The sequence below is a fragment of the Congregibacter sp. genome (genome assembly GCF_047617445.1).
In the GTDB taxonomy this organism is placed as follows: domain Bacteria; phylum Pseudomonadota; class Gammaproteobacteria; order Pseudomonadales; family Halieaceae; genus Congregibacter.
Genome location: NZ_JBLGBE010000010.1, coordinates 1 through 57,671, shown reverse-complemented (window position 1 = coordinate 57,671; position 57,671 = coordinate 1). Strand labels below are relative to the sequence as shown.

Sequence of the window (57,671 nt, the reverse complement as noted above, 5' to 3'; positions counted from 1 at the left end):
CTACGATAGTCACGCGGTGTTTGAAGACTTCAACGGGGTAGTCTTGGATGTGTCTGAGGGTGATCATATTGCGAACGCTCTGGGCGACAACAAAGCGGTCATTTTGCAAAATCATGGCCTGCTCACGGTCGGTGAAAGTGTAGACGAGGCTTGCTGGTGGTTTGTCACCATGGAGCGCAGTTGTCAGGCACAGCTCATGGCAGAAGCGGCGGGCACCCCTAAGCCGATATCCCACGATGTGGCGGCGAGTACGGCACAGCAGGTGGGTTCGCATCTGGCAGGCTGGTTTAGCTTCCAGCCGCTGTATGACGTCATCGTGGCTGAGCAGCCAGACTTGCTCGACTAAAACGAGTTTGGTCTTACTCAAGAAGATGTTCACCGAAGCCCGGCCTAGTGCCGGGTTTTTCATTTCGACGGTCGCATAAAACTGCTGTGCTCTGGCGTACAATAAATCCTTTCCTAACTGAGGTTTCATTGTGACTCTTTCAGATATCGGGCTGGTCCCGCGTATTGTTATTGGTGTTATCGCGGGGGCTATCGTAGGCATGTTGTGGCCCAGCCTGGCGGTAGATCTAGGTCTCCTTGGTCAGTTGTTTGTCGCCATGCTCAAGGCGGTGGCGCCCCTGCTGGTTATGCTTTTGGTGATGTCGGCCATTGCCAATCGCCATGAAAAATCTGCGGATTCTCGACGGATTTTAATTACTCTCGTGCTGTATTTTGCAGGCACCATGAGCGCCGCTCTGGTGGCCTTACTGTTGTCTACCGCGTTCCCTCAGACCCTCGCTCTGACGGGCGCGGCAGACGGCGCACCGCCGGCAGCGGTAGGGAACGTGCTCCGTGATGTGCTGTTTAAGCTGGTCGACAACCCCATCAATGCGCTGCTTACAGGCAATTTCCTGGGTTGTTTGAGTTGGGCCATTTTACTGGGCCTGAGTTTTCGTAGGGCATCAGAAGCCTTTCGTCAAAATCTACAAACTCTGGCGGATGGCGTTGCAGACATTGTCCGCTACATCATCGCGCTCGCGCCCATTGGTATTTTTGGTCTGGTTTGCTTGACGGTTGCCACTACTGGCGTCGAAGTGCTCGCGGATTATCTGAGTGTAGCGGGGCTCTTGGTGGCTGCGATGCTGATCGTGGCGTTAGTCGTGAATCCATTTTATGTATGGCTGTTAACGCGGAAGAATCCCTATCCTGTGATTTTCCAATGTCTGGAAGAGTCTGGCGTCACAGCATTCTTCACGCGCAGCTCTGCGGCTAATATCCCCGTCAATCTCGCGTTGGCTAAGCGTTTAGGAATCAGTGAGGAGCTTTATTCAGTCACTATTCCCGTTGGAGCGACGGTGAATATGGCCGGAGCTGCGATAACTATCACCACACTCTCTGTGGCAGCCGCGCATACTTTGGGTATCGAGGTGTCATTTGCTCAGGCCTTGATACTTTGTGTTGTTGCATCGTTAGCGGCCTGTGGTGCATCTGGGGTTCCTTCCGGGAGTCTGTTGTTGATCCCACTGGCCTGTGGCTTGTTCGGTATCCCCGTAGACGTTGCTATGCAGGTGGTTGCCGTAGGTTTCATTATCAGTGTCATTCAAGACTCTGCGGAAACGGCACTCAATTCGAGTACGGACGTGGTGTACACCTATGCTGCTGAGCACGCACGCATGGCAGAACGCTAATCAGTTAGCGTTAGCGGCTTGACTGATTGCGTCGATGCCTTTACAGATAATCTGCATACCCTGCAGCAGACGTAGGGTGGGGCGATGTAGTAGGTCTGGGTTGATGACTGCGACGTTGGCTGTGCGCATTGCTTTGAGTTCCGGGTAACTATCCCAATGCCGCGCCTGTTGTTGGTTCTCCACAATGATGAGCGCCGGATTGTCGGACAAAACGCGCTCCAGACTTACTAAAGGCGCAAGACCGGCGATATTGTTGGTAATGCTTCTTCCGCCACAGCGTTCGATCACTTCGCTCAGTAGGTGGTCTTTACCAATACTTTGCAGTGGTTGGTCCCAGAGCTGGAAAAAGACGCCCGGGATATTGCCGCTGCGTCGCCGGGCTTGCACGGAGTCCAGGGTGTTAAGGGATGAATGTAGTTGTGCTGAAACTCGCGCGCCCTCGGACTGATGCCCTGTTAGTACCCCTAGCGCCTCAAAGCTGTCGCCCAGATCCGCAAGGGAACGAATCTCATCGACAAAGTAGGATAGCCCGAGTCGTTCGATACTCGAGCGCAAACCGATCGGTGTTCCCGATCCCCACAACACGATGAGGTCCGGCTCTAAGGCGACAATTCGTTCCAGGCTCATGGAGCCTATGCCCCCGACGCGGGGGATCAATCCCGCTGCGTCGGGGTAGTCACTATAGTGTACGGCTCCTACGAGTGTGTCTTGGGCGTCGATGCTGAAGAGGTTTTCGACAATATGTGGAGCTAAGGCGATCACGCGCGTGGCGGGCCGCTCCAGCGTTACCAGACGATCTTCGGCATCCCGCGCTTCTAAGGCGCCGTATGCTGCGTGCTGCGTTAGCAGCAGTAAAAGCAGACAGAGCCACAGTGTCCCGTTCTTAAGAGGTAAGTGCATGAGGGGCCGGGTAAACAAAGGGAGGGGCATCATCACTCATTGCTCTTATCTTTAACGAGTATTCGAAAAGGTCACTCAGTGCGCTTTCATTGAGCTGCTCAGCTGTCGGCCCCAGGGACAACATTTCCCCCTGTTTGAGATACAGCAGCCGATTTGCGCAGCGACTAAGTAGGTTAATGTCATGCATCACCATCAGGACTGCGCAGCCGCGATCCCGAAGCTCAGCGATGAGTTGCAGGAACCGTTCCTGATGCCGAACATCCAGAGCTGAAGTTGGTTCGTCAAGAATCAAGATTTGACCACTGAGATCTTTGCGGGAGCTGTGTGCTAAAAGCTGTGCCAGCACCCTGGCAAACTGTGTCCGTTGTTTCTCTCCACCACTCAATGATGGGTAACTTCGATCAGCGAAATTCGTGAGTTCACAGCGCTCGAGGGCCTGATCAACCACCTCCTCACCGGCGCCGCCAATATCACCATGCGGGGACCGCCCTAGAGTGATTACTTGTCGGACCGTAAAATCAAACTGCAGCCCCATACTCTGCGGTAAGACCGCCAGGCGTTTAGCCCGATCGCGGAGATTCAGGGACGCCATGTTCTCACCGTCAAAGTGCACGCAGCCAAAACTGGGTGCGTACTCGGCACAGGCCAGCCGTAGGAGGCTAGTTTTACCGGCGCCGTTGCTCCCGGCGACGCCCACGATTTCGCCGGGATTGAGCGCAAAACTTATGTCCCTCAGTAAGGTGCTCCTAGAAATTCTCAGTCCTACACTGTGCATTTCCAATAACGGACCGTTCACGAGAATACTAGCCTGGCTTGATAGCGGCGCAGAAGAACCAGGAAGTAGGGCACACCAAGCAAAGCTGTAACGATGCCTAGTGGGATTTCACTTGGGGCTAGCAATATTCGGGATATGAGATCGGCGAGTACCAGGACTAGGGCGCCCAGCAACGCGCAGCGCGGCAGTAGTGCGCGATGCTCCGGGCCGGAATATAGTCTCACCATATGCGGAACGACAAGGCCAACGAAGGCTATAGCCCCTGCCAAGGCTACGCTGACGCCCATGCCAGCGGCGATCAATGTGGTCAGTACTGCTTTACTCCTGTCACTGCGATAGCCCAAATGTACCGCCTCAGCCTCACCTAGCAATAAGGCATTGAGGACATCGCGAAGCGGTAGTGTCGCTACGATGAGTAGTGTTAGAGCTGCCGTCGCGATCATTAAAGTTTGATAACTGGCGCCTGCCAGAGATCCCAGTCGCCAAAGCGCGACGCGTCTCAATGTACTGTTGTCGACGGTCATTTCAAGCACGCTCACCAATGCGCCGGCTAAGGCCGTGATCGCTACTCCAGCTAGTAAAAGTGTTGATATCGACGTTCCGTCAGTAGTGCGAGCGATTCGGTAAACGAGCCAGGTTGCCGCCAGTCCGCCCACAAAAGCGCCGAGTGAAACGTACAGGTCACCACTCAAACCTGCACCGACCCCCAGCGCCAGAACTAATGCGCCGCCGAGGGATGCGCCGCCGGTAACCCCTATCAAGGACGGGTCGGCGAGGGGGTTTCGAAACATTCCCTGAGAGAGGGCGCCCGTGAGCGCCAGTAGCGCGCCAATACACGCAGCCTGTAAAACTCTGGGTAATCGCAGTTGTAGCAGCAGTGTTTCGTGCAGGGGAGCTCCGTTGCCGCTGAGTGCGGCAAGGAGCTCTTTAGGGCTCAGTGGCACTGCGCCCAGTGAAAGCGCCGCGCAAATTGCCAGTATCAGAAGCAGGGTAAGCGACGGAGGGGCGCCTAGGCCTCTAAAAGACACGGCTCAGTAGTCGACGCCACGACGAGCTTTGATGCCCGCGTTGTAGGCATGCTTGATGTCTTTAACTTCTGAGACAGTATCCATAATCTCCCGTAGGCGGGTACCGCCGCCGCGACCAGTGACCACCACGCTTTGTTCTGGTGGCCGATTCTGGATGGCTTCGACAACCTCGTCTTCGCTTAGGTAGTTGAAGGAGAGCATGTAGGTCAGTTCGTCTAGCACTACAAGATCAAAGCTTGGATCTCTGAGCATGGGTAGGGCCTGTTCCCAGGTCGTCCGCGCCGCGGCCATGTCCGTGCTGCGGTCCTGAGTGTCCCAGGTAAAGCCGGTCCCCATCTGGTAGAAAGCCACATCTGGACAACGGTCTCGGACATAAATCTCTTCGCCGGATAATTGTTGGCCTTTGATGAACTGGATGACACCGACTTTCTGGTCATAGCCCAAGGCTCGTAATACCATTCCGAAGGCAGAGCTTGTTTTACCTTTGCCATTTCCAGTAAGCAGTATTCCCACACCGCGTTCTACGTCCGCTGCCGCGATAGAGGCGTCAATCGACCCTTTCTGCTTTTCCATGGCAAGCTTGTGACGAGCTTCCTTTTTAGCGTCAGAACTCATAGCGCACTCCTGCATATGCCGCCTGACCAGCGGTGTTGTACGTTGGGATCTCCGCGTATTCTTCGTCTAGTGCGTTTTCCAGGCGCCCATACACAGTTAACCCGGTGATGACTTCAAAGCTAGCATTAACATCCATCAATACATAATCATCCAGGTCAGCGCCAAAAGTGTCCACGGCGCTTGCTGAGGAGCGGACGTTAACGCCGACACGCAGCCTACTGTCGGCGTTCTGATAGGCGATGCCCAGGTTTGCGAGATGTTCTGGTCGAAAGGCGCGTTGATCACCCTCGGGTGTCGTCGTTTCGTTCCACGTGTAGTTGCCGTTTAACCGGAAGCCCATGGCCAGGGGTAAGTCTGTGATGAGCTCGATGCCCTGAGAGTCTGAGCGCCCCGCTTGTTGTACGTAGCCTGAGAACCCAACGAGGTCGAAGGTGATGAGATCATCAATCTCTTGATCAAACCATGTGACTTCTAAATAGGTTCCGTTCTCGGTCGCCCAGGCTACTCCCAGATCGTAACCTCCGCTGGTTTCTTCACTGAGTACGGTATCTGCCGCAGGCGGTCGAGCAAAAGGACCATTGTTGTAGCTAATTTCGTAAAGGCTGGGAGCGCGAAAACCCGTTCCGTACGCGCCCTTGAGTTTCAGCTCTCCCCCTGCGAGATCTGTGACCCAGGCGCCGCTTACTCGATAGCTCAGGTAGGTGCCGAAATCATCATTGTCGTCGTGTCGTGCACCGGCGGTGACAGTGAAGGACTCGCTTAGTCGTCCTTGATACTCACCGTAGATGCCAGTTTGTCGGCGTGAGCGGTCAAAGCTGCCGTCATCGATAGATTCCTTTTCCTGGTCCACGCCGTACACCAGAGACATGTTGTCTGATCGACGCCACTGTCCAATGTAACTGAGACGCTCCAGTCCACCTTCGGCAGCAAAGAAAGTTGAGTTCTCGGCAAAAAACACCCGCTCGGTTGTGTTGTCGCTATAGGCTAATTCGTGAGAAAACTGCTCTTGGGTCAACGCTGCGGATATGCGCCAGCTGTCCTGCTGGAAGCTGTCATCACAGTCGTTGCTGGACAAAAACGCCGAGTTGAAACATCCATCAAAGGCATTGTCGCCTTCTACCTGTCGAGCAACAGCCTCCACTCGGAGACTGTCGTTGACGTCCCATCCGGCCCGTGCGTGGAGTGTTTGGTTATCGTAGCCATCGTCATCGATGAGGTCGGTGTCTGTATTTCGGGCGTTGAAACCGTCGGTCGAAAAATCGGCTCCGCTGATCAAAAAATCAACGCTGTCAAAACTCCCGCCGATGCGCCCACTAAGCTGTTGCGTGTCGTAGCGGCCTTGCTCCACGGATACGCCACCGCCTAACCCCTCGTTCGGTGTGGCCGTGCGAATGTTGATAACACCCCCAGCGTCTGCACCATAGCTCAAGCCTTGAGGGCCTCTGAGTATCTCTACGCGAGCGATGCCCGAAGTCAGCAATTGCTCTAGACGGGGACTGACCTGTGGGCTCGAGGTGTCGCTGATATCGATGCCGTCAATCACGACCATCGTTCGGTAGCCTTCTTCTCCTCGAACGCGGAGGCTGGTTGCTTTACCGGGTCCTCCGTTGTTGGTTGCAGCGATAGAAGGCTGTGTACGAAGAAGATCGGGAAGGCTCAGAAACCCGCGCTGAACGATTTCATCCTGCGTCAACACCGTAACTGATGTGCCGACATCGCGCAGCGGCATCTCCACGCGTGATGAACCTACGATGATTTCTTCTAAAACGCTTTGTGCAGCAAGCTGTGTACTGGGTATCAACAGTCCGCATGCGAGTAGTGAGTTAAAGGGTATAGATCTGAATCGACTTTGAGTCGTTGTTCTGCTGACGTTAAACATGTGGTTGTCCTCAATTGCCATAGGGCGATTGAGGGAGGGGATCAAGGAAACAAAACACTGCCTGCGCTGTGCGTACTCGTGCGAGGACTGCATTTAGCGACCTTTCGTGAAGCCCTCCGCTCCATCGGGTGCTATTGCCAGGGCAGGTATCGGGCTCGTAGTGCTTTCACACTACCTACCGTTGCGGGGGCAGCGCAGGAATGGGTCGCTTAAGAGCATACGCTCGTCACGACCGTGGACCTGCTTCCCTTTTAACCTACCCCAACACTTTCGCGCGTCGGTAGGCACCCAAGGCGGGATGGAGAGTAGGCGGCTGCCCTAACATTGTCAAACATTCGAGACGGAGCATTGAGGGTATTGCCGATCGCCTCAAAGTACCGTTCCACGATGACAGGAGGCACTGAGAACGGGTATTGTTGTTTCATGAGCAGTACTGAACAGAATCCATCGATTAATGAGGCGATGCTCGAGCTTGTTCAGGCACGTCTTGGCCGCCGTCCCCGGGGATTACGCGACGTGGCGGTCATGGACAGTAATGGTCAGCCCTGTGTGATTCGCGTCGCATCGTTAGTCGAGGGAAAGCCGTTCCCGACACTGTTTTGGTTGATCGACCCGAGCCTTAATCTTCGTATTGACCGCGAGGAGGCTACTGGGCGCATTATGGTATTTCAAGCGCTCATCGACGAGTCTCCTGAGCTCCAACATGCTATGGAGATGGATCACCAGTGTCACATCCAGTTACGGGAGTCACACCTTGTAAGCGGAGAGCGTGAGTTGCTCGAAAGTCGCGGGCAGTGGAATGCCCTGGCTCAGCGTGGCATCGGTGGCATCGCTGACTTCACACGTATTCGTTGTTTGCATACCTGGTATGCCGCCCATCTAGTAGAACCGAATACCGTGGGTCAGATGCTGGATGCGTATTGGGCCATCTGCGAAGATGGCTGATGCAAATCCTGATGCCCACCCTAAAGTTCGTCATGCGAAGAACCGAGTGGCGTGTCGACACGTAAGGTAAACATGTCACGCAATCCGCACAAAAATCCCAATCCCCAAGGTAAGGGTCTAGTTCCTGTTCTCTCGCACTGGGGTGAGACGCGTCCGTCCACTGTCAATGCAAAAGCCCCCGCGGAGTTGTTGTTTGATTGGTTTGCGTCAGTGCTGGTACTGTCAGCCAAATTTCAGTTCAAGCCGGCGCTGGGTACGATCTATTACCTTTACGCCAAAGCTGGGGACTGGCAGTTGTCTTTGGTGGGTCCCACGGAGTGGGGAGATCGAGAAACAGGTGACTGCCTAGGAACCTGCGAGCTGCGTCAGGATATGACTTGGTCAATAACGCCGGACAAAGGTATTGCGGAAAAACCCTCCTTACAAGAGGCACTTGGGACACTCGTCGATGCGTTTATGACCGGCCTGCAAAGCGATGATGCGCTTGATGATCACCTTCCAGGCTACCGACGGGAGCTTCCTTACTATCAGCGAATGCTTGCTACGGGTCTTGGTGCTTCATTGCGCGGGTCGGCGACTGCTGCCGATAGCTTGCAATCGCCTTTGAGGGTTTTGCTTGAGAGCGCCGGGACGGAGCTTCCCCGGCGCCTTTTGCATAGTGACTAGTTCAGCTGGGCTTTTAAAAACGACCGTATATCCTGCAGTAACTCTACGCGTGCATCTTCGTTAACGTACATCATGTGCCCTCCGCCGTAATAACGATAGTCCACGCGGTCTGGCGTTATTCCGTAGCGGTTGAACCTGTATTCTGCGTCAAAGAAGGGCGTCACTAAATCAGAGTATCCCGATGCGACGAGAACCTTGAGTTCCCGGGTTAGCCTCCATGGCGCTCACAAGGTTATGAGTGGTGTTGACCCAATGGGGCTCCCAGTCGGCATCTCTGCCCTCGGGGCTCCAGTTCCATTCATCGTTGACTCTTGGATCAGCGGGGGACAGGTAGCTGCGGTCCCAATCTACGTCTAGTTCACTCTGCAAGTAGCTCATCATCGCCGCTTTATACGCTCCGGAGATGGCGTTGCCGGCCGCGTCGAAGTCGGCTCGAGCTGTTTAGTCATCGACAGGCTCGCCTACGTACCGCGCATCTAGACTGCCGACAATCATGCCCTGATCACGAAGTAACTCTTGGGCAAAACGCGTCCCGCGCACGCGCAGATTTGCCTTTTCAACGTATTCCGGTGTCAATCCGGTAAGCCTTGCGAGTTCATCGCGAACCTGTACCCGGCTGTCTGCATCGAGCGTGTCGCCTTTGAAAAGTGCCGGAAGAAGCTCGTCTACGGCGAACTCCCGGGCGCTCTGTACCGACTTCTGAAGACTCGCGTCCTGAGCCATTCACTCGCTGGCGATAGTACGCCGTGGCCGCCATGGTGGGGACGTAGGTGATGTGAGAAATGAGGTTGTCGGCCACATAAGGAGTCGAACCGGCGTAATCGAGGGCCTGGGAGATAAATGCAATGCCGTTGAGTGCGACACGCTGCTCGTTCTCCAGAATGTCTGCGATTACCGCTGCCCGGGTGGTTCCATAACCTTCGCCGAGGAGAAATTTAGGCGAGTTCCAGCGTTTGTTGACCGTGAGCCAGCGACGAATAAACGTGGCGATGGATTCTGCATCCTCGGTCACGCCCCAGAACTCTTTGCCGTCGTGCTCGCCCAGGGCGCGAGAGAAGCCGGTGCCCACGGGGTCGATAAAAAACAGATCCGTAACGTCAAGGATAGTCTCCCTGGACTCGACCAGAGGGTAGGGTGGTGCACCGGCATGTTGCGCGTCTGACGACACAACAACGCGTTTGGGACCAAAGGTGCCCATGTGCAACCAAAGAGACGCGCTACCAAGTCCAACGTTTCAGGCAAATGTGACTGGTCGATCCTTGCCGTCGTTTATCGCGACATAGTCGAAACTTAAGAACGTCGCACTGGGTTCCTCGTTCTCATCATGTATATAGGTCTCCCCGGCTCTGGCGCGATACTTCAGCTTGCGACCGTTGAGTGTTCCCGTATGTTCCGTCACAAACTCAGTTGGGGGTGGAACTTCCTTAACGGTCTTGGGGGTGTCTGTGTCTGCCACAGCGCTATAGCCGGGCGCAGACTGAGGATGATGAGCGAGAGGGTTGCAAGCCCTAGATTACGTAGCAAAGGCATTTTGATCTCCGAGGTGTCGAATTTTTTAGGGTAACAATTTGAGTCTGCACTGTGCGGTCTCCTGTGGGTAGCGTCGTGTCCCTCGATAGAAACTTATCGCTGTCTTTTTGGAGGTTTTCTCTCCAGCGCTTAGGACTGGATTCCATATACTAAAGACCGCTAGTCTTGTGACACGTCTAACGGCTGCGGGTATAAGTCCATGTCAATTTTCACCGGCTCTAGTGTTACATCCAGATCGCTGCTGTTACTGCTCTTTGTGTTACCTGCACAAGCGCAGGAGCTTCCCCCGGGGCCTGGTAAAGAGCTTGTGTCAAAGCTCTGCGTGAGTTGTCACAGCAGCTCGCGAATCCTGAACTCCGCTGGGTTTGATACCGCTAGTGAATGGCGCATGTTGATCAATAGCATGATTAAGCTCGCGGATCCTCAGGCGGAGACTATCGCGGAGTATTTGGCAGCGAACTTTCCTGCCCAGCAAGAGCGTAAGCCGACACTGGTTTCAGGGCCGGTCAAAATCACCATTGAAGAATGGATTGCGCCGACGCTGGGTCAGCGATCCCGGGATCCGATAGAGGCGGCCGATGGCAGTATTTGGTGGACGGGGATGTGGGCGAGCCTTGTGGGGCGTCTGGATCCACAAACCGGCGCGATGCAGGAGTTTCATTTGCCGCCGGCGGCGCGCCCGCACAGTATTGTCCCGAATGCGGATGGCTCCATCTGGTACACCGGTAATGGCAATGCAACGATCGGAAAGCTAGACCCCGCGACAGGCGTCATCGTCGAATATCCAACTCAGGCGCTTGACCCACATACCGCGGCGTTTCATCCAAACGGCAATCTGTACTTCACCGCTCAACAGGCTGGCATGCTTGGACGGTTGAATCCTGAAACAGGAGAGCTGCGTGAAGTAGAGACCCGAGCGCGACCTTACGGCATCAAGGTGGGGCCAGACGGGCGGTTGTGGATTGCACACAACGGCACCAACGCGATCAGCGTCATGGATCCCGAGAGTATGGAGCTGAAATTTTTTGATATCCCCGACGAAAAGACCCGTATCCGCCGTCTTGATATCGCCAGTGATGGTCGCGTCTGGTACGTCAATTCGTCTATGGGGTGCATAGGTGTTCTCGATCCCAAGACGGGTATTAGCAAAGAGTGGCCGTCGCCTAGCGGCCCCAAATCGCATCCCTATGCCATTGCCGTGATTGATGATGTGGTTTGGTACAACGAGTCGGGCATGCGGCCTGATGCTCTGGTGCGCTTTGATCCCGTCAGTGAGGTCTTTCAGAGCTGGGCCATACCCTCCGGTGTGGGTATCGTTCGCCATGTGTGGGTCACTCGCGAGGGTGAACTGCTCATTCATCAGAGCAGCAGCAACCGAGTAGGGCGTGTCAGCATTCATGATTCAGACTGAGTGTTTCTAAGCACTGTGGACTACTACACCGAAAATGCAGCGCAGTTGAGTGGGCGTTATCTTAGTCGCAGCGCACAGCTGGTTCACGGTGACTGGCTTGCGGCGGTCTGCGCGAAGCAAGCTTCCGGGCGCGCTTGCGATGTCGGGGCTGGTTCCGGGCGCGACGCTCTGTGGTTAGCAAGCCATGGCTGGTCGGTTGTTGCGGTGGAGCCCAGCGCAGGTATGCGCGATTTAGCCATGAGGGAGAACTCTGGGCAGATTCACTGGGTCGATGACTGCTTGCCTGATCTGGCCGTGCTGTCTTTGCTGCCAGACCGATTTGATCTGATACTAGTGTCCGCCGTGTGGCAGCACCTTGCGCCTGCCTCAAGAGCAAGCGCTATGCGGGCCCTGGGCAATTTGCTACTCCCCCAGGGCAATCTTGTGATCACGCTAAGACATGGGAGTGACGATGCCGAAAACACTCTGCGAGGTTTCTTTGGCGTGTCGGCTCAGCAGCTAGAAGAGCAGGCCTTGGTGGCAGGTCTGGCCCCGGTGTTATGCCGATGCCGCGACGATGATGCTCGCGCGCATATCCAGTGGGAAAGCTGCGTGTTTACCAGGCCGGTCTAACCGATAGAACCAGCGATTTGTATCATCGAATCGTGGCGCGACTTACAAAATCCAATAGCGGATAGTTGCTATGCAAATACTCACTGCCTCCGTTCTCCAGCGGGCCCTGCTTGCCACCGCGAAGGCCTCCTCCCGCGTTCTCGCCATACAGCCCGTATAGACGATCAACAACCGCCATGCCGCTGATGACTGTACCGAAGCTGGAAAAACCGCCGGTATCGAGTCTGGCATTGTCGGCTGTGTTGATAAAAATTTGCGTGCTCCGAGTATTGGGTCCTGTCATGGCAAAGGCGATGCGGCCGCGCAGGTTACTGCTACGGACGCTGTCGTCGAGGATCATTTGATCTTTCCATATCGCATTGATAGTAGGTTCGCCGTGCACGCCAAACTGTGCAATGAACCCCGGCACCACACGATTGATATGCACCCCGTCGTAATACCCGGCCTTGATCAATTGATAGAAGCGGTCAGCACCCAGGGGTGCCAGACTTCGTTCGACTTCAACACTGAACCTGCCCTCGGTAGTATCAAAGTCGGCTACAAAAGTGTCCGGGGCTTGGGTCGTCCAGATGTCTGCGTCTGGATTTTTTAAGGCGCTGTAGTCGCGTGTGCTGAAGGCTTCCTCTGTATCCGTTGCCTCAAGAAAACGTGCCAGGTAAGGCCCCCAGATGCTGGGTAGCGAGTGCGTGCCGTGGCCCCGGGTCAGGGGTGAAATATCCAGCGTGACGGCCTCGCCCTGTACCACTTGATCGATATGTGATTCCAGAAGCATCAACTCCGGTGGGTTAACCTGATCATCGGCTGAGTTGATCGCAAGCAGGGGCGCGCTGATTTCCCCAAGCCGCGGGGCCGGGTTGTAGTCTCTGGACGCGTCAAACGCATAGATGAGGTCGTTGGCATCCATGATGCTGCTGTAACGATTCAGATTAGTATCAAGCATCGTTTCTGCCGCGACTCTTGTTGGCGCAAGTTCTTGATAATGTAGCGGACTCGATACCATAAAGATCAGTGGGTAGAGCGCCTCGCGAAGGCCTGCCGGCTGCGTCTCGTAAAAGCCGTTCTGATAATCCGGATCGTTCTTGACGGCATCGATAATCATTTTGCGCAGCATGCGATTGCGCCCGGCGATCTCAACGGGAAGGCTCGCCAGGGGCATGACTGCGTCCATGAACCGAGGATACTCATAACCCCAGACCCAACTCAGCATGCCGCCCATGGAGGTGCCAGTCACAAGCCGAAGGTGATTCACCTTTAAGTGTTCTGTGAGTAAGCGGTATTGCGCATGCACCATGTCGTTGTAGCTATATTTCGGGAAGTCTCCAGCAGAGTCGGTGCTTGGCTTGCTGGACTGGCCGTGACCGATACCATCGGTCAGTACAATGAAGTAGCGGGAGGCATCCAGGAGCCCTCCGCGGGCAAACAGGACGCCAGCAAATTTGTCCCTTAAAAAGCCCGCGCCGCTGCCGGTGGTGCCGTGCATGATTAGCACGGCATTAGTGACTTTGCCTTGGCCGTTGGTTCGCGGTGCTCCCAAAGTTATGTAGTGCTGAGTTAGAGTTTCTGTACTGCCATCCTCATAGCTGAAGGCCTGGATGGTAAATAAGCCTTCGCTGGGCTCAAGTTCCTGCGCTGAAGCGGTTCCCCACAGGCTCAGGCAGAGTGCTGCTATACAGCTCTTGAGAAGAGACCGGTGACGGAGCAAAGAGTAAAGCATGGGCTGAGCACCTTTTGAAAATGAGTGGAAGCACCGCTAGCGAAGCAGCAGCGTGGGAATCCCTGATGAGCGCAAAAGGTCAGCAGTCTTACTGCCAAAAAAGAGCGTGCGTAATGGGGAATGGCCGAACGCCCCCATAATCAACAGGTCGATGGATTCGTCCGTCACGGTTTTTGCGATGACGGCTTCGGCGTCGCCAGGGATAAGCTGTTTGGTGACTGTATAGCCTGCTGCGGTGAGTGTCTTCTCTGCCCAGTCGAGCTTTTTTGAGCCGTCCGGGTTCACCTTTCCCGACATGAGCAAAAGTATCGGCAGGCCACGAAACAGTGCGCTGCGTGCAATCATTCCTACCCCGCGGCGCGTGACTGCACTGCCGTCAAAGGCGAACATGATGCGCTTAGGTTCTCGAAAGCCCTCCGTGACCGTCAGGATGGGTTTATTCACCGCGCGGACCACGCGCTCAACATTTCGGCCGAGGTCTCTAGGAGCGGTTTCTGCGGACTCACCGCGTCGACCCAGCACCATTAACTGTACGCCGTCTTCTTGTTCGTGAAGTGTTTCAACCAACTGTCCATAACGTTGGCGTGTATCGACCTGTGGGGCTCCTTGGTTGCTGGCACGCTCCCGCAGTTTATTCAAAAACACTCGGCCCGCTTCTCGCGCGGCGCGGGTTCTGGCTTCGTCTTCTGCCGTTAATTTTGTCAGTAGTTGTTCCTGAGCATCGAAGCCAATCGCTCCACTGTGATCCTCACTCGAGGGTGGATTCTGGTGGGTGTCTATGACGTGGAGTAGCTCAAGCGGGGCATGAATACGAGCGGCTGCCCAGGCACCATAATCTGCGACATAGTCGGCAAAGTGAGACTGATCGACGCAGGCGAGAATTTTGTCCTGATCATTCACAGTCATCGTTAGTGCTCCATCAGCAGATCGTCGGCGCCATCTTTATCATGTATAGCGAAGCGGTCTACCATGGTAGCGCTGGCTTCGTTGAGGCCGATAACTTCGACTTCTGTCCCTTCACGGCGAAACTTCAAAATAACCTTGTCCAGAGCGCTTATGGCGGTGATATCCCAAAAGTGGGCCCGACTGACATCGATGCATACGCGCTCAATCACTTCCTGATAGTCAAAAGCAGCGATGAAGCGGTCGGCGCTGGCAAAGAATACCTGTCCGAAGACACGGTAGGTCCTGGCGCGGCCGTCGTCATCAACCATAGATCGCAAGTATAGGATTTGGCCGACCTTGTGAGCAAAGAAAAAGCCGGATAGCAAAACCCCGGTAAGCACTCCGCGAGCAAGATCGTGAGTAGCGACAGTGACCGCAACGGTGGCTAGCATCACGACACTGGAACTTCGGGGATGATCCTTTAGATCACGTATAGACGACCAGCTGAATGTTCCGATGGACACCATGATCATAACGGCGACCAAAGCAGCCATTGGTATCTGGCTGACCCAGGCGTCAGCGAAGACCACCATGATGAGCAAAAACACTCCCGCGACCAGCGTAGACAGGCGACCTCGGCCACCGGATTTCACGTTGATCACCGATTGACCGATCATTGCGCAGCCCGCCATACCGCCAATAAAGCCACTGGCTATATTGGCGACACCCTGGCCCACACATTCCCGATTCTTATTGCTTTTGGTGTCGGTAAGATCATCGACGATGGTCGCGGTCATAAGAGACTCCAGGAGACCAACGACCATTAGCGTGAGCGCGTAGGGGAAGATAATGCCCAGAGTCTCCCAATTCAGTGGTACCTCGGGGATGAGGAATATGGGCAGGCTGTCCGGCAGATCGCCCATATCACCCACCGTGCGGATATCCAGGTCCAGCCAGATCGCCACAATGGTCAATACGACGATAGTTATGAGCGGAGATGGAATGGCGCGGGTGATGTAGGGAAGGCCGTAAATGATCCCCAGCCCTGCGGCAGTCATGGCATAGACGTGCCAGGTGACGTTTATGAGTTCAGGTAATTGCGCCATAAAAATCAGGATGGCCAGAGCATTCACAAACCCCGTAACCACCGACCGAGAGACAAAGCGCATAAGGCTTCCCAAGCGCACCCAGCCCGCACCGACTTGCAGTACACCGGTAAGTACCGTGGTGGCGAGGAGGTATTGGAGGCCGTGTTCTCGCACCAGTACGACCATGACCAGCGCCATTGCCCCGGTGGCCGCAGAAATCATGCCTGGACGCCCCCCGGCGAAGGCGATAACAACGGAGATGCAAAACGATGCGTACAGGCCGACTTTCGGGTCAACGCCCGCGATAATAGAGAAGGCAATGGCTTCGGGAATCAATGCCAGGGCAACAACAAGGCCGGCCAGAAGGTCGTTGCGAACATTGCCAAGCCAGTCCTGGCGTAAGGTGTCGAACACGGAAGAAGATTCCTATATTTGCATGGACTAATGGGCCGCGAAGGATACACAGTTCAACGAGGGAAGCCAGTCGGCCCCTTTGTGCAGTTTCGCGAGTTCCGACGTGTAGTTCAACGATTTGCTGTTATCGGTGCTCACTGCCATTATCTCAAGCGTCTAATGCGGTATCTGACAGGTAAGCTGAATTCATGGAAGGCGCTGAAGTTCTTCTACAGCTAGCGATTATTCTTGCGGCCGCTCGGATCGCTGGTGAAATCGTCATGCACTTGGGCGCGCCTTCTGTTATCGGCGAGTTGCTCGTGGGTGTGGTCCTTGGCCCCAGCCAACTGGGTTGGATCCATCCCAATGACTTCCTTCGCTTGCTGGCCGATATAGGCATCATTCTGCTGTTGTTCCAGGTGGGGCTCGAAACAAACATTCGACGATTGACCGCTGCGGGAACCGAAGCGAGTGTCGTGGCCCTGGGGGGGGTGGTGTTCCCCATGTTGGGCAGCTATTTCTTGTGTCGCGAAGTATTTGAGATGCCGGTGCTTGTGTCGCTATTTGTCGGTGGGGCAATGACCGCGACCAGCATCGGGGTCACCGTGCGCATTCTTAAGGATGTGGGCCGGCAAAACAGCCGGGAAGGGCAGGTCGTCCTGGGCGCAGCGGTGCTGGACGATATTTTGGGTGTACTGATTCTTGCCTTTCTTTTTCAGATGTCTATCGCCCACGAAGTTGGCTATGGGGTGTTACTGAACCTAGTCGCCTTTATCGGGCTGTTCTTTGTGATCTCGCCTATCGTCGCGGAGCTAATATCGTCGGTGCTTAGCCGCTACGGACACATTACCGAGCTGCCGGGACTTGTCGCCACGTTGATTGTTTCTCTGGTGTTGTTTTTTGCCTGGGTTGCGCACGCGGTGGGTGCACCGGAATTACTCGGTGGCTTTGTCGTAGGACTCGCGCTGTCGCGACGCTTTTTTCTGCCCTTTGGGGCAAAAATGGCGCCGGACGTTGCTTTCACTGATCAGGTCCGCAGCGAGATGGGCCCTATCGTCCAGCTGTTCACACCCATATTTTTTGTGGGTGTAGGTCTGTCTTTGGATTTACGCATAGTGAATTGGGAGTCTCCCTTTGTATGGATGTTCTCCCTGTCACTCGCCGTGGTGGCGATTGCGGGCAAGGTGATGGCGGGTCATTTGCTGTTTCGCGAGCCGCGGTTGGTTCGCCAGGCCATTGGTATGGCTATGGTGCCTCGCGCCGAAGTTGGACTTGTCTTTGCAGAGTTAGGTCGAGTCGCGGGAGTGTTAGAGGGCGAAGTGTACGCGGCAGTAGTGCTTGTGATTGTCTATACCACCGCGTTTTCTACTTTCTGGATAAAGCTTTTCTATCGACGCTATGGCGAGAGCGAGGCACTGAAAGACAGCGACTGAACCGTAGTTTCTGTTCGAGTTCTGCTCAAGAAGTCGATACAGTGAAAGACTGTATTCTTTGCAACGACAGGGACGATGATTGTGTCTGAGACCAAACGCATAGCGCTGCTTATCGATTGCGACAATGTGACTCCGCTTGCAATAGAAGGTGTGCTGGAAGAGTTAGCGAAACACGGCACCGTTAATGTTCGTCATGCTCACGGCGATTGGAATAACCCATCTTTGTCTGGTTGGGAAGAAAAGCTGCATCCGCATGCTATTAGGCCCATGCAGCAGTTCGCCTACACAAAAGGAAAAAACGCCACGGACTCGGCGATGATTATCGATGCGATGGATCTACTCTACAGTGGCAATATAGATGCTTTTGCACTAATGACCAGTGATAGCGACTTTACGCCACTGGTGCTGCGAATTCTTGAGAGCGGTTTCCCGGTTTATGGGTTCGGGCAAAAGAAGACACCGTCACCCTTTGTGGACTCCTGTTCTCCTTTTATCTTTATCGAGAACCTTATCCCTTCAAAGAAGGAAGGCGCTGAGACAGAGTCTCTGCCTGAGCGTACGCCCAAGGCGCGCTTACGGCAAAACAGCGCGCTAGTGAAGTTGATCCGTACAGCGATTGATCAGACAGCGGATGACGATGGATGGGCCGATATGTCCAGAGTGGGTAGTTATATCTCCAACAACAATGCCTCCTTCTCTTCGATTAACTACGGCTATCGTCGACTCAGCGATTTGGTTAAAGCGACAGATCTGTTTCAGGTCGATCGGCAAAACAACAGGATGCTCATCCGTGATCCCAAGAGCTAAACCAGTAATTCGATATCAACTTTGCGCTGCGCAGTTGTATGGCAATGAAATCTCCGAGGAATTCCTGAGTGACGGATAAACCATTTTGGGAGTCGGTTGCTCCTAAGGATATGTCTCGAGAGCAGTGGGAATCCTTATGCGACGGATGTGCCCGTTGCTGTCTGCACAAACTTGAAGATGCTTATAGCGGCGGAATCTATTACACCGATGTGGCCTGTCACTTGCTCGATGAAACAAAGTGCCAGTGCACCCGTTATGAAACACGACAAGAGCTTGTGCCTGATTGTGTTGTTTTGGCGCCGGATCAACGCGAGAATCTCGCGTGGCTCCCGGATACCTGCGCGTATCGCCTCGTGGATCAGGGGAGCCCACTCCCTGAATGGCATCCGTTGGTGACCGGCGATGCAAACTCGGTGCATCTGGCCGGGATGTCTGTGCGCGGACGCTCGGTGAGCGAAACCGAAGTGGCGGAGGATGATTTTGAAGAACACATCATCCGCTGGGTAACGAGCACCAGGCCCGACTCACAGCAAAACTAAACTAGCGTCAGTGTCGCTGTGAGCTCCACTCGAGCGTAATCATCTGTAGCGCTCAAACCACCCAAGGATGTGACTGATCTTGTCGATCAACTGGCTCGGTCTCTTGGCGATGAAATGAGAAGCGCCGGGCAGTTCAACCAAAGCCGTGGGGACCTTGCGATACTTCAGCGCATGGTAGAGCTGCTTGGCCTGAGAGGGAGGTGTTCTTAAATCGCTGAGACCCACCATCACCAGGGTCGGTGTGTTGACGTTCCCCACCAGGGAGATAGGCGAAAATTTCAGATAGTCATCAGGGTTGGTCCAGGGCGTGCCCGGGATGCGGGTGTGATAGTAACGGTACCAGTTGTCTGCATTAAGAGTCTTGCTGTACCAGTTCATCACCGGCTTGACGGCAGCTGCGGCGCGAAAACGGTCACTTTTGCCAATCATCCAGGCCGTCATAATGCCGCCGGCTGACCCACCTGTGACGTAGAGCTGTTGCCCATCAATAAAACCTTGCTCGATCACGGCGTCCACGCCGCTCATGGTGTCGTCGTAATCCTGTCCCGGATAGTTGTGATACAGAAGGTTTGCGAACTCTTCACCATAGCCGGTGCTGCCCCGGGCGTTCGGGAAAAACACCACGTAACCCGCGGCGGCATACAGCTGGATTTCGGGAGAGAAGCGTTCCCCATAATTAGCGATGGGGCCGCCATGATTCTCGACCAGCAAAGGATACTTTTTACTGGAATCGAAGTTGGGAGGAAGCACCATCCAGCCTTGAATGTCCCGCTGGTCGTAGGAGCTTTGCCACCAGATTTCTCGGGTTTCTCCCAAGCTGCGCTGATCGAGAATGTCGGCATTGAGGTCGGTGATCAGCGACACTTCCTTGCGTCGATAGATGGCGACTTCTGCTGGGTACTCTGGGCGTGTATGCGTATAGGCGACCACCCCGGCGTCAGCAACGCTGAACGAGCCTCCGGCGTAGGGGCGTCCGATGCTCGTGCCGCCCAGATTGTCTGCCAAGGTTGTGAGTTTTCCTTTTAGGCTGACAAAGGCGACTTTCGTGCGGCCTTTATCGTCGTACTGGAAGTACAGCCCCGAACTGTCGGCGGCCCAGGTGATCGAACTGACGCTACGATCCAGTTTTTCCAAGAGTTCCCGAACGTCCAGGCCATCGGGATCAGCTACCCGCAGCCGGGTGACCTGATAGGCCTGCTTTTTGTCAGCGTAACCCAGCCACGCAAGATGCTTGCCGTCGGGAGACATGGTGGGATGGTGATCCGGTCCGTCGGTGCTGGTAACGGGTAAAATGTCTCCGCTTGCAAGACTGATGCTATAGATCTCGCTGTTGCGATAATCGTATTCCCAGTCCTCGGAGCGGTTCCCGGAGACGAGAATTGACTGACCATCGGCGGCCCAGGTGGGCTCTTGATGATGAAAGTTTCCGTGGCTAACTTGGCGCGCGGTGCCCCCGTTAGCGGGGACGATGAACACATGGCTGAAGGCCGCTTCGAGGTAGCCGGTCCCATCTCGTTCGTGATACAGGCGATCAGTGAGTCGCGGTGGATCCGACCATTGGGCGCCCTCGGGTTTTGCGGGACGCTGTGTGATTTTTGGTGCCTGGGCTTTTACATCCATAACGAAGGCAAGCTGTTTGCCATCGGGACTCCAGCGAATGTCTTTGGGTGTGGCGCTTAGGCGGGTGACTCGGGCGCTTTGTCCGCCGTTAAGCCAATGGAGATAAATTTCAGAGCCTTCGGCCTCACCAGCGCTACGAACATAAGCAATACGCGTCCCATCGGGAGACCAAGCGGTGCCAGACTCATTACCTTCAAAGCTACTGAGCTTGCGCTGCTCTTTACGGTTCACCTCGGCAAGCCACAGGTCTCCGCGCCGACTGTCCTGCATGATGTCAAAGCCCATGCGACGGTAGACCACGTGCTCGCCGTCGGGCGAAATCTGGGGGTTTAGCGCCCATTCCAGCTCAAAAACATCCAGGGACCGAAACAGCCTGGGATCCTCAGTGTCTTGCGCATTTGCAGGCAGCGAGGTGAGGGCGACGAGGGGGGTGCTGAACAGGATTGCGAGCAACAATCGTTGGGCTGAAAAATTCATGGTGAGCCTCCTTAATTAGCAGTGAGCGATGCTATCACTGCGCATAGAAATTGCGAGGCCTCCCAGGATGCATATTGCCTAAAGCTCTTCTGAGTGAATTATCGGGATAGATGAGCAAAATTCTGAGGCAGTGCATGCGCATGCTAACATTGTGCGCCAATTTCAACTGTATATAGCGATAAATCATGCCTTCCGTGACTGATGATCTACGAATTCAGAAGACCAATGAGCTGGTCTCGCCAGAGTCCTTGGTTCAGGACATTCCTCTAAGTGATGCCGCGGCCCAGACCGTCGCCAAAGCCCGGGGGGCGATCTCTGCCATCCTGCGCGGAGAGGATGATCGTCTGCTGGTGGTCGTTGGTCCCTGTTCTATTCATGATCCCAATGCCGCTAGAGATTATGCGCAAGGGCTCAGGAAAGCCGCTGAGACGCACAGTTCCGACCTGCAAATTGTGATGCGTGTGTATTTCGAAAAGCCCCGTACGACCGTGGGGTGGAAGGGACTTATCAATGACCCGGATCTGAACGATACGTTTCAGATCAATAAGGGTCTGCACCTCGCGCGCAAACTATTGTCAGACCTTGCCGAGATGGGACTACCTGCGGGCACGGAGTATTTGGATCTCATTAGTCCCCAGTACGTCGCTGATCTCGTTTCCTGGGGCGCTATTGGTGCCCGAACCACTGAGAGCCAGACGCACCGCGAACTTGCCTCGGGTCTGTCCTGTCCCGTGGGCTTTAAAAACGCCACCGATGGCGACGTGCAGGTTGCTATTGACGCGATTAACTCTGCTTCGCAGCCGCACCGATTTCTTTCGGTAACCAAGAAAGGGCATTCCGCGATTTTTCAGACTACCGGGAATGAGGATTGCCACATCATTCTTCGGGGCGGGAAACATCCTAATTACGATATGTTCTCAGTAGACGATGCCAGTGCCATGCTCATCAAAGCGGGGTTGCCGGCGCGGATTATGATCGACGCAAGTCATGCCAATAGCCGTAAGATTCCCGCGCGGCAGGTGGATGTGGCACAAGATATCGCCACCCAGGTCGCCCGGGGCAGTCGCAACATTTTTGGCATTATGATCGAGAGCAATCTTGTTGAGGGACGGCAGAATGTCGTGCCGGGCCAGCCGCTTGTCTACGGCCAAAGTATTACGGATGCCTGCATGGACTGGTCTGCTACTGAAGCAGTGTTTGAAAAACTGACAGCAGCGGTTCGCGAACGTCGAAACCTGGCGTAGCGCGCCCAAATTCAAATCACAACTCCCGGGCATCCTCCCGCTTTGTTAAAGTCGCGGGTATAAATATCTAAAAACATCAGGAAGTCGCGAGATGGGCAAGAAAATGACCGAGGACCAAGCCAGGCAATACTGGCGTCGTAACCTATCGCTGATAGCAAAGCTGCTAGTGGTGTGGTTCGTTGTCAGTTACGGCTGCGGCATTATGTTTGTTGATGTACTCAATCAGATTCAGTTCGGCGGCTACAAACTCGGATTTTGGTTTGCTCAACAAGGGTCGATTTACGTATTTGTCATATTGATCTTCATCTACCGCTCACGCATGGAAGCGCTTGACCGCGAATTCGGCGTCGAAGAAGAATAAGAGGCGTAGTCATGGAGCTTCAAACACTTACGTATATCGTCGTCGGCATCAGCTTTGCGATTTACATCGGCATTGCTATTTGGGCTCGCGCTGGGTCTACCAAAGACTTCTATATAGCCGGGGGAGGGGTTCATCCCATAGCCAATGGTATGGCTACCGCGGCGGACTGGATGTCAGCCGCCTCCTTCATATCCATGGCGGGTCTCATTGCTTTCATGGGGTACGGCGGGTCGGTGTTCCTCATGGGTTGGACCGGTGGCTTTGTCATTTTGGCGATGCTACTGGCACCTTATCTTCGTAAGTATGGAAAGTTCACGGTGCCTGAATTTATTGGGGACCGGTTTTACTCGCGAACTGCACGTGTCGTTGCTGTGGTGTGTCTGATTATTTGCTCTGTCACTTATGTCATTGGACAAATGAAAGGTATCGGCGTGGCATTCTCCCGCTTCCTTGAAGTGGACTACGGTACTGGCTTACTCGTGGGTATGTGTATCGTTTTTTTCTACGCGGTACTTGGAGGTATGAAGGGCATTACCTATACCCAGATCGCTCAGTATTGCGTGTTGATTCTTGCTTATACGATCCCCGCCATTTTTATCAGCCTGCAGTTAACCGGCAACCCGATTCCACAGCTCGGGCTTGGCGGCACATTAGTGGGTACGGATACCTTTCTTCTCGATAGGCTCGACCAGGTGGTTGTGGATCTCGGTTTTCGGGAGTACACCACGGATCTTCGGATCTCCTCCGTGAACATGTTTGCTTACACGGCGTCGTTGATGTTCGGGACCGCCGGCTTGCCGCATGTGATTATTCGTTTCTTTACTGTGCCCAAGGTTCGTGACGCGCGTTCCTCAGCGGGCTGGGCACTTATCTTTATCACTATTTTGTATACCACAGCACCTGCGGTAGCGGCCATGGCGCGCTTGAACCTGGTGCAAACCATTGAGCCTGAAGCAGGTAACTATCTGGCCTACGAAGAGCGCCCCCAGTGGTTCAAGAATTGGGAAAAGACGGGTTTACTGGCTTTTGAAGATAAGAACGATGACGGGTTGATGCAGTACAGCGCTGATGAGTCCAAGAACGAACTTGTGAAAGTTGATCAGGACATCATCGTGCTAGCGAACCCAGAGATAGCGCAGCTTCCCAACTGGGTGATTGCGCTTGTGGCAGCAGGAGGTTTGGCGGCAGCGCTATCGACTGCAGCCGGATTGCTGTTGGCGATTGCGTCTGCGATATCTCATGATCTTCTCAAAGGAATCATCGCTCCCAATATCAGCGAAAAGCAGGAACTCAGGGCTAGCCGAGTGGCAATGGCGCTGGCGATTGTCGGGGCGGGGTATCTCGGGTTCAATCCCCCGGACTTTGCAGCCGGGACCGTTGCGCTTGCCTTCGGTCTGGCAGCATCGTCCATCTTTCCGGCGTTGATGATGGGAATCTTCAGCAATAGGGTCACCAAAGAAGGCGCTATTGCGGGAATGCTCGCGGGCATCGGCATCACCCTGTTCTACGTCTTTCAGCACAAGGGGATCATGTTTGTCGCATCCACGGCCTTCCTGGGTGACACCTCGCCTAACTGGTTCCTGGGGATTGAGCCGAACGCATTCGGTGTGGTTGGCGCGATTGTGAACTTTACCGTGGCCATCGCAGTATCAACAGTCACTGCGGCACCACCGGCGGAAGTGCGGGATATGGTTGAGAACATCCGTATTCCTGCAGGCGCAGAGACGGCGGTGGAGCATTAAGTAGCAAGGCCGAAACTATCGGTTTTACACCCCGGGAGCGCTGTTAACAGTAGCTCCCTTTTTTTTCTTTCGTATCTGTAGACTTACGCTGTTCAGTCAGCGTGCGGAGGTGGCAATGTTTACGAACAAGCATGTCGTGGTGGCCTTAATAGTGGCCCCTGTTTTATCCATCCTTGCGTGGTTTGCGGTGGGTAACCTGACTGGCGAAAAAGCGGCGCCGGCGCAGCCGGGAAAAGCTTACCCGTTGCTTGAAAAAAGTAACTGTCGGTATGTCAGCGGTATCTGTGAACTTGAGAATCAGGACCTGAAAATCACATTAAGGCTTGATGAGACCGTCGGCCTTTCCCTTGAACTCACGGCTTCCCATGAACTCGAGGCGGCGCTCATGTCCGTATCACATCCGGATCGCGACCCTGGACCCCGAGCGATGCAAGCTGCTGACGCGAAGGGTTTTCGGTGGCGCCTGCCTTTGTCCGATGTCCCCTCTGACGACGAGCGTATTCGCTTGGTAATTTCCGCTGCCCAGAGCGCGTATTTTGCAGATGCATCTACGCGGTTTCTTCAGGCGGAGGAATAGACAGTGACAGGTACTTCAATTGCTGGCGATGCATCCGAGCTTGCCGCAGTGCTTGAGTTTTTGCGTGGCTCTCTACCATTCAATGAATTGGATGATGTGCTGTTAGAGACCGCAATATCCGCAATGAAAGTGTCCTATCACAGTCACGGTGAGCGTTTCAGTATGGAGGGTGAGTATTCGGGTCTACGCACTTTGCGCAGCGGCGCTGTGGATATCCGCGATGCTGACAACAAGTTGCTGGACCGGTTGGGGGAGGGGGAGAGTTTTAACATCGAAGGCCTGAATGCTGAGCGTGGCAATGTGCTTGCCTTGGTGATTGAAGATGCTCTGATTTATCGACTCCCGGATGCTAGCTATCAATCATTGCGCAGCGCTAACAGAACGTTTGATCGCTACTTCAGCGGACAGCGCAGTCGACGCCTGCGCCGCGCGGCACGGTATCAGCCAGAGTCTAATCCGATGCTTGCCCCGGTAAGTTCGGTAATGACTCGAAACGTTTTGACGGTGCCACGGGGGGCAACAGTGCAGCAGGCAGCGATGGCAATGGCAGAGCGACGGGTGTCTTCCACCTTTGTGGTGGACGGAGATGCGTTGCTGGGGATTCTCACGGATCGCGACCTCCGTAGCAGAGTACTGGCGCCGGGTTTGGACAATCAAGTATGTGTGACCGAGGTTATGACCCCCTACCCTGAAGCCATATCCGCTGACGAGTCGTTGTTTGCAACCACCTTGCTCATGATTCAACGGAGTTTCCATCACGTGCCTGTGCTGGAGAGCGGCCGCCTTGCGGGGATAGTGACGGCTTCGGATCTCATCGTGGCGCGTAGGAATGATCCTGTTTATCTGGTGCAGCACATTTCGAGACAAAACAGTGTTGAGGGTATTCAGGAGCTTGTGACATCTCTGGGACATCTCATGGTGGAGTGGGTGAATGGTGGTATGCGTGCGACTCAGGTTGCACAAATATTAACGGCGATCTCCGATGCGGTAACACTGCGTTTGATTCAGCTGGTAGAGACAGAGCTAGGGGATGCGCCGGGACCCTGGGCCTGGTTGGGATTTGGCTCTCAGGCCCGGGGCGAGCAGTTGCTGGGCGCCGATCAGGATAATGGCATTGTGATAGCCGATAGTGTGAGCGCTCAGGATTTGCATTGGTATCGAGCCCTCGCCATAAAGGTCTGTGACGGGCTCGCTCTATGCGGTTACAGATATTGCCCTGGGGACATTATGGCTAGCAACGACAGCTGGCGATTACATCTGTCACGGTGGAAGGAAACGGTGCGCAGCTGGACGAGAACGCCTACTAGCGATGCCGTGATGCGCGTCAGCATATTCTTTGACATCCGTGCGCTTTATGGCGACCGTAGTCTCGCAGAGTCTATTCAGACAGTTATGTTAGAAGAGGCCAGTAGCAAATCGATATTTCTGGCCGCACTTGCCGCGAATGTTCTCGACAATCGGCCACCGTTGGGTGTGTTTAGGCGCTTTGTTGTTGACCGCAATGGAGAGCATCGGGACAACCTTGATATCAAGAAGCGCGGCGTCTTGCCGGTCACGGAGATTGCCCGACTACATGCCCTCGCCGGCAAGTTGCCAGAGGTGAACACCGCGGCTCGCTTACAGGCCTTGGTGGGAGCAGGACGAATGGCAATGGTCGACTCACGGAACCTCACCGATGCTTTGCATTTTATTCAGGGTTTACGGATGGATCATCAGTGTGGGCAGATTCAGCGAGGAGAAGCTGTAGATAACTATGTTAATCCCCGAGCGCTGCCTCGACTTGCGAAAGAGCAACTGCGGGATGCCTTTACGATTATCGACGAAGCTCAGGCATCGCTGCGTCAAAACTATCGTGCCGGCATGGCCTGATGCGGCGGCTTAGGCTCTAGCGCTGGCGTTGGTCCCGACGAACAGCTCTGCCAACAGCAATAGCAGTCACCTGGGCGGTGCCTTTGCCTTCTTCTTTAGCCGAGCTTAAGAATGTCAGCTTTCTTGTCTGTGACGCCGAAATGTCCGGCCTTGATCCAGCGAAAGCGGAGCTGCTCAGTTTAGGGTGGGTTCGTGCTGAGGGCCTGGAGATTGTTTTGGGAAGCGCCGGGCATCGGCTTATTCGAAATCGACGCTCCGTTGGGCAAAGCGCGACGACTCATCAGCTGCGGGATTGCGAACTGTGCGAGGCAGAGGATGTCGCTGACGTGCTTGGCGCGTTTTTAAGGGCGTCGGAGGGCTGCGTGCTGGTTTTTCATAATGCGGCTCTTGATATCGCATTCTTGGATCGAGCAGCCAAGCAAGTGTTCGGCGTACCATTTCTACTGCCGACTGTTGATACTTTGTTGCTAGAGCAGCGATTGTTGCAGCGTAAGGAACGCCCCATAGCTCAAGGCGATCTGAGACTCGGGGCCTGTCGAGATCGCTATGGCTTGATCCCACACGATGCTCATAACGCCCTGAGCGATGCTCTGGCGACTGCGGAGCTATTACTCGCACATGTCGCCAAGCGGGGGCCGGGACTTCGGCTCCGACAACTGCTCTGAGTCTTTGCAGCTACTGCCAGATAGAAACTCGCTTTTGGGGCGCGATGTACAGCCCGTCACCTTCTTGCAGGCCATACTCCTTGTAGAAGTCGGGAATATTGGACAGCACGCCATTCACGCGCACGACGTCCGGGGCATGGGGATCACTCTTAACCAGAATTTCCAGAAACTGATCACGCCATTTTACGCGGCTGGATTGAGCCGTGCCGAGGAAGAATCGCTGCTCCGCCGTGAATCCGTCAATCACTGGTGCTTCTTTGCCTTCCAGGGACATGCGATACGCTTTTAGCGCGATAGCCGTACCGCCCAGGTCACCAATGTTTTCTCCCAAGGTTAATTCACCATTAACGCTGAGTCCCGGCTTGACTTCATAGGCGTTAAATTGATCCACCAGTCCCCGGGTGCGCTTTTCAAACTCTGCGCGGTCCGCATCGGTCCACCAGGAGATGAGATTGCCGTCGCCATCGAACTTGCTGCCCTGGTCATCAAAGCCATGGCCAATTTCATGGCCAATAGTTACCCCGATAGCCCCGTAGTTAAACGCGTCTTCCGCATTGGGATTGTAGTTCGGAGCCTGCAGGTAGGCTGCGGGAAACACGATTTCGTTGAGTCCCGGGTTGTAGTAGGCGTTAACGGTCTGAGGCGGCATGACCCATTCATTCCTATCTATGGGCTTACCGAGTCGGTCTACATTGTCATAGTGGCTAAAGGCGCGAGCGCGTTTAACATTGCCCACGAGGTCTTCGGAGCTTACGGTCAGCGCGCTGTAGTCCTTCCACACGTCCGGATAGCCTATCTTGGGTGTGAACTTTGAGAGCTTCAGTAGTGCTTGTTCTCGGGTTTTGGCGCTCATCCAGTCAAGATTACGGATAGAGTCTTCGTAGGCCCTGATGAGGTAGGCAACCATTTCGTTCGTTTTTTCTTTCGCGTCTGGAGAAAAGTGCTTCTCCACGTAGAGTTGTCCGAGAGTTTCCCCAATCAAGCTGTTGATCGAACTTATAGCCCGTCGCCAACGTTCTACTTGCTCCTCGCGACCATAAACCGCTTGCTGATAGCTAAAGCGTGCGTCCACGAAGTCATCGGACAGATAGGCTGCATACGTGGTGAGTATTCGTGCGGCAAGATAAGCCTTCCAGCTTTGCATATCAGTTTTTTGGAAGAGATCGTTCACTGCCTGAATGTAAGAGGGTTGTCGCACTACGTAGTAAGGCTGCTCGGCTACGCCTATGCCTTGGAGGTAGCGCTCCAGGGAAATGTTATCAATCATAGCCGCCAGGGCATCATGCTCTACCGGGTTGTAACTCAGTTCACGATTGCGATTTTTGACTTTGTCCCAATGGTGCTCAGCAAGCGCAGTCTCTAGCGCAATGACATCATCGGCGGCAGCCTCTGGCCTGGTAACGTTTCCAAGAGACAAGAGCGTTTGGAGGTAGTTTCTGTAAACCGTAAGGAGCTCCCTTCCACGTTCGGACTCGTCAAAATAGAAGTCTCTATCAGGTAAGCCAAGACCGGACTGCGTGAAGTTAACGACGTAGAGTGTCGAGTCCTTTGCGTCTTGATCGACGTAAAAATTAAAAGGCCCGTCAAGCCCCTCTGCGTTATTGTCGGCGAGATAGGCGGCGACCTCAGCATGGTTCGCCAACGCAGCAATCTGCGCGAGATCATCCGCTAGGGGGGCACTGCCAAGTTCCTGAACGCGCTCTTCATCCATCCATGCCTGATAGAACTGAATAAGCGTTTGTTCGTGAGGAAGATCCGAGCCTCTCTCCAGGAGTTCCTCCACGATGGCGTGAGATTGCTCCAGGGATTCTTTGTGCAGGGTCAGGTAACTACCCCAGCCAACTTCCTCGGCGGGAATGTCGGTTTCGGCTAACCAGGTGCCGTTGGCGTACTCGAAGAAATCGTCTTGTGGTCGAACTGACAAATTCATGCCAGCGGCATAGACACCGGAACTTAATCCCGTTTTGACAGGCCGGCTACTGATATCACTAAGCGGCGCTGTTTGCTCGCAAGCGCTCAATAAAGTGGTGAATGCTATCAAGGAGAGCGCTTTGTTCATTCCTGACGGGTTCCTGTTGTGGTCGCCTGTGGTGTCGGGGGAGACAGTCTCAAAGCCAGCGTTAGAGCTCGCTGACGGATTCGTGCGCAGAGACATTGAACGACGAAGTATCAAGCTCTTGGCCCCGAGGCTCAAGGCGCTTTGGGTCTGACTCGATGAATTGAATGGGTCTCGCGATGAATTGCCTGTGTCTAAGAACGCCTAAGGTTTTAGTGACTGGTCGCTTAGACCCCAGTTCTTGTCATCCCAGAGTTCGCTGACCCGCTTGTCTCTGCCGCAGCTAAAGCGATAGTACTTGTAGCGCAGAGGATTCTTCTCTGCATAATTCTGATGATACTCCTCGACGGGCCAAAAGCGCCCGGCGGGAAGAATTACCGTGGCTACACTGTCGTTCGGAAATAAAGCATCAACTTCAAGCAGTGACTTTTCCGCTGCTATGCCTTCGGCCTCGTTGTCGACAAATACAGCGGTCTTGTAGCTGAATCCGCGGTCGCAAAATTGTCCGCCGGCATCCAAGGGATCTATGGTGCGCCAGAAGTTAACCAACAACTCTTCGTAGCTGATTTTTTCACTGTCGTAGGTAACTTCCGCCGCTTCGTAGTGACCCTCGTGATTGCCCCGGTAGGTGGGGTTTTGAAGGCTGCCACCGGTGAAACCCGACACCACATCGATAACGCCATCAAGTTTTTGAAAATCGACTTCGACACACCAAAAGCAGCCGCCGGCAAAACTGGCCGTGCGCTCCTCGGCGAGAGTGTTTACAGACATGCAAGTAAGTGCGGCAAGTATGGTTAATACCTGAGCGAATGTCAGACCTTGCAAAAAAGAACGTTGGGTAGCTTGTTGGGACATGCGTGTTTCTCCGTTTTTGCTACCTGTTGGGCAATGGCACTGGGAATAGGTTCCCGGTGCCATTGATTTGGTCAGGCAGCGTCTAACAAACGTGCACGCGCAGCGGCGTACTCGGCTTGCAGGCGTGCTACGAGTGCTGCAGTGGAGCCGATGCTTTTTACCGCACTGATCCCTTGTCCACAGCCCCAAATGTTTTTCCAAGCTTTGGCATCGGTGTTGCCGCCAGAGCCGAAGTCCATTGCAGAGGGGTCGCTTTCTGGAAGGTTCTTGGGGTCGAGTCCGGCAGCCTCTACCGAGGGTGCAAGGTAGTTACCATGTACGCCGGTGAATAGATTGCTGTAGATAATGTCAGAGGAGTTGTAGTCAACAATCGCCTGTTTATAGGACTCTTCGGCATTGGCTTCTTCGGTGGCGATAAACGCTGAGCCGATGTATCCCAAATCTGCGCCCATAGCTAGAGCACCAAGAATTGCGTCACCGCTGGCGATGGAGCCGGACAGAAGCAGGGGACCGTCAAACCATTCGCGAATCTCCTGCACTAAGGCAAACGGAGAAGTTGTTCCCGCGTGACCACCGGCGCCCGCAGCAACAGCGATAAGGCCATCAGCGCCTTTTTCTATCGCTTTCTTAGCAAAGCGATTGTTGATGATGTCGTGGAGAACGATGCCACCGTAGGAGTGAATCGCTTCGTTGATGAACTCCTTGGCGCCCAGGGATGTGATTACGATGGGCGCTTTGTACTTCACGCATATTTCGAGATCTTCCTGAAGACGATTGTTAGACCCGTGAACAATGAGATTGACCGCATAAGGGGCAGAGGGTGCATCGGGGTGGGCTTCGTCATAAGCAGCCAGTTCAGAGGTAATACGCTGCATCCAGCGGTCCAGCTCCTCAAGCGGGCGAGCGTTGAGCGAAGGGAAGGACCCAACGATACCGGCTTTGCATTGCTCTATGACGAGCTCGGGATTGGAAATAATAAATAGCGGCGCGGCAACTGCAGGCAGGCGCAAACGTGACTTGAGTGTGTCTGGCAAAGCCATAAAGGACTCCTGATTATTGATGATAGTCTTTCGAAAACCGGAGGGCAGACTAGTGGAAGCGTCGATGATATGCAACATTTTGCATAAGTTGGACATTAAGTGCACAATCTCTGAACCAAGGTGAACTCTGGGAATACGCATGGCGCTGCGCTACGCGATTATGACGGCACTTATTGAGGACGAGCTATCAGGCTACGATCTGGCTGGATCCTTTGATAAGTCCCTAGGTTTTTTCTGGCATGCCTCACATCAGCAGATCTATCGCGAACTGGGCAAACTCAGTGAGCTGGCCTGGGTAACAGGGCGCACGGAGCGTCAGAAAGGGCGCCCGGACCGTATTCTCTATGCACTGACCGACGCGGGTCGCGAGGCTCTGGATGAATGGGTGCTTACCAAAGACCGAATGCGCTTGCAGGAGACCAAAGACGAGCTCTACATCAAGCTCTACAACCTCTCGGAGTCCAACATCGATTATCTGCGGAGCCGGTTCTTGGAGCGCCGAGAAGCGATGATGAAGCGTTTGTACCTTTATGAACGCATTCGCCGGAGGCACTATGGCGACCCAAGCACGCTTCCCCTGCGTCGTAAGGGTGTATACCTCGCGTTGCTCGGAGGTATCAGCGGCGGGAAACAGTACCTTGCCTGGTGCGATGAGGCGCTGTCGCTTCTCACTAATGCTGTAGAGGAAGAGAACATCTCTTCGACAGTAAAGTCGGATACGGCATAATGCATCCTTGGTCTCTGGCGAAGACCCGTTCCACACAGAGTTCGGCATGTATTACCAGTATTTCGGTTTAAGCGAAGCGCCTTTCTCCATCGCGGTTAATCCGCGCTATCTATACATGAGCCCTAGGCATCGTGATGCACTGGCGCATCTGCTCTACGGTGTTGGAGCCGGCGGTGGATTTATCCTGCTAACAGGAGAGGTGGGTACGGGCAAAACGACGATTAATCGCTGCCTCATCGAACAATTACCTGAGAATGCCGATATCGCCATCGTAATGAATCCAGCGCTGGATTCTCGCGATATGTTGGCAACGGTTTGCGAAGAACTGGATATCAACTTCACCGAGGGTCGCCCAGGTTTAAAAGAGCTCACGGACAGTGTTCACCGGTTTTTGCTCGATAATCACGCCAAAGGCCGCAAGACCGTGCTGATGATCGACGAGGCTCAGCACTTGAGCTTTGACGTTCTAGAGCAGATTCGTCTGCTTACAAATCTTGAAACCAGTGATGAAAAGCTTCTGCACATCATTCTGATTGGCCAACCGGAACTGGCGGCTAAGCTCGCGCGTCCAGAGTTGCGTCAACTCAATCAACGCATTACCGCACGCTTTGATCTTCAACCATTGTCCCTGCCCGAGACGGCTGCCTACATTCGGCACCGCTTACATGTGGGTGGTATGCCTGCGGGACGGGAGCTGTTTTCTTCCAATTTAGTGCGCGCTATACATCGTGAGAGTCGGGGGGTTCCGCGATTGATCAATCTCCTTTGCGATCGCATGCTCTTGGGGGCCTATGGTCGTGATAGTGATCGTCTTGATCGGAATCTTCTGAAGCAGGCTGTTCGCGAAGTACTGGGGAGCGCCGATGCGGGCAGGACCTCATCGTGGAACGTCGTTCTGCGTCCCATGATCATGGTGGGTCTGGTGTTACTGGTGATGGCATTCGCGGCTTGGATGGTCTTGAGTAAGCCTCCTTCGTCTTCAGAGTTAGCATCGACGACAGCACCGACGCTCCCTGTTGCGCCGACTCCTCAGGGAAATACCGCTGAGGGGAGTGTGTATGAGGCAGGTCAGCGAAAGATTGTCATTGCTAACACGGTAACTCCCGCCCGGGCGTCTGAATGGCGTCTGACGCCTCAAGAGGGTGCGAAGCGCCTTGGCAAGCTCTATGGCACACAGCGGCCCATGCTTACAAATCCCTGCGCTGCGGAGCTAAGCCCTGGCCTACGTTGCGAGAGGCGTCAGCTTCAAAGCTGGAATCAGCTGATTACTGAGGGACGGCCTGCATTACTTGCTTTACTTGATGAGCGACGCTTTGAGAGTAGAGCCTTAGTACTGGCCATCGAGGGGGACTTGGCCATGATGGATGCACCCGGCGGCGTCCAAGGAATCTCGCTGGACGTTCTGGCCGCACAGTGGACGGGTACCGTCTGGCAGCTTTGGCGGCCATCGCCGGGCGTCTTGCGGACGCTTGAGCTGGGAGATAGCGGAGATGATGTGGGACGAGTGGCGGCCTTGTTTGCCCGGCTTGATGGCCAGAAAAATCCATTGACCGACTCATTCTTTGATGCGCGACTTGAGCAACGCGTAAAACTGTTTCAGCAGCAGCGCGGTTTGCGTGCTGATGGTGTGTTGGGCGAGAACACGCTCCGGGCTTTGTCCTTAGCCGTAGGCGACGACCTGGGTTTCGAAGAGGCACGAGAGTGGGCAGATTTGCAGCCACAGCGACGCTTAACAAATCAATGAGTAAACAGACTCAGTCGCTATTGTTCGTTACTGCCAAGGAATGCTCATGTCACTGATACTGGATGCATTGAGTCGCGCAGAGCGAGAAAAGCGCGAGCAAGCGAGCACAGCACCGGACATCCTGTCGCAGGAGCTCGCAGCGCCGCAGTCTGCAAAGGATGCGCGTATTGGGGTCTTGCTGGTGGGCGTAGCAATTCTCATCGTCGCGACTGCTTCCCTGCTTTACGTGGTGCTCCGGGATTCGTCGACTCCGTCCGTGCCTGCGGGTGCCGGGTCGCCGGCGGACACGCCGGCTGCAAAACTCGATTCTCAAGTGGTCTCTGATGATAGCAAGATGCTTTTTGCAACAGCGGGGCCGGATGCGCAGCCGGTTTCTGGGCAGACAGAAGGACAGGCAGCAGAGCGAAGAACAAAGGCAAGCATGGATCTGACGCAGAGTTCTCAGGCCGTGGCGGCGCTTTATTCACTGTCGTCGAATGAAGCTGCGGCTGACTCTCTCGAGGCCAGCGATACCGTGAGCGTAGAATCTGTCACTCAGCAAGACAGCCTCCCGGAGGCGCAGCCGGTAGCTGAAGACGTCATCGACGTTGAACAGGTATTGCGTGAAATGCGTGCCAGAAATTCTGTAGATACACTTGAATCGCATCCTGCGCCGCTTCTCAAAAATTTGACCAAGCAGTTTCGTGACCGGGTTCCCACCTTGATGTATTCCCGTCATGACTACAATACAGCGGGTACCTCGAGCGTCACGATTAACGGTGAGACGCTGAATCCAACGCAGCGTACCCGCGGCGTGGAAGTCCGGGAAATTCTCTCAAACTCGGTGATACTTCGTTTTGAAGGCGCCGACTTCCGGTTGAAGTCGCTAAACAGCTGGGTAAATCTTTGAAGGCGTGCTTCTGCGCTTTGTCGAAAGCGTCTCGGGCTCAGTTGATCTCGAGACGAAGATCAATGCGCTTGAAAGCCTCTTGCTGCTCAGATAGTTCCTGGGCTGTGAGGGGGTGTTGCTCCAGCCAGTCGCTGGGGAAATCCAGTCGCAAGCTCTTTGCGGAAGCTTTGATAGTGAAGTCCGGGAGATGCTCTAACGGTTCCACGTATTTAAAAAGCGTAGCGAGTCGCAGCAATGCCACCAGTCTTTGCAATCGCAGCAGCGCTGCCTCATCGCTGTCACCAAAAAGACCCTGGCGAATTTTTCCGTGCTGCCCCTCTACCAGTATCGCCATGTCCTCTTGCTCGTGTTGCGGAAAGCCTGGAAGGTCTGAGTTGCGCAGCAAATAGGCGCCATGACGGTGATAGTGCTTATGCGCGATGGCTTTGCCGATCTCCTGAGACAGTGCTGCCCAGACCAGTAGCTCACGATCACTAATTTCCAAATCCCAGGATTTATAGCTTGCGTCAAACAGCATACGAGCCCTGCGCGCCACTAACTGAGACGACTCTTCGTCCACGTGATAACGCTGCATCAGGCCCAAGATGCTGCGCTCGCGCACATCTTCATGGCTGAGACGTCCCACAAGATCGTAAACAACACCTTCGCGGAGTGCGCCGCGAGAGCTTCGCATTTCGTCGATTTCAAGAACGTCGAATATGGCTTCGGCGATGGCGACACCGGCAGCAATCACTGTTCGGCGCGCTTCACTGAGTCCTTCAAGATTGATATCGTCAAAATGTTTGAACTCAAGGAGCGTTTTGCGCATGCGTTGGAGGCCTTTGCGCGTTATTCCTCCATGGGCCCATTCCTGGGCTGTGAGGATGCCCTCGATCGCCTGAAGGGTTCCTGATGAGCCCACGGCTTCTACCCAGTGTTTACTACGGAACTGTTTCCGGATATGCGAGACCTCTACACAGGCACGGTCATAGGCTGAATTGTAGTTTGACTTGCTCAGTAGTGAGTCTTTAAAACAGTCGCGACTATAGGTAACACAGCCCAGTTGCAGGCTTTCGAGTCTGCGGGGCTCAAACCGCTCGCCGATGGCGAACTCTGTACTGCCGCCGCCGATATCAACAACCAATCGCGACCGGGTGTCGTCTGCAAGCGTATGGGCGACGCCGAGATACACAAGCCTCGCTTCTTCACGGCCATAGATAACGTCGATGGGTGCACCTAGGATGCGCCGGGCGGCCTCTGTGAACGTGCGTCGATTACTGGCTCGGCGCAGAGCACTGGTACCCACTACCCGAATCCGCTGGGGTTCCACGCTTTGCAGGAGTTGTGCAAAACGACTGAGACACTCTAAACCGCGATCGATAGCCTCTCGAGAGAGCCGGTCGCCTTCGAGTCCGGCTGCAAGCTGGACCTTTTCTGAGAGTGCCTGCGCTGGACGTATCTCTCCCTGCTCCAGTCGGGCGATGAGTAGATGAAAAGAATTGCTGCCCAAATCCACGGCGGCCAACAGGCTGCCGTCACGCAAGCCCTCAGGGTTTTCCTGCAGGTCTGTGCGTTCTTTGGTTTTTGTCTGAGATTCTTCCAAGAGCTTTGTTTCACTGCACCGCATAATCAGGGGTGAGTTTATCGAAGAGCGCCTCCAGCCGCACTCGAAAAACGTTCAGAACGGGGCGGTCTTTAACTGTCGCCCTCGGCTTTTAGGGCTTCGATCTTCTCACGAAGGGCCTCGGCCTCAGCTGTAAGTGTTGAATAGAGACGGATGTTGCCATTGCGCTGGGCTTGAAAAGCTTGAGTTAAAAGCGATTCATGCTCTTTCTGCCACTTTTTTAATGGACTTCCCTTAAATAAGCTAAACACGATATGGAGCCTCCCGACTGTCGATGTTGCTTTGTCATACGTCGCGAACCGTCGAAGGGATTCAAAGCAGTTGCCAAACCCCGGTTCAAATCACCTGGCTCACAATTCTGGGTACGCGCTTGGGCATTCCCGCGAGTAACTCGTAGCCAATAGTGCCCGCATGCTGGGCAATCTCGTCAACGCCGGGTTCAGAGCCCCAAAGAACTGCACGGGATCCTATTTGAACCGCTGGATGGTCTGTTACGTCTACGGTAATCATATCCATTGATACACGTCCTGCGAGGGGAAGGCGGTGGCCTTCTATCAAAACCGGTGTTCCATCGGGCGCATGCCGAGGATAACCATCGCCGTAACCAGCGGCAATCGTTGCTATTCGCGAGGGTCTCTGCGCTTCCCAGCGACCGCTGTAACCCACACGCTCCCCCTGGGGTACATCTCTCAAACTAATAACCTCGGCACTAAACTCCATAGCAGGTTTGAGCTTCAAGTCCGCGGATGTGGCGACGGCAAGGGGGGAGCCGCCGTAGAGCATGTAGCCCGGGCGGACCCAGTCACGGTGGCTCGCTGGTGCGCGGAAGATGGCGGCTGAATTAGCGGTGCTTTGGGCGAACTCTGTTTGAGACACCGCGTCGTCAAAACACGCAAGCTGCTCACGCACACCGTTCTCGCCCGGAAGGTCCGCGCTGGAAAAGTGAGTGCACAGCACCAGTTCTGGTGCGTTAATCCTGGGAGCGAGCCGCGAGAGGACCTCAGGGACTAGCTGCGGGTTGAAGCCCAGGCGGTGCATGCCCGTGTCAATTTTTACCCAGCATGAGAGTCCTGTATCAATGCCGCTGTGTTCGAGCCACTCCAGTTGATGCATCTCGTTAATGCACAGAGTGATATTTTTATCGGCAGCCTCGCCAATCTCGTCGGAGCTTTGTGGTCCCTCTAGCATGAGTATGGGCTGACTGGTGTGGCGGCTGCGTAGGCTCAGTGCTTCCTCAATACACGCTACGGCAAAGCCATCCACGCAACTGGCTAAGGCATCACTGCTAATGCCCAGGTCATGGCCATAGGCATCCGCTTTGACGCAGGCCATGATTCGCGAATCAGGAGCTAGTTCGCGAACACGGCGCGCGTTATGGCGGATATGTTCAGGAAAGATTCTGGCAAACGTTGGTCGAGCCACCTTAATACTCGTAGCGGTGCTGACTGAATAATGTTTCTGCTTCAAGCCATACGTCGCCGACTTCACCCGTGCCTACAGACTGGCCTTCGATGGACACGACGGGGGCGACTTCTTTGCTAGAGCTGGTGAGCCAGACTTCGTCTGCATTTTCGACCTCGTCGCGATGTATCACTCGCTCCTCAACTTTGCGCGAGGAGTGTTTTTTTAACATATCCAAAAGCATCAGTCGCGTAATGCCCGGAAGCTTTTGGTGATCAAGAAGCGGCGTCGCTATCACCCCATCTGTTACGACGAATACGTTGCAGGCAGCGGCCTCGGTGAGTTCATTGGCTGCATTGAACAGTATTGTCTCGTGGTGGCCTCGAGCATAGCCGTGCTGGTAATGGAGGACGTTGCCCAGCAACGACGTGGACTTGATGTTGCAGCGCTGCCAACGGAGATCCCGCGTCGCTGAGACTTCGTAGCGTTTTGCAGATGCCTTATCCGGCTGAGGTGGTGGTGGAATGTCAAACGCAAATGCAAAGCGCGTTGCTTCAATGCCCACGGGCATCGCGTGGTTACGTTTGCTGTCCGCGCCTCGACTAATCTGAATATAAATACCCAAATTATCACCGTCATTGGAATTGGCGAGTTGTTCAATAATCGCGCTCCATTCGGGATGATCAACTCTCATGGATAGCTCAATGGCATCCAGGCCTTCCTGCATTCGCGAGAGATGTAGGCCAAGACCAACGCTTCTTCCGCTGTAGGATGGGATGACCTCATAAATGCCGTCTCCGAAGAGAAATCCTCGATCCATGGGTGAGATTTTTGCCTCACTCATCGGCATAAACTCGCCATTTAAGTAAACCTGATTCATGGTGTTGGATACTCCTTCGTACGATCCAGCTGAGCCACCAAGCGGTGTAGCTGATCCAATAAATCGGCGCCTGCCGCCGCGGGCAAACCATCTTCGGTGAGGGTGTTCTCTCGCGTCACACCGTCCACACTGCCGCGCTCAGACAGGTAGCGAAGCGTTTCGTGATGCGAAATCGCCTGAATTAGTGGCGTTTCTGTGAGTGCTTCCAGTGCGGCTATCAACGCGTAAGCACCCCAATTTGAGACATCGGCGACGAGTAACTCATCACAGTTTGTCGCCGCAGCGTGAATGTCCAGAGCACTGACTTCTGCGCTGAGCTTACCCATACCTATCTCATTGCCGCCGTCGCCAATAGCAATGCTGGGGCAGGTTTGAAGCCTAAGATAGTAATCAAATACGGCGCAGCATGGAGAGATGTCTTCACCACGCATATTGTAGTAGCGATTATCCTCAGCAAGGCCCGGGCGCTCAATGGATACAACGACATCAGGTTTGATCAAGGCAAGATTTTTCTGTGCTTCTACACGTCCCTCATCAATGCTGAAGGCGCTCAGCTTAAGGACACGGAAGTCGCCAGCTAACGCGCTGGCAAGGGGGTCTGCGCAGGCAATATGGCAGGTCTTTCCCAGGGACTCCAAGGCCCGGTAAAGCGCGATGGCGCCCAGAGGTCCATCAGTCTCAAAGGTGTCGGTTACGGGGAAGCCCGTGCCGATCAGTACCGTCTGCGCCTGTTCTAGAATCCGCGCCGCACGTAAGGAGTAGCCGGGGGTGAGTGCCGGGCGCAATTCCGCCATGCGCCGGAGGTTTCTCTGCACCAACAACTGTTCAATGGCTTCGGCCAGATCAAAGAGTGTCATCGTGGTGTGGACTCCAGCTGTCTAGATCGTTCAAAAGCTTCGGCCAAATGCAAAGCATTGTGTGCATAGTCTTCGGAGATAGGCGTGAAAATAACCGTATCACCGGGTCGCAATTGCGCAAGCGCAGAGCAGTCCAGGGACAGCGCGCAGCCAATTTTTGGATAGCCGCCAATAGTCTGCCGGTCGTTGAGAAGGGCTATGGGTTGACCATCTGCCGGTATTTGAATGGCACCGGGTGCAATCCCCTCGGAAAGAATGCCTTGAATGTCACAAGCTATAAACGGACCTTCTAAGCGGTAACCCATGCGATCGCAGCGATCGGTGACCAGGTATTCGCTGCCAAAGAAGCGTCGCTGCTCTAGCCGAGGGAAATGCGCATATTGATAGCCTGGTATGACGCGCACGGTAGCCCGGTGGTGATAGTTTGGTCGCATTCGAGGTGGCAGCCATAAATGCTGTGTGGGGTCGGCAGCATGAATAGGTAGTCGATCGCCCACGGCGAGCCTCTGGCCATTGATTCCGCCAATGCCCTCACGCACCACCGTGGAGCTGCTGCCGAAGCTTTCGACAATATCAAAGCCGCCACGTACCGCCAGGTAACTGCGGCAACCGGTTTCACTAAAACCCAGGTTTACTTCTTCTCCCGCAGCGACATCAATAACGGACCATAGCGCTTGTTCCTTGCCGTCAATGCTCAGCGGCAGCGTAGCACCGGTGACCGCTATCTGTGTTTCGGCCATGGCTCGCACCGCAAGCCCGCCAAAACTCACTTCAATCAGCGTGGCATCCTTTGGATTCTTAAGCAGACGGTTGGCCAGAGAAGCGGCGAGGGGGTCCATGGGGCCGCCTGTGGTCAATCCAATGGCCGCCTGGGCGAAGCGTCCGCGATCCTGCAGTAGACTCAGAAGTCCCGGCTGAACAACTTCCAGTGCGCTCATAAGTCACCGCCAGCGGCGATGAATGCCGATCGGTCGATCGGTGTAAAGCGCACGCGGTCGCCTACATGGACCGGCATGGGCTCCTCCGCGAGAGGATCAAACATTTTTAGAGGTGAACGCCCAATGAGATTCCATCCCCCCGGCGACGACGCGGGGTACACTGCCGTTTGTCGGTCAGCGATGGCGACGGCTCCTCGAGGCACGCTCTGTCGGGGTGTGCTTAGGCGCGGAGCAGCAATGCGTGTATCGACGTCGCCGAGGTACGCGAAACCCGGAGCAAAGCCAATCGCATAGACGCGATACTCCTGCTCGCTATGTATGTCTATAACCTCCTGAATTGAGAGTCCCTTGCTACTGGCTAGGTTTTCGAGATCCTCGCCACTTTCGGACGAGTAGTAAACGGGTATTTCGACGACTCGACCACTGCTCGCAACAACCGTTGTGAGGTCAGATAAACAATTCCTGATGCATTGACTGACATGATAGCGATCAGTGCGTAAGGGATCGAAAAGCACAAGTAGCGAGGCATAGGAGGGGATGAGTTCAACGAGGATGTTACCCAGAGACCGGCGAAGCGCATCGCCGAGTGCCTGTACTCGGGCTGCCACTTCGGGCGAGCTCTCGGTGCCCAGATACACTATCAGTGCCGCTTCCCCCGCGCACTGAATACGTGCTGACTTAGGCATCTGCTAAGAGTTCCCGGATTTCACGAATGGCTTGAACACCTTCAGCGTTGTCGCCGTGAACACAGAGGGTATCTACCTGCAGCGCTAGAGTTTTTCCGGACACAGTCGTAACTGTGGAGTCGCGTGTAAGCTGCTCTACTTGAGCCAGCATACGTGCTCGATCGTGGACTGCTCCGGGCTTGCGTCGCGATAGCAAGCGGCCATCGTCGTCGTAGCAGCGGTCGGCAAAAGCCTCAAACCAAAGAGCTAGTCCCAAGGCCGAGGCTTCCTTGAGGTGCTGATCGACAGCAGGAGTTGCTTGAAGCATTAAACGGAGAGGTTTTGCATAAGCCGCGACAGTCTGCATCACCGTGTCGCGAACTGCGGCGTCGGCCATCATGTCGTTGTACAGCGCGCCATGGGGTTTTACGTACTCGATGTTGACGCCCGTTGTTTGAGCCATGCCATCGAGCGCTGCGATTTGGTAGAGCAAAGCACTACGAAGCTCTTCGGGGGAAAGCGCCATACTGCGCCTGCCAAAACCCACGAGGTCCGGATACGCAGGATGCGCGCCGACACAAACATTGTGCTGCGCAGCAAGCTTTAGCGTTTTTTCCATGGTGACAGGATCGCCGCCGTGAAAGCCGCAGGCCACGTTAGCTTGATCCAGAAAGGGCATAACGTCTTCATCCAGCCCCATAATCCAATTGCCGTAGCTTTCGCCCAAATCACAATTCAGCAGCACCTGCAACTCTCCTAAAAAATAGCCAGCTCGGCATTTCGTTTGTCTGTGACCAGCATGCAACCCGGAGTATGGGTGATGGCCAGTGGTGGGGCAGCGTTTTCTAAGGCCACTTGAGGTGTGACGCCGCAGGCCCAGTACAGTGGGATTTCGCCCTCCCGAATACTCACAGCGTCACCGTAATCTGGTGTGCCAATATCAGCTATACCGATGGCAGCGGGATCACCGATGTGCACGGGCGCACCGTGTACCGCGGGGAATCGGCTGCAAATTTGGATAGCGCGTATCGCATTGGCAGGCGAGAAAGGCCGCATACTGACCACCATGTCGCCAGTAAACGGTCCTGCGGGCTCGCAGGGAATGTTAGTTCGGTACATCGGTACATTGACGCGCTCTGTGACATTGCGTACATCCAGTCCTGCGCCAATGAGAGCCTCCTCGAAAGAGAATGAGCAGCCCAGTGCAAAGGTCATGAGATCGTCGTTCCACAGACCCACAATATCGCCGCGCTCTTCGGCCAGCACGCCATCGCGAAACACTCTATAGGAGGGTATGTCGCGGCGCACATCGATGTCGCCAAGTGTTGCCAGGCCTGGATCCCCGGGTGTCGAACTACAGGCAATCAGAGGGCAGGGTTTTGGGTTGGCCTGACAAAAACGCAGAAAGTCAGCGGCCCACTTTGATGGAAGTATCACGAGGTTACATTGCACAAAGCCTGCGGCGAGACCGGATGTGTTGCCGGTAAAACTGCCGTTTCGAATGCGTTCTCGAAGTGCTGAGGGTGAGATGTCTGTAAGTTCTGTCACGATGTAGACCCTCCGTGGAGTCTCGAATTCTTGGGCTGGCTGAACCCTTGCGATTGTTTCTAAGGTGACGCTTGAGATGTTTCCTAAGACTGGTCATGCGATGGCGGTGGGCAGAGTACCTGAGCGGCAGAATTTTCTATAGTATCTACATACTTACCAAATAAAAATCCAGAGGATCTACTGATGCCGCATCCTAGCGAGACCGCCAAACTTTATCCGCACAAGCCAGCCATCATTATGGGCAATAGCGGCACAATGGTGACCTATCGAGAGCTCGACGAGCGCTCTAATCAGGCGGCTCAACTCTTTAGATCACTTGGACTCAACAAGGGCGACCATATTGCCTTGATGTTGGAGAATCGCCGGGAGTATCTCGAAATATGTTGGGGTGCTCAGCGCGCGGGACTTATTTACACGCCGATCAGCAGTCACCTGCAAGCCAATGAAACGGCCTATATTTTGGAAAATTGCGGGGCGGGCTTGTTCATAGCGTCTCCCGCGGTGGCAGCGGTCGCGGAGGATGCTGTAGCGAGTGCTTCTGGCGTGAACCATCGATTCATGGTTGGTGGTATCCGTCCCGGCTTCGAGTCCTGGGAGGAGGCCGTGGACGGCCAGCCTGATACAGAGATTGAGGATCAGGCAAACGGAGTGCCGATGCTCTATTCCTCGGGGACGACCGGGCAGCCGAAAGGTGTTTTTGTGCCGCCTGATTCTGATGACGTGCATACGCCGCATTTTCTCTCGGGCACACTCGGTGCGGCATTTGGATTTAGCGAGGAGACGGTCTACCTGTCAGCTGCGCCGCTGTACCATGCGGCTCCATTGCACTACAACATGCTGGCGCTCTACATGGGCGGGACGACGGTTGTGATGGAGCACTTCGAACCTGAGCGTGCCTTGGAGCTTATCGAAGAGCATCGTGCGACTCATAGTCAATGGGTGCCCATTATGTTCGTCAGGATGCTGAAGTTACCCGAGGAGGTGCGCAGTAAGTACGATGTAAGTTCAATGCAGTTTGCCATTCATGCAGCGGCACCGTGCCCCATTGAAACCAAGGAGCGCATGATCGATTGGTGGGGGCCGGTGATTGTTGAGTACTACGCCGCAAGCGAGGCAGCGGGAGCCACTCTTATCGATTCGGCGCAATGGCTGTCGCACAAAGGTTCGGTAGGCCGGGCGATATTAGGTAAGGTGCATGTCGTTGATGATGCGGGTTTGGAGGTGCCTCCGGGTGAGGTGGGAACCATTTATTTTAGCGGCCCCCAGGCGACCTTTGAGTATCACAATGAGCCTGAGAAAACCGCGGAGTCCTATAACGAGCGTGGTTGGGCGACGACGGGAGATGTGGGGTATCTCGATGAGGAGGACTATCTCTATCTGACGGACCGGAAGCATTTTATGATTATCAGTGGCGGCGTGAACATTTACCCTCAGGAAGTTGAAAACCTGCTAATAACGCACGATAAAGTCGCGGATGTCGCGGTGTTCGGTATCCCGCACGACGAGTTTGGCGAAGAAGTGAAAGCCGTAATTCAGCCGCAGAACTGGGTGGATGCTACGGATGAAGTTGCTTTCGAACTGATGGAGTGGCTCCGTGAGCGACTCTCACACATCAAGGTTCCGCGTTCCATTGATTTTAATGAGAATCTTCCTCGTTTAGATAATGGCAAGCTCTATAAGCGCCACCTCGTAGAGGAATATCGCGCGGCTGCGCGAGACGACTCTACAAAAGAATAGGTCGTCTGAAACCGCCGCTGTCTCAGAGTCTTAGGATGGGCTCAGGGACAGCTACGGGATCTATCTCCGCCGCTGTTTCTGTCCTTAAGGGCAGGTAGAAGACCGGCAGTACAAACAGGGTAAACAGCGTTCCTATCAGCATGCCTGCAGTGATCGTTAGACCTATACCAAATCGCGCGTTTGCCCCGGGTCCGCTTGCGAGCACCAACGGGAGGACTCCCAGGACCGTTGCAAAGGTAGTCATAAGGATTGGACGCAGACGTAAGGTTGCGGCCTGGAGTACAGCGCTACGACGATCGTGGCCTTGACGAACCAGTTGGTTGGCGAATTCGACAATCAAAATGCCGTGTTTGGCAATCAGTCCGATCAGTGTTAATAGTCCAATTTGCGTGTATATGTTTAGAGTCATTGCACCCATAGCAATAGGCAGCATCGCGCCAAAAATTGATAGTGGTACGGCCACTAGAACAACCAAGGGGTCGCGAAAACTATTGAACTGTGCCGCGAGCACCAGAAAGATCAGTAGTAGGGACATGCCAAAAAGAATGGGGAATGTCGCGCTTTCCTGAACGTACCGTCGGGATGCACCGGTGTAGCCCGCGCGGAATCCCCGAGGTGCAATGTCTTGCAAACGTGTCTCGAGAAAACTCAGACCGTCTCCCAGTGTGTTCGGTGGCATCATCATGCCCTGCAGTGTGCTGCTATTGAGCTGTTGATATTGCGAAAGCGTGTTGGGCTCTACGCGCGTTCTCAGGCTGATGACGCTCGATAGAGGCACCAGATCTCCGCCAGTTGTACGCAGGTAATACTTCCCAAGCTCTGATTGAGTCAACCTGAAATTTCGTCCGGCCTGGGGGATAACCTTGTAACTGCGGCCTTCCCGGACAAACCGGTTTACCTCAGCTTCACCGAGCATGACTGCAAGCGTATCCGCAATGTCCTGCATTGAGATTCCCAGTCGCGCTGCCAACTCCCGGTCGATCTCCACGCTGATTTCCGGTCGATTGAAATCGAGGCTTTGCTTGACGAAAGTAAACATGCCCGACTCCCGCGCGGCGCGGACAAGCTCGTCTCCTACACGCTCTACCTCGTCGTAGCCTGCCGTGGAGGCGACGACGAAGCTCAAGGGTAAGCCCGAATCCGATCCCGGTAATGCCGGCGCTCCAAAGGTGAACATCTCCATACCTGCAACGCTGCCAAGCTTTGCTTGAAGCTCTCGCTGTACTTCTTGTTGAGAGCGACTGCGCTCCCTCCAGGGTGTCATCTGCAGGCCGCCGAAGTTGCTGTCGGGTTCTGCCACTTGCCAAGATGACATGATCTCGGGGATATCCTTCCAGATGTCCACAACCTGACCGAGGAATACGGAGACGTAATCGAGGTTGGCATAGCTTGGCGCAGAGCCGACGACGTAGAGGGATCCGGTGTCTTCCTCGGGAGCCAACTCGCGCTGACTGACGAGAAACAGAGCAGGCAGGCTCAGAAAAATGCCCGCAGTAAACATCAAAACGGCGCCACGGTTGTTCAAACAGTTCTGCAGTAACTGCTGATAGCCAAGGTTCATACTTCGAAAAAAACGGTCCAGAGCGTCGGCAAAACGCCCCTGTTCATCATGGCGACGTAAAAAACGAGAGGCCATCATGGGGCTAAGGGTTAGTGCCACCACACCGGAGACGAGCACCGCACCGGCCAGTGTTAGCGCAAATTCACTAAATAGAGCGCCTGTGAGGCCGCCGATAAATGCGATGGGGGCGTAGACAGCGGCAAGGGTTAGGGTCATAGCGATTACCGGGAGTGCCACTTCCCGGGCGCCGTCAATCGCGGCCTGCATAGGGCCGGCTCCCTTTTCGATATGACGGTGGACATTTTCGACCACCACGATGGCATCATCGACCACGAGTCCGATGGCAATTACCATCGCCAACAGTGTTAACAAGTTGAGCGAAAACCCCATGCTCAGCATGATAAACACAACACCGATAAGTGACAGTGGTATGGCCACCAAAGGAATAAGCACGACCCGCAATGAACCTAGGAACAGATAGATCACGAGGATTACAATGAGTCCAGCCTCAAGAAGGGTGCTGATCACTTCCTGTAGTGCATCATCAATTGCAACGGAGCTGTCCCAATCCATAATCAATTCAATGTCGGCGGGAAGGTTTGCCGCTATGGAGGGGAGGACTTCATGCACGGCGCTGGATACAGCAAGTGGGTTGGCATCCGGCGCTGTGCTGATCGACATAAAGACCCCATCTCTTCCGCTAGTGGCGCTGCGGGTCTGATTGTTTTCAGCGGCGAGTTCTACTTCGGCCACATCGCCAAGCCTTACCTGTTTGTCTTGATCCTGCCGCACGACTAATGCTTGAAACTCTTCTGCGGTGCGCATACCAGTGACGGCATCCACCGTGACGCGCACCCATCGGCCTTCGGTTGCCCCTGCAGTACTGATGACATTGTCACGCCGAATCGCTGCGTTGACGTCATTCGCCGTTACATTCAGTGCTGCCATGCGAACTGGATCAAGCCAGATGCGCATCGCCAGATAACGACCAAAAATACCGGCCTTGCCGACGCCCTCAATCGTGGCTAACTCAGGTTGCACGCTGCGGAGAAGGTAGTCAGTGATTTGAAACGGCGTCATTTGCTCACTTACAAATGCGAGGTACATCATCGCATCACCGCCGCTGGTGGTTGAGATCACCGGATCCAGTACATCGTCTGGAAGCTCATCCCGGGCCTCGTTCACTTTGGCGATGACTTCGGTGAGCACGTTTGAGGTTTCTTCACCGAGGCGCACGTGAACCGAAATGGACGAGACCCCGGGATTGCTAGATGAGCTGATGTATTCAACGCCTCTAGCGCCCGCAATGTTCACCTGTAGTGGAGTGGTTACAAAGCCCTGGATAGTTCTGGAATTTGCCCCCGGATAAACGGTGGTGACAGAAATCACGCTGCGTTCGAGTTCTGGGAACTCCCGCAGCGTAATCTTGGCCAGCGACGCAAGTCCTGCAATGAGGATCAGCGAGCTGAGCACGATGGACAGTACGGGTCGTTGTATAAATATGTCTGTGAAGCGCATAGCTAGATACCGGCATCGGGGTCAATTTGTACGCGAGCGTTGCGATACAGTTTGTTTTGCCCCGCTGTAACAACGCGCTCCCCATGTGCAACACCACTGGCGATAGCCACTTCACCGTTGTTAGCCGCGATGGTTTTCACAACTCTCGGACTCACGAAGAGGCCTTCATCATCTTCTTCGATCACGTACACAAGGTTACCCTGCAGCGAATAACTTACGGCTGTTTCGGGCACAAATACGCGCTCCGTCTCGCGATTGAGGTCGATAACAAGTCCCGCGAACATGCCCGGTAGCAGTCCTTCACCTTCATCCACGCTGGCGCGAATCTGCAAATTCCGGGTGTTCTCATCAACTTGGGAGTCCACTGCCCGCAAGGTCGCTAGAAAAACACGGTCGGGATAAGCGGCAGTACGCAGGTTAATAGTCAGTCCCGGTTGCATCAAGGGGGCGTAGCGATCCGGTACCGAAAAGTCTAGCTCCAGTTGTGACAGGTCCTGCAGTGTTACCAAGGCCGTGCCGGCCTCCACGTAGTCTCCAAGGCGTACCTGAAAAATCCCAAGTCGTCCCGGAAAAGGCGCACTGATACGCTTGTTCTTGAGGGTGGCGTCCACTTCAGCGAGTTCTGCCTGCGCGGACTGCAAATCCGCACGCGATTGGTCCAGTTGGCTTTGGGGAATGGAGTTTTCTTTGATCAAACGGGCATCTCGCTGATACAGCTGATCTGCGAGGAGCAAGCGCGCTTCCAGCCGTTGTCGCGTGGCGACTTCAAACTCCTCGTCGATGCCGATTAAGGATTGGCCGAGGTCGACGTTGTCCCCGGATTCCACGTGTATCGCGGTGATATCTCCCGTGGTCTCCGCCGTCAGTAATATTCCCCGTGCAGCACGAATGGTCCCTACAGCATCAATGGTCTCGCGCCAGGGCCGGGACTCAGCGGTGTTTGCAGCTATGGTGATGGGAGGTGCAGCGTAGTCTCCAGAAGCCATGGCGGAGAATCTCTGCTGGATGTAGAGGGCAGTGCCTCCGAGCAGTACCAGAAGAAGGGCGGCGACGACAAGATAGGCGCGCAAAACAGTATCCTTTATTTAGGCGATAGCCGATCGGTGTTACTGAAGTTTAGAGTCTGTACGGTCCAAATGCATCATGATATGTGATGGGAGTGCTAGGCTTGGCTCTTTGGTTTGTTACTTTAGGTAATGTTTATAGCGCTTAAAGGTGCGTTATGCTGCGCACATACCCGCTTGCGCACCAGGAGAACCGATGTCGTCGCGAAAGCTTAAAAAGATTGAGAAAACTATGGATGCGGCCCTGAATTACGAGGATTGGTCGGACATCGCCATGCTGCATGACGAACAAAGTGGTGCTAAGCGCTGGCGTGATGTGGACCAGAGTCGTCAGTACGATTACGCGCAGATTCGCCTGCGCCTTGATCGTCTGCGGAGTCTCCGGGTTCGCAATGACTATCAGGGACTTATGTTTACTCTGAATGAGGGTATCCACGGGAACATGGGTGGTATGGGGCGCAGTTCATTGTACCGCCGTGCGAAGTATGGGACCAAGCAACTCATCGAACAATACATCGATGAGGTTGACGATGCCCTTCGCTATCTGGCTGACCTGGACGTCAAAGAGATTGATATTCGGCAGAAAATGGATTTTTTCTACCGGTCGAATATTTGTTTTGGACGCTCGGCGCTAATGCTCAGCGGTGGTGGCGTACTGGGTTTTTACCATTTGGGGGTTGTGAAGACGCTGCTTGAACAGAATCTACTGCCTCGGGTGATTTCCGGCGCTAGTGCCGGTTCCCTGGTGGCCGGCGTCGTCGGTACGCACACGGACAAAGAACTTAAGCATTTTTATGATCCGGCAAATGTTTATTTTGAGGCTGAGCGGGAAGCGAGTGTTTTTTCGCGGATGTTTTTAGGTAGCAACCCACAGATTGATGTGGGGGACCTTGAGCAGATTATTGCGCGGCTTGTGCCGAACCTGACGTTTCAGGAAGCCTACGAGAAGACCGGACGGCAAATCAGCATTACCGTTGCTCCCGCAGAGCCTCACCAGCGCTCGCGACTCCTCAATGCGATTACCTCTCCTAATGTGTTTGTACGATCAGCAGTGATGGCTTCCTGTGCGGTGCCGGGCGTTTTCCCGCCGGTAACACTCATGGCCAAGAACGTGCACGAGGAGGCGCAACCTTATCTACCCACACGTCGTTGGGTAGACGGTAGTATTGCTGATGATCTGCCAGCCAAGCGTTTGTCGCGGCTATACAGTACCAATCACTATATCGTGAGCATGGTAAACCCTATAGCCACACCGTTTCTAAACGGCGGTAAAGAGCGTAGTCAACTGACTCGCGCTCTTGGTTCGCTTGGGGTGGGCATGGGGCGAGAGATGCTTAACTTCTATCGAGGGGTGGCGCAGCGACAAGGCGATACCTGGCCGCGTTTTAACCTGTTGCTCAATGGCGTGCATGCACTCATGGATCAGGAGTACAGTGGTGATATTAATATTGTGCCGAGTTTCCGTTGGTATAATCCGGGCAAGATCCTCGCGCATTTATCTGAAAAAGAACTCATGTATTTGATGGAAGCCGGTGAGCGATCTGCGTTTCCTGCTGTGGAATCGATTCGCACTTGTACAAAGATCTCACGCACCATGGAAGAGATTCTGCACCGCTTTGAGTACGGTGACTTACGGCCTCAGGGGGATGTTTATCAGCGGCCGCGAGCCTCGCGTCGTCGCCCTGCGCCCACGCGTTCGGATCGGGAAGCGATGCGCGAGACCGGCTCGCAGCGCTTGGGCAAAACAGCAGCTGCTGCAGCTGTAAAGCCGGCACGTAAGACTGCGGTAAAAAGGGCGCCGAAAAAAGCAGCTAAGGGCCAGGCGCAAAGTTCACGCCTGGCGGGTCGAAGATCTAAAGAGAGTGAGCCGGTGAGTGATGCCGCCTGATCACTTGTCGATGTAAAGAACACCCATCTCAGCCAGGGGCTCTACCAAAGCGCCCTTGGCGGTTGCCTCAGCACTTGATGCGGTACCGATGAGAGAGCGTTTTTTAACGCCCTGCAAAATCGCTGCCAGGCGGAAAAAGCAGAACACCAGATAAAAACTCCAATGCGCAATATCGGCACGGCCGGTGCGCTCGCAGTAGCTGGCAACGTATTCATCGTCGGATGGGATGCCCAGGGCTGGTCGGTCACAGCCGGTCAGTCCCCGCAATCCGTCCCCGACGGGCATCTGCCACGCCATAACCTGATACGAGAGATCCGCGAGGGGGTGACCAAGTGTTGATAGCTCCCAGTCGAGAATGCCGATAATACGGGGTTCAGTAGGATGGAACATCAGATTGTCCAGACGAAAATCCCCGTGTACCAGTCTTACCAGACCATCGTCCTCGGGCATGTTTGTAGGCAACCATTCCATCAATCGCTCCATCGCCGGACTGTGCTCGGTTTCAGAGGCGCGGTACTGCTTGGTCCAGCGACCGAGTTGGCGCTCAAAATAATTCCCGGGCCTGCCGAAGTCTTGGAGGCCGACACTCGCGGGGTCAACGCTATGAAGTGCGGCGAGCACCCTGTTCATATCATCGTAAATCGCGGTGCGCTCCTCGTTTGATGCCACTTCCGGTAACTCAGGATTCCAAAACACACGACCCTCGAGATACTCCATGATGTAGAAAATGGACCCGATGACACTATCGTCTTCGCACAGTAAATAGGTTTTCGCTACCGGGACATCGGTATCCCAAAGTGCGCTGAGAACACGATACTCTCGGTCCACCGCATGCGCCGACGCCAAAAGTTCTCCCGGTGGTTTTCGCCGCAGAACCCACTTCTGGGTGTCATCGCTGAGCAGGAAAGTCGGATTCGACTGACCGCCGGCAAATTTTTCGGCGCGCAACTGTCCGGAAAATCCAGGCAACTTGTCTTGCAGGTAAGTTTGAAGTGCTTCGAGGTTAAGAGTTTGTGTGCTCATGATCTGCTCTGACTATCGTCCGAGCGGGCGAGTTTGCAGCAGCTTGCCCGCGCTTGCAATTGTAAGACGCTCGGTGGATTTGTGAAGGGGGTGTTCTGGGCGGTGAAAAGTTGTCACTTCGCTGCTCTACGGCTATGCTCCTGAGCCGAAAGTGGCTGCACTGGACTTTGCCAGCCGCTCATAAAATAAGACACCACAGGGAAGAGATATGTACGCAGAGCTAAAGAAAGCTTGGGGCGAATTTACAGCGCCGGGACAAATGTTTGAAGTCCATCGAGCGACGGTGAACGGTGTAGGGATCCTGAGTTATGTGCACGCGCCGAATTCCCTGAGGGATCTCTGGCTAGCTTCGGCGGGACATGGTGACAACGATTACCTGATTTATCAGGACGAACGAATCAGTTATACCGAGGCGCACCGCCGTGTTGCCTCGGTTGCGAATGCTCTGGCGGGCCTAGGTGTTAAGCCCGGTGATCGCGTCGCTATCGCGATGCGCAACTACCCTGAATGGATGTTGGCCTATTGGGCGATCACAAGCATGGGTGCAGTGGTGGTCGGCATGAATGCCTGGTGGGTTCCCCATGAAATGGGGTACGCGCTGCAAGATTCGGAACCCAAGGTGCTTATCGCGGATGAGGAGCGGCTCCAACGGTTTGATGAGTTGCGAGACAAGTTTAGTGCGATGCGTGTAGTCGCAGTGCGGCCTAAAGCCGAGGTTCCCGATTGGGCTGAAAGTTGGGAGACGCTGGTGGCAGGAGGGGGAGACCTTCCCGATGTGCAGATCGATACAGATTCTGATGCCTGTATTTTTTATACTTCAGGAACGACTGGACGCCCCAAAGGCGCTCAGCTAACGCATCGAGGTTGTGTTAACAATGTAATGAACGTCGCTTTCATCAACTCCGTGCAGCCAAGAGCCCTGGCCTATGCCGCTGGAGTAGAGCCCGCTGCGCCGGGTAGTGATGCCCCGATTCGGGCCTTGGTGGCGACGCCGCTTTTCCATGTTACCGCCAATAACTGCGTAGCCCATGCGGCAACGCTAGTGGGCGGGTGTTTGGTGCATATGTACAAGTGGGACGCTGGAGAGGCGCTGCGTCTCATCGAAAGTGAAAAGATATCTACTTTTAGTGCGGTGCCAATGATGACGCGCGAGATCATTATGCATCCGGATTTTGCGGCGCGAGACGTGTCGTCTCTCAAAACTATTGGTGGCGGCGGAGCAGCGATGCAGCCGGACCTGGTAGGCAAGGTACCAGTGGCAATGCCCGGTACACGCCCAAACACGGGGTACGGTATGACCGAAACCTGTGGAATTATTGCAGCCCTCGCGCTGGAATTCTTTCTCGATCGACCGACTAGCGTCGGACCGGCGATGCCAACGTTTGAAGCTAAGTGTATTGACGCAGATGGAGTTGATTTGCCTGCCAATGAAATAGGTGAGCTGGTGGTACGAGGTGCGCCGGTCGTTCGGGGTTACTTGAACCGTCCTGAAGCTACTGCCGAAAGCATTGTTGATGGATGGTTGCGCACTGGCGATATCGCCTACATCGATGATGATGGTTTTATCTATCTTGTTGATCGCGCTAAAGACATGGTTCTTCGGGGTGGCGAAAACGTGTACTGCGCAGAGGTTGAGAATGCCTTGTTTCACCATGACGCAGTTGCTGAGTGTGTCGCCTTTGCAGTGCCCGACGAGCGTTTAGGAGAAGAAGTCGGTGCTGCTGTTTATGTTGTGCCGGGCGAGACTTTAGATCCGGAGGCATTGCGAGCACACTGCAAGCAGTATGTCGCATCATTCAAGATTCCACGCTATCTCTGGTTGCTATCAGAGCCTCTACCCCGCAATGCGAATGGCAAGTTTGTGAAACGAGCTTTGCAGGATTCCCTGAACCTTGCGGATGCCGTTTAGAGTTTAGCTACCCACTATCATCTGCACGCCGCTCTTAACTAGATCAGCGCCAAAGCTGATAGAGATGCGAGCTGGGTCGATGCCGCCAACGGTGACCAGCTCGCGTTTTGCCGTCGCAGCCCTGGCGGTGGCCAGATCCTGAAGCGCTCCTGAGGGCAGTTCTGTGCTGTCCACGAGAGCACGCCACATCGCCGCGGGCTCCACGATCACTTGATCATCCGTTGAGTCATTGTTGATCACGGCTCCGCTTTTGTCGGGCAGCCCCTGATAACGCGTTTCCAAGGCTTCCAGGAATTTCCCCGTCTGCGCGTCTATCATTGCCTCATCAAAACCTTCTGCAAGTAGCTTTGTTCTTAGTAGGCTTTCTTTGAGTGCCGTCGCATCGCTGACAGGGTCAACTCCGCCGACGATCTGCAGGCTCAGCTGGGGGCGTTCTACAAGGGCTTCACCGAGTGCTTCCACAGCGCGTTGTGCGTTTGAATCCAAAGCACTGCTCCCGAAGGGGTAGGCAACGTTTTCCAGATCGTCATCGCTCCCAACCAGGCTGGCGAGCAGACTAAAAGGCGCGGTTATCGCCTTGACAATAATATTCGTGATGGCTCTGCCGATAATGGGGCCGAGGGAGAAGTCCGGGGAATACACGTCTCCGCTAATGGGTACAGAGAGATCGATGACACCGTCGCCGTCAGTAAGTAGCGCAATGCCGAGCTTCACTGGGGCGTCGATGGCAAACTCACTTTCCACCGGTTCACCCAGCTCCATTTGAGAGATGACTATATGGTTGTCTCCCTCGAGTGTTTGACCATCCAAGGCATAGCGAAGGTCCAGGCTCAGAGTCCCGCTATCGAGCGTGTAGCCGGCGTAGGTGCCTGCATAGGGTGACATGGTTGCAATGTCCATGCCGCGGAATGTGAAGCGCAGTTCAGCGTCCCGTCGTTCGGCAAAGGGTTTGCCACTGCCGAGAATAACCACGGGTGCATAACCGTCTACAGAGCCCTTAAACTTAAGGTTTAACGGCTTTTCAGACGTGGTATCGATGTCCTGGATATCAGCTTCTACGCCATCGATTAGTGTTTTGAAGGGCAGCGGAAGCGATGCGTCAGCAAAATCCAGGCGACCCTCGCGAAGAGCAATGTTAGCGAGCTGAACCCTCCAGGGCGCGCTTTGATCAATACTCTCTTCGACCTCAGTCACGGTAGCGTCATCGGGGCTACTTCGCACGATACCGTTGACATTAATGGTGCCATCTTCGCGAATATGCAATGACCCGGATGGCCGCTGAAGCAGGATGTTCTCGATGTTTAGCGTTTGTTGTTGCAGGTCTACACCAATGCCATCGAGTCTCAATGTTTGGAAGGTGAAAGCCTCTTCACCGGTTTCCTCAAGAACCGTACTGTAGTCGTCGATTTGTAGCACACCCAGAACGTTTGTGGGAGCAAAGTCTTGGAGGCTAACAGTCGACTGGAGCGATAAGTTGCCTCGACCAAATTTTGCGCGGGCTTGTTCGCTCACCAAAGGGTTCAGCCAGGGCAGGGGCCACTGTTGAGCACCTAGACTGGCGTTGCCATCACCGCTGCCAATGTTCAAATCTCCTGTAACATCTACAGTGGTGGTGTCGTTGATGGTTAGATTAAGACTGTAGGGACTGCGGGTCTGCGCGGGCCATTCAATCTTTGTGACTTCGATATCCAGGGGCGAGACGCGCATAAGCTCAGGTGTCAGAAACGCCGTTCGCCACAGAATTTCACTGTCACTAAGCCTAAAAGAATCGACGCTCAGTACCCACGGCGCCTCGGCTGTCTCAGTGCTGTGTTGCTCAGCCTTGGGTGCTTCTTCGGCGTTTACGGATCCTGATTGGAGATCAAACATAGCCATTAAACTAGGTTCACCTTGCTCATCAAAACCACTGACACGAAGTCCCGCCACGGTGATCGCAGTAAGATCTACAGAATGTTGGCTCAGATCGACAGCGATTCCGCTTAGTGCAAGCTCAGCCAGCTCCACAGACGTATTCTCAATGGCGCTCGAATCCTTGGGTCTGACATCTGCATCGTGAAGGCGTACTTCGCTGTCGTTCAAAGTTGCTTGGAATTCGCCGCTCCAGTCCACGTCATAGTTCAAGACGGCGCTAAATTTTGCGCTGTTCACAACGAAGGGGAGTGTCTTTGCCGCATAGCGCCACAAGGGCGTGAGGTCGATGTCTTCCAGAGTGACCTGTCCTGTGCTGGTGCCGGCGTCTACCTCAAGTTCTCCGCGCCAGCGTATGGTTCCGCCGCCATCTCCAGTGACAACCAGATCACCATTGCTCTGACGCTCGGGTACCGTGGTCAAATTCTGAGTTCGCACGCGAAAGTTGCGCTGCGCGGTGGTGTACGGGCCCGGTCGGCTCTCATCGGTGAAACGCAGGGTGTGCGCCTCTACCAATAACTCGTGGATGGTTATGCCCATAGGCTTAGTCTGGGATTCGGGGTCTGGTTCCGTCGAGCTGTTGATCAGGTCGGAAAAGTGAAAGACGCCACCCGCATCGCGAAGTACATGAACATCCAGCTGCTCAACGTAAAACGCATCTAGGACGACTCCCGGGCTCCAGAGGCTTTCGAGCGACAGGTTGATTCGCAGCGATTCAAAGCCCAGGGGTACATGACCACTAGACTCAGTGATCGTAAGATCACGCGCTTCTAGGGTCAGCGTAAACGGATTGAACAACAACAATTCACTTTTCAGTTTGCGATTGAGAGTCTCATTAACTATGCGAGGTGCCATGATATTCATGGCTGGCATGAGGACGAGTAAACACAGTAATAGGTAGCCGACGTAAGCACGCAGACTCCAGCGAATTAAAGTGCGAAGGGCAGATGGCATAGTCTGTTTCGTTCCTCGTGGTAATGCTTCCGCTGTGGGGGCAATCTAATCCATCTAGAGCTATGTTATAGCCCTTTTCGATACGCGTAGGGGGTGAGTCCGGTCCACCCCTTAAAGGCTCTGATAAACGCACTCGCTTCCGAGAAGCCAGCCCGGTAGGCCACTTCCTCGACGCTCAAAGAGCGTTTCCCCAAAAAATGTAACGCAGTATCACGACGGATATCACTTTTTATCTGTTTGAAGGTGTTTCCTTCAGCAGCGAGGCGGCGGCGTAGAGTTTGAGGGTGTAAATCGAGTGCCGCGGCCACATCAGGAAGTTCAGGCATAAACAATAGATTCTGGCGAAGCTGGGCGCGAACTCTCGCTGTCCAGCTAAAGTCATAGCTTGTGGTGAGCATTGTTAAAACCGGGTGGCGAAGATAGCGGCGCAACGACTCCGGTGTCTGCATAACGGGTTTTTGAAGGAGTGATGCTCCAAAAATCAGGCTCGTGTCGTCTTGCTCGAAACTCACTGGATTGCCGACAAACATCAATCGATAGTCGATAGCCCTGGTGCTAGGAGGATGCTCAAAATGTACTTCGCGCAGTGGCAGCTCTTCTTGCACCAGCCAGCATGCGAACCGATGCGTGTTTAACAGACAAAGTTCTGAAAAGTACGCGCCGCGGCCACTGGCCGATGATGCTAGTTCGACCCGCGCTGTCTCTCCCTCGAGAACCAGCTGTAGCGGCATTCCATTGCCCATTAACTCGAAAAAACGGCAATAGCGATGCAGCGCCTGCCCCAACGTTTGTGAAGTGATCACGGCGTGGCACATCATGTCCCAGGTGCCCAATGGAACGGCTCGCTCGGCATAGCCCAAACTTTCGTCGCCCAATGCTTGCATTGCGCTGGTCTGAAGATCGGCCAGTTGGTGGACACTAATCCGCGCCTGGGGCTCAAGGAGTAAACGGGGAGGGATGCGCTGACGGCGAAGCAGCGACTGTGTGTCTATGCCTGCATCCAAGCAGTGTTTCAGGATCGCCCGAACAAAGTGCACCGATACGGAGATCTTGTTGTTTGCGCCGCTCAAGGTTGTCCCTGGGGTCCTATTGATGATTGCAGGAGAGGACCTGTCATTTGGGGTCAATTTCTCTGTTAAGGGCAGTCATTGTTGCCTTTTGAAGCGAAAACCATACTGCGCCGCTGAATCTAGTTGATGGAAAGGAGAGTCTAATGCTGCCCCGCGCGTTTACCGAAGAGCAGGTCATGTTTCGCGATGCCTATCGCAAGTTCCTCAGCAGCGAGATTGTGCCACATATGGAATCTTGGCGAGAGGCGGGGATTGTCGATCGGGAGGCCTTCCGTAAGGCAGGGGAGCGCGGGTTTCTTATGGTGTGGCCAGATGAAAAATACGGTGGCATGGGTGACCCCGACTTTCGTTTTGAACAGGTGATCATTGAGGAAACCGCCTACGCCCG

The 57,671-nt window shown here is 54.5% G+C and carries 52 protein-coding genes and 1 riboswitch (1 of these 53 running past the window's edge); of the genes, 22 read left to right on the top strand and 30 right to left on the bottom strand.

Going from position 1 to position 57,671, the window contains the following annotated elements; translation table 11 throughout:
* Together ACI9KD_RS04400 and sstT are read left to right on the top strand one after the other, a co-directional pair.
* Positions 1 to 346 carry the 3' portion of a class II aldolase/adducin family protein gene (locus tag ACI9KD_RS04400; RefSeq protein WP_414979945.1) on the top strand. It extends 446 nt beyond the left edge of the window, so the window shows 346 of its 792 coding nt (coding positions 447-792); its start codon lies off the left edge, out of view; it ends in the stop codon at positions 344 to 346.
* Positions 347 to 476: 130 nt separating this feature from the next.
* Positions 477 to 1,673: a serine/threonine transporter SstT gene (gene sstT, locus ACI9KD_RS04395; protein ID WP_414979944.1), complete on the top strand. Its 1,197-nt coding sequence runs from the start codon at positions 477 to 479 to the stop codon at positions 1,671 to 1,673.
* On the opposite strand, the gene ACI9KD_RS04390 is transcribed toward sstT, so the two are convergent.
* From ACI9KD_RS04390 to ACI9KD_RS04370, 5 genes are read right to left on the bottom strand one after another with little or no spacing between them, the layout of a single operon-like run.
* Entirely contained in the window at positions 1,674 to 2,606 is a 933-nt protein-coding gene (locus ACI9KD_RS04390; RefSeq protein WP_414979943.1) for a helical backbone metal receptor, read from the bottom strand.
* Positions 2,557 to 3,369, bottom strand: a complete 813-nt coding sequence (locus tag ACI9KD_RS04385) for a heme ABC transporter ATP-binding protein (protein ID WP_414979942.1) — start codon at positions 3,367 to 3,369, stop codon at positions 2,557 to 2,559. The genes ACI9KD_RS04390 and ACI9KD_RS04385 overlap by 50 nt, the downstream gene beginning before the upstream one ends.
* Entirely contained in the window at positions 3,366 to 4,376 is a 1,011-nt protein-coding gene (locus ACI9KD_RS04380) for a FecCD family ABC transporter permease (protein WP_414979941.1), read from the bottom strand. Before ACI9KD_RS04380 ends, ACI9KD_RS04385 begins: the two co-directional genes overlap by 4 nt.
* A 3-nt stretch (positions 4,377 to 4,379) precedes the next feature.
* A complete protein-coding gene (gene cobO / locus ACI9KD_RS04375) occupies positions 4,380 to 4,991 on the bottom strand; it encodes a cob(I)yrinic acid a,c-diamide adenosyltransferase (RefSeq protein WP_414979940.1) in 612 nt (203 codons plus the stop codon).
* Entirely contained in the window at positions 4,981 to 6,870 is a 1,890-nt protein-coding gene (locus tag ACI9KD_RS04370; RefSeq protein WP_414979939.1) for a TonB-dependent receptor plug domain-containing protein, read from the bottom strand. Before ACI9KD_RS04370 ends, cobO begins: the two co-directional genes overlap by 11 nt.
* Positions 6,871 to 6,993: 123 nt before the next feature.
* A riboswitch (cobalamin riboswitch) is annotated at positions 6,994 to 7,177 on the bottom strand.
* Between the two features lie 116 nt (positions 7,178 to 7,293).
* Between ACI9KD_RS04370 and ACI9KD_RS04365 the strand changes: the two genes are divergently transcribed.
* Together ACI9KD_RS04365 and ACI9KD_RS04360 are read left to right on the top strand one after the other, a co-directional pair.
* Positions 7,294 to 7,815: a DUF501 domain-containing protein gene (locus ACI9KD_RS04365; protein WP_414979938.1), complete on the top strand. Its 522-nt coding sequence runs from the start codon at positions 7,294 to 7,296 to the stop codon at positions 7,813 to 7,815.
* A 51-nt stretch (positions 7,816 to 7,866) separates the two neighbouring features.
* Positions 7,867 to 8,481, top strand: coding sequence for a DUF2452 domain-containing protein (locus tag ACI9KD_RS04360; RefSeq protein WP_414979937.1), 615 nt, complete (start codon positions 7,867 to 7,869; stop codon positions 8,479 to 8,481).
* Positions 8,482 to 8,649: 168 nt separating this feature from the next.
* Here ACI9KD_RS04360 and ACI9KD_RS04355 read toward each other — a convergent pair whose 3' ends face one another.
* Genes ACI9KD_RS04355 through ACI9KD_RS04340 form a run of 4 tightly spaced genes read right to left on the bottom strand, consistent with a single transcriptional unit; the run spans position 8,650 to position 9,937 of the window.
* Positions 8,650 to 8,862, bottom strand: a complete 213-nt coding sequence (locus tag ACI9KD_RS04355) for a hypothetical protein (protein ID WP_414979936.1) — start codon at positions 8,860 to 8,862, stop codon at positions 8,650 to 8,652.
* Between the two features lie 60 nt (positions 8,863 to 8,922).
* Positions 8,923 to 9,057: a hypothetical protein gene (locus ACI9KD_RS04350; RefSeq protein ID WP_414979935.1), complete on the bottom strand. Its 135-nt coding sequence runs from the start codon at positions 9,055 to 9,057 to the stop codon at positions 8,923 to 8,925.
* A gap of 19 nt (positions 9,058 to 9,076) precedes the next feature.
* On the bottom strand, positions 9,077 to 9,679 hold the full coding sequence (locus ACI9KD_RS04345; RefSeq protein WP_414979934.1) for a S10 family serine carboxypeptidase-like protein: 603 nt from the start codon (positions 9,677 to 9,679) through the stop codon (positions 9,077 to 9,079).
* A gap of 36 nt (positions 9,680 to 9,715) precedes the next feature.
* Positions 9,716 to 9,937, bottom strand: a complete 222-nt coding sequence (locus ACI9KD_RS04340) for a hypothetical protein (protein WP_414979933.1) — start codon at positions 9,935 to 9,937, stop codon at positions 9,716 to 9,718.
* A gap of 273 nt (positions 9,938 to 10,210) precedes the next feature.
* Here ACI9KD_RS04340 and ACI9KD_RS04335 point away from each other — a divergent pair, with 273 nt between their 5' ends.
* Positions 10,211 to 11,422 carry a cytochrome C gene (locus tag ACI9KD_RS04335; protein ID WP_414979932.1) on the top strand — a complete coding sequence of 404 codons (1,212 nt, stop codon included), beginning with the start codon at positions 10,211 to 10,213 and terminating at the stop codon, positions 11,420 to 11,422.
* On the top strand, positions 11,423 to 12,034 hold the full coding sequence (locus ACI9KD_RS04330) for a class I SAM-dependent methyltransferase (RefSeq protein WP_414979931.1): 612 nt from the start codon (positions 11,423 to 11,425) through the stop codon (positions 12,032 to 12,034).
* 22 nt (positions 12,035 to 12,056) lie between these two features.
* Here the strand turns inward: ACI9KD_RS04330 and ACI9KD_RS04325 are convergent, their stop codons facing one another.
* The 3 genes from ACI9KD_RS04325 to ACI9KD_RS04315 are packed head-to-tail and all read right to left on the bottom strand — an operon-like array spanning position 12,057 to position 16,135.
* A complete protein-coding gene (locus ACI9KD_RS04325) occupies positions 12,057 to 13,748 on the bottom strand; it encodes an alpha/beta fold hydrolase (protein WP_414979930.1) in 1,692 nt (563 codons plus the stop codon).
* Between the two features lie 36 nt (positions 13,749 to 13,784).
* On the bottom strand, positions 13,785 to 14,654 hold the full coding sequence (locus tag ACI9KD_RS04320) for a universal stress protein (RefSeq protein ID WP_414979929.1): 870 nt from the start codon (positions 14,652 to 14,654) through the stop codon (positions 13,785 to 13,787).
* A gap of 2 nt (positions 14,655 to 14,656) precedes the next feature.
* Positions 14,657 to 16,135, bottom strand: a complete 1,479-nt coding sequence (locus ACI9KD_RS04315; RefSeq protein ID WP_414979928.1) for a SulP family inorganic anion transporter — start codon at positions 16,133 to 16,135, stop codon at positions 14,657 to 14,659.
* Positions 16,136 to 16,323: 188 nt separating this feature from the next.
* Here ACI9KD_RS04315 and ACI9KD_RS04310 point away from each other — a divergent pair, with 188 nt between their 5' ends.
* The 3 genes from ACI9KD_RS04310 (at position 16,324) to ACI9KD_RS04300 (ending at position 18,893) form a co-directional block, all read left to right on the top strand.
* Positions 16,324 to 17,547, top strand: a complete 1,224-nt coding sequence (locus ACI9KD_RS04310; protein WP_414979927.1) for a cation:proton antiporter — start codon at positions 16,324 to 16,326, stop codon at positions 17,545 to 17,547.
* An 81-nt stretch (positions 17,548 to 17,628) separates the two neighbouring features.
* Positions 17,629 to 18,354 carry an NYN domain-containing protein gene (locus ACI9KD_RS04305; protein WP_414979926.1) on the top strand — a complete coding sequence of 242 codons (726 nt, stop codon included), beginning with the start codon at positions 17,629 to 17,631 and terminating at the stop codon, positions 18,352 to 18,354.
* 68 nt (positions 18,355 to 18,422) lie between these two features.
* A complete protein-coding gene (locus ACI9KD_RS04300; protein WP_414979925.1) occupies positions 18,423 to 18,893 on the top strand; it encodes a YcgN family cysteine cluster protein in 471 nt (156 codons plus the stop codon).
* A 39-nt stretch (positions 18,894 to 18,932) separates the two neighbouring features.
* Here ACI9KD_RS04300 and ACI9KD_RS04295 read toward each other — a convergent pair whose 3' ends face one another.
* The gene (locus tag ACI9KD_RS04295; RefSeq protein ID WP_414979924.1) at positions 18,933 to 20,990 is read right to left on the bottom strand and encodes a prolyl oligopeptidase family serine peptidase; all 2,058 of its coding nucleotides are present in this window, start codon (positions 20,988 to 20,990) and stop codon (positions 18,933 to 18,935) included.
* 185 nt (positions 20,991 to 21,175) lie between these two features.
* Between ACI9KD_RS04295 and ACI9KD_RS04290 the strand changes: the two genes are divergently transcribed.
* The 6 genes from ACI9KD_RS04290 (at position 21,176) to ACI9KD_RS04265 (ending at position 27,448) form a co-directional block, all read left to right on the top strand.
* Complete coding sequence (locus tag ACI9KD_RS04290) at positions 21,176 to 22,234, top strand: 3-deoxy-7-phosphoheptulonate synthase (protein WP_414979923.1); 1,059 nt, start codon at positions 21,176 to 21,178, stop codon at positions 22,232 to 22,234.
* A 91-nt stretch (positions 22,235 to 22,325) separates the two neighbouring features.
* Positions 22,326 to 22,595 (top strand): DUF4212 domain-containing protein, encoded by a 270-nt coding sequence (locus ACI9KD_RS04285; protein WP_414979922.1) that lies wholly within the window; start codon positions 22,326 to 22,328, stop codon positions 22,593 to 22,595.
* An 11-nt stretch (positions 22,596 to 22,606) separates the two neighbouring features.
* Positions 22,607 to 24,337, top strand: a complete 1,731-nt coding sequence (locus ACI9KD_RS04280; RefSeq protein ID WP_414979921.1) for a sodium:solute symporter family protein — start codon at positions 22,607 to 22,609, stop codon at positions 24,335 to 24,337.
* 115 nt (positions 24,338 to 24,452) lie between these two features.
* A complete protein-coding gene (locus ACI9KD_RS04275; RefSeq protein WP_414979920.1) occupies positions 24,453 to 24,914 on the top strand; it encodes a hypothetical protein in 462 nt (153 codons plus the stop codon).
* Between the two features lie 3 nt (positions 24,915 to 24,917).
* Complete coding sequence (locus tag ACI9KD_RS04270; RefSeq protein WP_414979919.1) at positions 24,918 to 26,783, top strand: putative nucleotidyltransferase substrate binding domain-containing protein; 1,866 nt, start codon at positions 24,918 to 24,920, stop codon at positions 26,781 to 26,783.
* Between the two features lie 77 nt (positions 26,784 to 26,860).
* A complete protein-coding gene (locus ACI9KD_RS04265; protein WP_414979918.1) occupies positions 26,861 to 27,448 on the top strand; it encodes a 3'-5' exonuclease in 588 nt (195 codons plus the stop codon).
* Positions 27,449 to 27,458: 10 nt separating this feature from the next.
* Here the strand turns inward: ACI9KD_RS04265 and ACI9KD_RS04260 are convergent, their stop codons facing one another.
* The 3 genes from ACI9KD_RS04260 to ACI9KD_RS04250 form a co-directional block, all read right to left on the bottom strand.
* Complete coding sequence (locus ACI9KD_RS04260; RefSeq protein ID WP_414979917.1) at positions 27,459 to 29,507, bottom strand: M13 family metallopeptidase; 2,049 nt, start codon at positions 29,505 to 29,507, stop codon at positions 27,459 to 27,461.
* Positions 29,508 to 29,708: 201 nt separating this feature from the next.
* Positions 29,709 to 30,359: a peptide-methionine (S)-S-oxide reductase MsrA gene (msrA, locus tag ACI9KD_RS04255; RefSeq protein WP_414979916.1), complete on the bottom strand. Its 651-nt coding sequence runs from the start codon at positions 30,357 to 30,359 to the stop codon at positions 29,709 to 29,711.
* A gap of 71 nt (positions 30,360 to 30,430) precedes the next feature.
* Positions 30,431 to 31,399 (bottom strand): NAD(P)H-dependent flavin oxidoreductase, encoded by a 969-nt coding sequence (locus ACI9KD_RS04250; RefSeq protein WP_414979915.1) that lies wholly within the window; start codon positions 31,397 to 31,399, stop codon positions 30,431 to 30,433.
* A gap of 139 nt (positions 31,400 to 31,538) precedes the next feature.
* Here ACI9KD_RS04250 and ACI9KD_RS04245 point away from each other — a divergent pair, with 139 nt between their 5' ends.
* From ACI9KD_RS04245 to ACI9KD_RS04235, 3 genes are read left to right on the top strand one after another with little or no spacing between them, the layout of a single operon-like run.
* Positions 31,539 to 32,126: a PadR family transcriptional regulator gene (locus tag ACI9KD_RS04245; protein WP_414979914.1), complete on the top strand. Its 588-nt coding sequence runs from the start codon at positions 31,539 to 31,541 to the stop codon at positions 32,124 to 32,126.
* Positions 32,127 to 32,172: 46 nt separating this feature from the next.
* Positions 32,173 to 33,870, top strand: coding sequence for an AAA family ATPase (locus ACI9KD_RS04240; RefSeq protein ID WP_414979913.1), 1,698 nt, complete (start codon positions 32,173 to 32,175; stop codon positions 33,868 to 33,870).
* Between the two features lie 46 nt (positions 33,871 to 33,916).
* Positions 33,917 to 34,759 carry a general secretion pathway protein GspB gene (locus ACI9KD_RS04235; protein WP_414979912.1) on the top strand — a complete coding sequence of 281 codons (843 nt, stop codon included), beginning with the start codon at positions 33,917 to 33,919 and terminating at the stop codon, positions 34,757 to 34,759.
* Positions 34,760 to 34,796: 37 nt separating this feature from the next.
* Here the strand turns inward: ACI9KD_RS04235 and ACI9KD_RS04230 are convergent, their stop codons facing one another.
* From ACI9KD_RS04230 to ACI9KD_RS04190, 9 genes are all read right to left on the bottom strand, one after another.
* A complete protein-coding gene (locus ACI9KD_RS04230) occupies positions 34,797 to 36,341 on the bottom strand; it encodes a Ppx/GppA family phosphatase (RefSeq protein ID WP_414979911.1) in 1,545 nt (514 codons plus the stop codon).
* 92 nt (positions 36,342 to 36,433) lie between these two features.
* Positions 36,434 to 36,613, bottom strand: coding sequence for a DUF6435 family protein (locus tag ACI9KD_RS04225; protein WP_414979910.1), 180 nt, complete (start codon positions 36,611 to 36,613; stop codon positions 36,434 to 36,436).
* An 85-nt stretch (positions 36,614 to 36,698) separates the two neighbouring features.
* Positions 36,699 to 37,784 (bottom strand): alanine racemase, encoded by a 1,086-nt coding sequence (gene alr, locus ACI9KD_RS04220; RefSeq protein WP_414979909.1) that lies wholly within the window; start codon positions 37,782 to 37,784, stop codon positions 36,699 to 36,701.
* Position 37,785: 1 nt separating this feature from the next.
* On the bottom strand, positions 37,786 to 38,643 hold the full coding sequence (locus ACI9KD_RS04215) for an aminotransferase class IV (RefSeq protein WP_414979908.1): 858 nt from the start codon (positions 38,641 to 38,643) through the stop codon (positions 37,786 to 37,788).
* Positions 38,640 to 39,500 (bottom strand): glutamate cyclase domain-containing protein, encoded by an 861-nt coding sequence (locus tag ACI9KD_RS04210; RefSeq protein ID WP_414979907.1) that lies wholly within the window; start codon positions 39,498 to 39,500, stop codon positions 38,640 to 38,642. The genes ACI9KD_RS04215 and ACI9KD_RS04210 overlap by 4 nt, the downstream gene beginning before the upstream one ends.
* Positions 39,497 to 40,438 (bottom strand): biotin-dependent carboxyltransferase family protein, encoded by a 942-nt coding sequence (locus tag ACI9KD_RS04205; protein ID WP_414979906.1) that lies wholly within the window; start codon positions 40,436 to 40,438, stop codon positions 39,497 to 39,499. The genes ACI9KD_RS04210 and ACI9KD_RS04205 overlap by 4 nt, the downstream gene beginning before the upstream one ends.
* Positions 40,435 to 41,124, bottom strand: coding sequence for a 5-oxoprolinase subunit PxpB (pxpB, locus tag ACI9KD_RS04200; protein WP_414979905.1), 690 nt, complete (start codon positions 41,122 to 41,124; stop codon positions 40,435 to 40,437). Before pxpB ends, ACI9KD_RS04205 begins: the two co-directional genes overlap by 4 nt.
* Positions 41,117 to 41,848, bottom strand: coding sequence for a 5-oxoprolinase subunit PxpA (locus ACI9KD_RS04195; protein ID WP_414979904.1), 732 nt, complete (start codon positions 41,846 to 41,848; stop codon positions 41,117 to 41,119). Before ACI9KD_RS04195 ends, pxpB begins: the two co-directional genes overlap by 8 nt.
* 11 nt (positions 41,849 to 41,859) lie before the next feature.
* A complete protein-coding gene (locus ACI9KD_RS04190; RefSeq protein WP_414979903.1) occupies positions 41,860 to 42,651 on the bottom strand; it encodes a putative hydro-lyase in 792 nt (263 codons plus the stop codon).
* Between the two features lie 183 nt (positions 42,652 to 42,834).
* Here ACI9KD_RS04190 and ACI9KD_RS04185 point away from each other — a divergent pair, with 183 nt between their 5' ends.
* Positions 42,835 to 44,388 (top strand): acyl-CoA synthetase, encoded by a 1,554-nt coding sequence (locus ACI9KD_RS04185; protein WP_414979902.1) that lies wholly within the window; start codon positions 42,835 to 42,837, stop codon positions 44,386 to 44,388.
* Between the two features lie 22 nt (positions 44,389 to 44,410).
* Here ACI9KD_RS04185 and ACI9KD_RS04180 read toward each other — a convergent pair whose 3' ends face one another.
* Both ACI9KD_RS04180 and ACI9KD_RS04175 read right to left on the bottom strand, forming a co-directional pair.
* Positions 44,411 to 47,467: an efflux RND transporter permease subunit gene (locus ACI9KD_RS04180; RefSeq protein ID WP_414979901.1), complete on the bottom strand. Its 3,057-nt coding sequence runs from the start codon at positions 47,465 to 47,467 to the stop codon at positions 44,411 to 44,413.
* Positions 47,468 to 47,469: 2 nt separating this feature from the next.
* Positions 47,470 to 48,537: an efflux RND transporter periplasmic adaptor subunit gene (locus ACI9KD_RS04175; protein WP_414979900.1), complete on the bottom strand. Its 1,068-nt coding sequence runs from the start codon at positions 48,535 to 48,537 to the stop codon at positions 47,470 to 47,472.
* A gap of 190 nt (positions 48,538 to 48,727) precedes the next feature.
* Between ACI9KD_RS04175 and ACI9KD_RS04170 the strand changes: the two genes are divergently transcribed.
* Positions 48,728 to 50,419 (top strand): DUF3336 domain-containing protein, encoded by a 1,692-nt coding sequence (locus ACI9KD_RS04170; RefSeq protein WP_414979899.1) that lies wholly within the window; start codon positions 48,728 to 48,730, stop codon positions 50,417 to 50,419.
* Here ACI9KD_RS04170 and ACI9KD_RS04165 read toward each other — a convergent pair whose 3' ends face one another.
* Complete coding sequence (locus tag ACI9KD_RS04165) at positions 50,420 to 51,442, bottom strand: phosphotransferase family protein (protein ID WP_414979898.1); 1,023 nt, start codon at positions 51,440 to 51,442, stop codon at positions 50,420 to 50,422. It abuts the gene before it with no gap.
* Between the two features lie 208 nt (positions 51,443 to 51,650).
* Here ACI9KD_RS04165 and ACI9KD_RS04160 point away from each other — a divergent pair, with 208 nt between their 5' ends.
* On the top strand, positions 51,651 to 53,351 hold the full coding sequence (locus ACI9KD_RS04160; protein WP_414979897.1) for a class I adenylate-forming enzyme family protein: 1,701 nt from the start codon (positions 51,651 to 51,653) through the stop codon (positions 53,349 to 53,351).
* Between the two features lie 3 nt (positions 53,352 to 53,354).
* On the opposite strand, the gene ACI9KD_RS04155 is transcribed toward ACI9KD_RS04160, so the two are convergent.
* Positions 53,355 to 56,213: a DUF748 domain-containing protein gene (locus ACI9KD_RS04155; protein WP_414979896.1), complete on the bottom strand. Its 2,859-nt coding sequence runs from the start codon at positions 56,211 to 56,213 to the stop codon at positions 53,355 to 53,357.
* Positions 56,214 to 56,278: 65 nt separating this feature from the next.
* Positions 56,279 to 57,283 (bottom strand): AraC family transcriptional regulator, encoded by a 1,005-nt coding sequence (locus tag ACI9KD_RS04150; RefSeq protein ID WP_414979895.1) that lies wholly within the window; start codon positions 57,281 to 57,283, stop codon positions 56,279 to 56,281.
* Positions 57,284 to 57,426: 143 nt separating this feature from the next.
* On the opposite strand from ACI9KD_RS04150, the gene ACI9KD_RS04145 reads away from it, so the two are divergent.
* The coding region (locus ACI9KD_RS04145) for an acyl-CoA dehydrogenase family protein (protein WP_414979894.1) at positions 57,427 to 57,671 on the top strand (245 nt) is incomplete at its 3' end.

What these genes read in the sequence shown, in the direction of transcription:
- ACI9KD_RS04185 (WP_414979902.1), top strand. Translation starts at nt 42,835, where the DNA reads ATGCCGCATCCTAGCGAGACCGCCAAACTTTATCCGCACAAGCCAGCC.
- ACI9KD_RS04345 (WP_414979934.1), bottom strand. Translation starts at nt 9,679, where the DNA reads ATGGGCACCTTTGGTCCCAAACGCGTTGTTGTGTCGTCAGACGCGCAA.
- ACI9KD_RS04250 (WP_414979915.1), bottom strand. Translation starts at nt 31,399, where the DNA reads ATGGCTTTGCCAGACACACTCAAGTCACGTTTGCGCCTGCCTGCAGTT.
- ACI9KD_RS04325 (WP_414979930.1), bottom strand. Translation starts at nt 13,748, where the DNA reads ATGCTTTACTCTTTGCTCCGTCACCGGTCTCTTCTCAAGAGCTGTATA.
- ACI9KD_RS04310 (WP_414979927.1), top strand. Translation starts at nt 16,324, where the DNA reads ATGGAAGGCGCTGAAGTTCTTCTACAGCTAGCGATTATTCTTGCGGCC.
- ACI9KD_RS04280 (WP_414979921.1), top strand. Translation starts at nt 22,607, where the DNA reads ATGGAGCTTCAAACACTTACGTATATCGTCGTCGGCATCAGCTTTGCG.
- ACI9KD_RS04180 (WP_414979901.1), bottom strand. Translation starts at nt 47,467, where the DNA reads ATGCGCTTCACAGACATATTTATACAACGACCCGTACTGTCCATCGTG.
- ACI9KD_RS04370 (WP_414979939.1), bottom strand. Translation starts at nt 6,870, where the DNA reads ATGTTTAACGTCAGCAGAACAACGACTCAAAGTCGATTCAGATCTATA.
- ACI9KD_RS04320 (WP_414979929.1), bottom strand. Translation starts at nt 14,654, where the DNA reads ATGACTGTGAATGATCAGGACAAAATTCTCGCCTGCGTCGATCAGTCT.
- ACI9KD_RS04215 (WP_414979908.1), bottom strand. Translation starts at nt 38,643, where the DNA reads ATGAATCAGGTTTACTTAAATGGCGAGTTTATGCCGATGAGTGAGGCA.
- cobO (WP_414979940.1), bottom strand. Translation starts at nt 4,991, where the DNA reads ATGAGTTCTGACGCTAAAAAGGAAGCTCGTCACAAGCTTGCCATGGAA.
- ACI9KD_RS04260 (WP_414979917.1), bottom strand. Translation starts at nt 29,507, where the DNA reads ATGAACAAAGCGCTCTCCTTGATAGCATTCACCACTTTATTGAGCGCT.
- ACI9KD_RS04285 (WP_414979922.1), top strand. Translation starts at nt 22,326, where the DNA reads ATGGGCAAGAAAATGACCGAGGACCAAGCCAGGCAATACTGGCGTCGT.
- ACI9KD_RS04390 (WP_414979943.1), bottom strand. Translation starts at nt 2,606, where the DNA reads ATGATGCCCCTCCCTTTGTTTACCCGGCCCCTCATGCACTTACCTCTT.
- ACI9KD_RS04290 (WP_414979923.1), top strand. Translation starts at nt 21,176, where the DNA reads ATGCCTTCCGTGACTGATGATCTACGAATTCAGAAGACCAATGAGCTG.
- ACI9KD_RS04160 (WP_414979897.1), top strand. Translation starts at nt 51,651, where the DNA reads ATGTACGCAGAGCTAAAGAAAGCTTGGGGCGAATTTACAGCGCCGGGA.
- ACI9KD_RS04335 (WP_414979932.1), top strand. Translation starts at nt 10,211, where the DNA reads ATGTCAATTTTCACCGGCTCTAGTGTTACATCCAGATCGCTGCTGTTA.
- ACI9KD_RS04365 (WP_414979938.1), top strand. Translation starts at nt 7,294, where the DNA reads ATGAGCAGTACTGAACAGAATCCATCGATTAATGAGGCGATGCTCGAG.
- ACI9KD_RS04235 (WP_414979912.1), top strand. Translation starts at nt 33,917, where the DNA reads ATGTCACTGATACTGGATGCATTGAGTCGCGCAGAGCGAGAAAAGCGC.
- ACI9KD_RS04295 (WP_414979924.1), bottom strand. Translation starts at nt 20,990, where the DNA reads ATGAATTTTTCAGCCCAACGATTGTTGCTCGCAATCCTGTTCAGCACC.
- ACI9KD_RS04355 (WP_414979936.1), bottom strand. Translation starts at nt 8,862, where the DNA reads ATGATGAGCTACTTGCAGAGTGAACTAGACGTAGATTGGGACCGCAGC.
- ACI9KD_RS04170 (WP_414979899.1), top strand. Translation starts at nt 48,728, where the DNA reads ATGTCGTCGCGAAAGCTTAAAAAGATTGAGAAAACTATGGATGCGGCC.
- ACI9KD_RS04210 (WP_414979907.1), bottom strand. Translation starts at nt 39,500, where the DNA reads ATGACACTCTTTGATCTGGCCGAAGCCATTGAACAGTTGTTGGTGCAG.
- ACI9KD_RS04240 (WP_414979913.1), top strand. Translation starts at nt 32,173, where the DNA reads ATGTATTACCAGTATTTCGGTTTAAGCGAAGCGCCTTTCTCCATCGCG.
- pxpB (WP_414979905.1), bottom strand. Translation starts at nt 41,124, where the DNA reads ATGCCTAAGTCAGCACGTATTCAGTGCGCGGGGGAAGCGGCACTGATA.
- ACI9KD_RS04205 (WP_414979906.1), bottom strand. Translation starts at nt 40,438, where the DNA reads ATGAGCGCACTGGAAGTTGTTCAGCCGGGACTTCTGAGTCTACTGCAG.
- ACI9KD_RS04165 (WP_414979898.1), bottom strand. Translation starts at nt 51,442, where the DNA reads ATGAGCACACAAACTCTTAACCTCGAAGCACTTCAAACTTACCTGCAA.
- ACI9KD_RS04245 (WP_414979914.1), top strand. Translation starts at nt 31,539, where the DNA reads ATGGCGCTGCGCTACGCGATTATGACGGCACTTATTGAGGACGAGCTA.
- ACI9KD_RS04155 (WP_414979896.1), bottom strand. Translation starts at nt 56,213, where the DNA reads ATGCCATCTGCCCTTCGCACTTTAATTCGCTGGAGTCTGCGTGCTTAC.
- msrA (WP_414979916.1), bottom strand. Translation starts at nt 30,359, where the DNA reads ATGTCCCAACAAGCTACCCAACGTTCTTTTTTGCAAGGTCTGACATTC.
- ACI9KD_RS04275 (WP_414979920.1), top strand. Translation starts at nt 24,453, where the DNA reads ATGTTTACGAACAAGCATGTCGTGGTGGCCTTAATAGTGGCCCCTGTT.